Genomic DNA, 57,671 nt, shown 5'->3' on the forward strand with positions numbered 1-57,671 from the left:
AATGTTCCGCCTGTTCCAGATTCTCGTGTCCATGTTCCGCCTAAATCCTCTCCAGTAATTAAACTGAATAAATTAATTGGGGTAACACTAGATTCACAAACAGTCGTATTACCATCACCTCCTGCATCAGGCTGGTTATTAACGGTAATTTTAAATCCTTTCACACCTGCACATAAAGTACCTGTATAAACACGGCGAACATAAATAGAATCACTTGATGTTGTATAAATCTCCGGAGTAAGAATTGCACCTGTTCCAGCAACCGCTTCTGCTGATGTCAGGTGGAATGTTTCTGTAGTTCCAGGTTGAGAATCGGTTACTGCATTTTTAAGATCAAATGTTGCCATACCAGTTGCCCCACTTTCACAAGCTGTTAAATCTGTTACAGCAGGAATAGGCGGAGGAATTGTATTCCCAAAACGGTATGGACCAGCAAAATCTTTCAACTCACTGGTAAAAGAATCTCCACCTCCCCCAGCAGAACTACGGGTTTTAACTAATAAACTACCCAATACATTGGCACAAGGATCACTGATCCCACGTCTGTCCAAACCAAAAGCAGTAAGATTAATACCTATTTCAACATGTTGAAAAGTCTGATACTCGGCAAAAGATTCTGCCTTCTCCCCTTCTAGAGTTCCCCAAGGTGCTGCCAAAGTACTACCTTCTGCATTCACTCTACCAAAAATATTGGTAGATGTATCTCCATTCTTTAAAGCTATACGACCATATCCAAAATTTCCACTATTCAATCCTTTTAAAAAAGTACCAGGAACAGCATCAAAAGGTCGACCACCAAGATTATTTAAATTATTAAAAACAGATTCTTCCATCCAAACTCTGATTCTAACATCAGGTTTAGTCCCTCCTCCTTCATAATCAATAGAAATAATGATACATCCCGGAACATCAACGGAACCGTCAGGTTTAAAAGTAAATGCTGTACGCCCTCCTTGATTTGCTGGGCCTGTATTTCCAAAAACCAAATCCCCGGGAGCATATGATACTAAAGTTCGGAAAAATTCAAAATCAATATGTTTACTCCCAGAAGTGGATCTTAATGTAGCTGCTGCAAAAGCCCATAATTCATCAAAAGGTCTATCATCTCCAGGATGATTAACACCGGGAGCGGCCGGTTTTGTCCCTCTTAAATGTGCCATCACATCAATAATATCATCTTTTTGAGGACCACCAGCTGCGCTTCCAAGATTCCAGGTAGCCGGGTTATCAGAATTCTTATCTGCTGTACCTATAAAAAAGGTGTCGTCCTTTGGGTGAGCTTGATTCCCAACCAAATTGTTATCTCTGCCATAAACAGCATCCAACCATAAATAATCAATAGGACCATTACTGTCACTGAAAGGGCTACGAACAATAGGAAAACCAGCAATAGAAGCAATAACAGGAAATCCTGAAGCAGCAGTTAATGACTGTCTTTTTTCAAAGGAAAAGTTACTATTTGCTGTAAGTTCATTCAAAATATTTGCTGATGGATTACCTACCACACCGATATTATTTTGATCGATAACACCTAATCCGGGTCCAAGATATAGACTTTGTGGAGGCGGTGGAGACGGTGGATTCACAGTCTTAAACCAGTCATCTGTACCACTAGTCGGAGTTAGAGCAATACCATCTACATTGGGAAATAGCAGAAGGTTAGCGTAAGCATCTGCTTCCACTCCAAAATTAGCCTTAACAGTTGAGGAACCAACTAACTGTCCAAATGAATTGACTGTAAAAAACAAAGACATAAATAAGAGCATGTTACAATAAAGAAACTTCTTAATTACAACATTCTCCCAATATATCTTTAATAAAACTGTCTTGCAGCAATTGAGAAAAGTGCGAAAACAAGCTTCTGCACTTTGCATCGTATAAAAAATATTTTTTTCCATGATATAAAGTATTTATATTCCATAAGTTGTATTATATAGGAAATCAAAAATTTGGGGAAACATGTAAAAAACATAGAAAACATCTTCAAAGAAAGATTCAATGAAGTAGTCCATCCGTTTAAAAGGATAACTTTTGTAGAAGAACAAGATTTATACCCTATTAATAACCAAAATTCTATTTAAAAAATAGTTTTAAGGATTAATATTATACGATGGGTTAAAAACAATTGTTTTCAGAATTTGGGAGAGAAAACTAGTAGAAAATAATCTCCATAAATACTTATGAAGTATGCCATCAGCAAAAGACACTCTATTGTGGGGAGCAATACTGATTCTTTTTTAAAAAATTAGTTCAAAAAGCGTAAAATTTAATTCAAAAAACTTTAAGAAATTAATATAAATAAGAAACTAGAATAAAAAACTGAAAGTTGATATTAAATAACTTAACAGTAACATGACCAACTTCAACAAAGAAATTATTGAAGTTTACAACCCCAATAGACTCAATTATTAAGACAATAATCTATCTATTTATACATTCTAAAACTATTATTTTTGATAACGAAAATCACTTAAAGTTAATTTTAAACGATTAACATATTTATAATAAAACACAAACTCATAGCAAACAAAACACCGAGTATTAAAATCATATTTTCTCTAATAACAAGGCTGTAGCTGTAAGACCGGGGCCAAATGCCATTGCAACAACTTTAGTTCCTGATTTGATAGTGGAATCATCTATTATTTCACCTAAAATATAGGGTATTGTTGCAGAAGACATATTTCCATGCTGACGCAATACTTCATAAGACCAACGAGCCTGATCATTTGAAATTCCGATTTCGCTTACCACATAATCAATAATTTTAGGCCCTCCCGGGTGTATGGCAAAATACATTTTGGATTTCTGTTCTTCGAGATTCACACCGCTTTTTTCACAAAGTGTTGTCAAAAAAGATTTGATGTTTTTTCGAATAAAAACAGGAACTCTTTTAGAAAGTGTCATTAAAAAATTATATTCTCCTAAATCCCAGGACATATCTTCTAATGAATCCGGAATGATAACCTCGTGAGAAGCTAAAATTCGTAAACCTTTTTTTTCTTTAATTGAATCATCACTCATAAATGATTTTTCTTCATATAAAGAATAGCCTATAAAACCATCCGCAAAAAGCGAACAAATCATGGTATTTGCGGGAGAAAATTCTGTTAAGTTTAAATGTGCAGACAATAGCTCTGTATGTACGACATCTGCCCTTCCATTATTCAAACTGGCAGATATAAGACTACTGGCTGTACGAATGGCCGGAAAAGCGCCATAACATCCCATATGATAAGAATGAGTGACCTGAACGGTATTCCAATTTCTTTCAATTACTGCTTCTTGAGCAACACTAGGAGAAGAATAACCCGAACAGGTAACATGTATAAGATTTTCAGGTTTAGTTTCCGTTTTTGAATAAAACTGATCAAAAACATAACCCATTTTGGTTTTAAACCACTCCATTCTAACCTCTATTTTGGGTCCAAAAGATTTTCCTTCCTTGACCTCAAATCCATCAGGAAAATGATAATCCAAAGGAGAAGTAACTTTCATTATATTTTCAATAAAATCTTTAACTCCCTCAAAAACTATAATCTGCCTTTTATTAATACTTTCAGAAGAGACAGCATACTTGTCAACTTGATCTGATATAAACTCAAAACCGACTAATTCATCCTCTATTTTATCAGAACTTCCTACACTTTCTAATTTCTGGATATTTTGGAAATGATAATATAAAAATTTGGTGTATTGATTAAGCTTTTCCTGCTCAAATAATTTACCAACTAGAATGGGATGAAAATTGGAAAGAATAATGCTTTTCATAACCTTAAAATTTAATTTACTATTAAAGTTTTAAGTGAAAACTTCTTAAAAAAATAGTATTGTTATTATGATCCCTTCTTTCAATTGGTATGAAAATACGACAAGTCATGATTCAAATTCCTATTTGAGCACCTCCATTTTGCGAACTCCTATTTTCATGATTTAAAGTATTTTTACATCATACATCTACTTAGGCAAAAAATTGAAAAACTTAGGATTACTTATTCTGAGAGAAAAAAGAATTACAAAACACCTCCATAGCAAGCAGCTATGGCGTTCACCATCAATCAGAGAATAATTTTATATCCTCTTTATATCTATCCAAAAATCTATTTAAAAAATAGTTTTAAAGATTAAAAAAAACTGAATGGGTTAAAACAAGTGTTTTCAAAATTGGGGGAAGAAAACTTGTAAATAACAATCTTCATAAAATATATGAAGCAAACATTTATTTGACAATTTCTACTATGAGATTAAATCCTATGACTAACCAAATATTGTAATAAATTAAATTTATTCTGAAAAATCAGCACAACATATAGGTTTAAAAAACAAGCTTGGGGTACTTGAAAATGAATTATAAAAACACTTTTTTTTATAAAAAAGCTGAGATCAAAAAGGCAAATAACTAAATAGCAACACCTTAACTTTTCTACTCTCAAAGTTAATTTTAAATAAAACAACGAAATGTTAATGAAGTCCTAAAACAGTTTATCTGTAAATTTCTTCGATTAAACGCATAATTATGTAAGAAAAAAGAGTTGTAAACATTTTTTAATCCTTTTAGTCCTATTAAAAAAAACAAGCCAAAATAAACTTCAATTTACTTTGACCTGTTCTATAAAAAATAGTTATTTCAAACTAATTAAATTTGCTTATTTACAATAATCTCTTGTTAGAAAAGATATTTAATTGTTGTATAAAATTCATTAAATCTTCCATCTTTAATTTCTAAATACCAAGACACATCTTCGTCTTCAAATAAAGCATCAATAACACCTTTTCTTAGATTTTTTAACTTATCTATATTCAGTTGCAACTTTTCTATTGTCGTTTTCGCAGTCACATCATTTTCATGGAAAGGAAGGATTTGACCATCATAAGTAAATTTGAACCTAATTTCACAATTGGAATCTAATGGAGATATCAAAAGACTCTCATCAAACCAATTTCCTTTACTATTGCCGCAATGCAAAGGTTCCCCTTTTTGTGTATTAACCTGACATGAGCAAAACAAATTACTGTATTCTAATTGTAATTCAGGAAATTTCGTTTTATCTTTTGGTTTAAAATGTTCAATATGACAATCATCTTCATTTAATTCTCTTTCGCAATAACAACAGATATACCCTTGTTCATTTTTTAAAGATTTAAATAAATCTATTCGTTCTTGCTTATCAATGTTTGCATAATTTGGCTTCCAAACATCATTTGCTTTATTTTTCCAAACAATAAAAGATTCTGGTTCTGTTTGCTTTACTATATGTTTCATTTACCAATAATCTCTTTGCGCTTAATTAAAACATTTGCCTTTGTTAGTTCAGGATCTCCACCTGCTATTTTACTAGACAATTTCTTGTAAATTAACTTTGCCTTATCAAGATCCCCCTCTTCAATATATTGATAAAGTTTCTCTATATCATTTTTAATATCTGAAGGACGAGCATCAACACCTAATAAATCTTCTAAAATTCTATCTGAATTTTTCCCATAAGATTCAATTGCAAAAGAATGTGTCAACATATTATTTTTATTATCAAGTAAAATAATATTTTCAGGTTGAACATTATTTAAAACTTGCGGTGAATGTGTTGAAACAATAAACTGACAATTAGGAAATATCGTTTCCAGTTGAGGAATCATTAATTGTTGCCATTTTGGATGCAAATGCAAATCAACTTCATCAATCATAATAACACCATCTCCGTTAAGAGGGTTATTACTTTCAGGATTTGCAATTGCTAATCTTCGAGCAATATCTCCAATGAGTGTGATTAAATTCTTTTCCCCATCAGATAACTGATTAAGATTAAATTCAATATTTCCTTTATTAATAAGCATATGAGGTCTAGGACTTCTTCTTACTCTTAAATTAGTATAATCTGGAAGAAATTGCTCGATTGCTTTTTTCACAAAGAACATTTCTCTTCCTTCATTTCCTTTTAAATTTTTCTTCTTTTTAATTTCATCATCAATAATTCTAAAAATCGAAGATTCTAATTGTTTAATTTCTGAATCAAGTCTGGATTTTTTTTCTTGCTTATTGCTAGCAATTTCTCCAAGTGAAGTACGCAATTCATTCTCAATTTTTTTTCTTGAAACATCGCTTAGCCACCATAAACTCAACTCGTTTGCGAAAACAAACAATTCAATAAAAATAGAAAAAAAATCACCCTTAACTTCTATTTTCTCATTGTCTGAGTAAAAATTTTCTAATATTCGATGAAATGTATCTATATAAACTAATTCATAATATCTTGAATCATACTTTTCTTCTCTATTTTGAACTTCTATTTTATGGAACATATATTCTAAATCATGAAAAATGCGTCCATCTCTTGATCTGGATTTAGGATACCTATAATCAATTAATCTAGAAATTTCATGAAAAAGGAAACGAGGTTCTTCATAAATAAAATCATCCTTACTGATTCTTCTTTTCAAATAATCAAATTCCTCCAAAATAAAATTTTCATCAGAATTTGAAGGTTTTAATAATTTAAATATTTTATCAACTCTTTTTTTTATTGAAATTTTATTCTGAAAAATCCATTTACTTCTACTGGTAGCCTTTTCATTAACAATATCGTCTTGTTGTCTGAACCATTCAAAAAAAGATTTAAAATTTTGTTTTCCATCTAAAGACTTATCATAAGCATCTAATGTAGAAAAACCTTCATCAAATTTTAACTCTGGAGTAATTTTATCTACTACTCTGGTAACAGGATAATAAGCAATCACCGGTAATTGGTTTTCACTTTCTAATATATGTTGGAAATATAAGGCCAATTCTGAAACTCCACTTAAATCAGATTTTTTTTCTAAAACTTTACCTTCGGCAAATTTTACTAATTCCCAAGAAAAATCCTTACCCTTTTCAATACAAGTTATTTTTACACTTGCAAAAGAAGAATCATATCTAATATCTGAATCTGAAATTATTAATCCTGAAGTATTTTGTCTTTGAATTCTTTTAATCAACCAAGACAGAGATAATGTTAAAGCTTCTAATATAGTAGTTTTCCCTGCCCCATTAACTCCAACAAGTACATTCAAACTATCATCAAAGTCAATCTTCAAATCTTTGGCACTACGAAAATTTTCAATATGTATGCTTTTAATTTTCATTTTTGATTTTTCTTAAACATTTTTCTAAATTACATATTTTTAAACAAATAATGGTATTTATTTAAAAACATCAAAAATTGATCTTTTATATTTATGAATAAAACCCGACAAGTTTCAAAAACCTATCGGGTCTATAAATTATAGGCTAAATGAGAATTTAATCCTTATTTCAAACTCAACAAACTTTGTTCAAGAGTTTCAATTTTTGCTAAAGCATCTGCTTCTTTTTGTCGTTCATTAGCAATTACTTTCTCTGGAGCTCCAGCCACAAATTTCTCATTTGATAATTTAGCCTGTACTGATTTCAAAAATCCTTTAATATATACTAACTCTGAATTCAATTTTTCAATTTCTTCTTCAATATTAATACTTCCGGAAATTGGAATAAAATATTCATTTGATTTCACACGGAAAGACAAAGCCGAATCCACTTTTTCAGCAACATATTCTAAATCAGCAACATTTCCTAATTTAGTGATAACTGTATCAAAATAAGTTGCTACTTTATCATTATTCATTACCTTCAATTCGATGGTATCCTTAAACGGAATATTTTTATCTTTTCTAATCGTTCTGATTCCAGAAATCACTTCGATTGTATTTTCAAAATCTGAAATCAAACTCGCATTGAACGGTTTTAATTCTGGCCAAGTTGAAACAATTAAAGCTTCTTCTGGAGTTCTGTCAGCAATTAAATGCCAAATTTCCTCCGTTAAGAAAGGCATGAATGGATGCAATAATTTCATGTTATTCTCCAGCATTTCAATTGCTTTATCAAACGTAGCTTTATCAATTGGCTGTTGATAGGCTGGTTTAATCATTTCAAGGAACCAAGAACAGAAATCATCCCAAACTAATTTGTAAATTCCCATCAAGGCATCAGAAATTCTGTATTTCTCAAAATTATCCTCAATTTCCACAAGTGTTTGTTGCAATTTCGCTTCATACCATTCGATAGCTACTTTTGATGATTCCGGTTGTGGAATAGTTTCAGAAACTTCCCAACCTTTAATCAATTTGAAGGCATTCCAAATTTTATTCGAAAATCCTTTTCCTTGATTACATAATTCTTCATCAAACATAATATCATTTCCTGCTGAAGCACTCAACAACAATCCTACACGAACACCATCAGCTCCAAACTTCTCAATTAAATCTAAAGGATCAGGAGAATTACCCAAAGATTTAGACATCTTACGACGTTGTTTGTCACGAACTAAACCAGTTAAATATACATTGGTGAATGGTTTTTCTCCTGCATATTCATAACCGGCAATAATCATTCTCGCAACCCAGAAAAACAAAATATCCGGTCCCGTTACTAAATCATTCGTTGGATAATAATATTTAAAATCTTCACTTTCCGGATCCATTATTCCACCAAAAACTGACATTGGCCATAACCAGGAAGAAAACCAGGTATCTAAGGCATCAACATCTTGTTTCAAGTCGGAAGTTAGAAATTGGGAGTTAGAAGTTTTTTCTTTGGCTAATGCCAAAGCTTCTTCAATGTTTTCAGCAACTACAAAATCTTCTTTTCCGTCTCCATAATAATACGCAGGAATTTGTTGTCCCCACCATAACTGACGGGAAATATTCCAATCACGGATATTGTTTAACCAATGTGCATACGTATTATTAAAACGAGCTGGATGCAATTTAATATCGCCATCAACCAAAACAGATTTGATTGCTGGTTTTACTAAGTCTTCCATTTTCAAAAACCATTGGTCTGATAATCTTGGTTCGATTACTGCTTTAGTTCTTTCAGAAGTTCCTACTTTATTCAAATGGATTTCGGTCTTCGCCAAAGCTCCAATTTCTTCTAATTCTTTTGCAATTTCAGTACGAACCACAAAACGATCTTTTCCTTGGTAATGCAATCCAAAACTATTTAGCGTAGCATCTTCATTAAAAATATCAACGATTTCAAGATTGTGTTTTTCCCCTAAGGTTTTATCGTTCATATCGTGAGCAGGAGTCACTTTCAAACAACCTGTACCGAATTCAACATCTACATATTCATCTTCGATAATTGGAATAACACGACCACAAATAGGAACAATAGCTTTCTCCCCTTTTAAATGGGTAAAACGCTCATCGTTCGGGTTGATACAAATTGCAGTATCTCCAAAAATAGTTTCCGGACGTGTTGTAGCAATAGTCAAAAATTCCTCCCCCAACCCCTCCGAAGGAGGGGAGTCAAGCGTTTCAGCTCCCTCTCCTTTGGAGAGGGCTGGGGTGAGGATTTTATATTTTAAGAAAAATAATTTTCCCTGTTGTTCTTCATAAATAACTTCTTCGTCAGACAAAGTAGTTTTTGCTTCAGGATCCCAGTTTACCATTCGGTATCCTCGGTAAATCAATCCTTTGTTATATAAATCAACAAAAGATTTAATTACTGAAGCTGACATATCAGGATCCATAGTAAATTTAGTACGTTCCCAATCACAAGAAGCACCTAATTTTTTAAGTTGTTCTAAAATTACACCACCATATTTATCAGTCCATTCCCAAGCGTGAGCTAAAAATTCTTCGCGAGTCAAATCATTTTTATTAATTCCTTCGGCTTTCAATTTAGCTACAACCTTAGCTTCAGTTGCAATAGATGCGTGATCTGTTCCCGGAACCCAGCAGGCGTTGAAACCTTTCAAACGTGCTCTACGAATTAAAACATCCTGAATGGTATTGTTTAACATGTGCCCCATGTGCAAAACTCCCGTTACATTTGGCGGAGGAATAACAATGGTATAAGGTGTTCTATGGTCTGGTTCTGAATGAAAATAGTTGTTCTTCATCCAGTAGTCATACCATTTTTGTTCTATCGTTTTAGCGTCAAATTGTGCGGGAATAGTCATAAAAAGTAACCGTTAAGAACCAAAATTATGTTTTGGTCTGATTTTTGTAATTTATATCGGGAACAAAAGTAAATAATAAAGTACACTATAAAAAGGGAAATAAAAATTTGTGTACTAATTAAAACAAAGTATATTTACTTTATGTAATACCAACTTCAATGAAAAAAATAGCCACATTAATAGCAATCTTATTATTTAGCAGTATTGGATTTGCTCAAAAGGGAGCTAAAATAGAATTCAAAGCGAATAATAACACTATCGATTACGGAACAATTAACAAACAAAAAGACAATGGAATTCGTTCATTCGAATACACTAATACCGGTGATGCACCGTTAATTATTTACTCTATTCAATCAACAGCTAGCTGTACCGTTTTATCAAAACAAAACGAAACTGTTTTACCTGGGAAATCGGGTAAAATTGAAATTAAATACAATATGGTTCCCGGACCAATAAGAAAAACTATTACAGTAGAATCTAATGCCATTAATTATGATGATGGTCGAATCCCACTGAAAATAAAAGGCGAAGTTACAAGCTTGTAACATCTCTTTAAAAAAGCTAATGCTTCTTAGATCACTCTAAGAAGCATTTTTTTTATAAAATATTCACCAATTGAAATTTAAAAGTCAACAAATTTCCTTCTCTTAGTACTGTTAATTCTATCCAAATTTCATCTTCTGACCACAAATGCGAATTAATTTCCTGTAACGACAAATTATAAGCTGGTTTTCCATCAATCGCAACAAGAACATCAGTAGCACGCAAGCCACTTTTAGCCGCACTCGAATTTTCTCTGACATAACCAATCTCATAAACTGGTTTCAACACTACTTTATACTTGTAATTAGGACCATTCACTTCTGATTTATTATCATCTGTTTTTATAACAATTGGATTATCAGGAACAGTAACCATTTGTTCCACAAATTGAACTCCTGTCTGCCATATTTCAATCCCACTCTTGTTATAATAAAATGAAGATTTATACCATTTATTTTTCTTTAAATACATCATCTCGTTTTTATAATCAAAAACTACCGAAAACCGTTTCAATATTTCACCTCCTAAAGACCCCAAACGATTAGAATTCAAACTAATATTCTTGATAAAAACGGCATCTGGAAAAGCAACAATAGGCGAATTAAACTTAAAATCAGCAATTGAGAACTCAGTAATACGAGCCCTTTTTCCTTCAACGACTCCGCTTAAACCTTGGCCAAGATAATCATCAAAATATTTTTCGGGCACTTCAATCTTATCTGAAAGTTTATCAAAAAGCCAAATAGCATCACTATTACCCGAATCAATAAGAAGTCTGACCAAAACCTCAGAATCACCAAACTTTACAAATGCATTCATATAAGGCTTTCCACTTTCAATCGAAACAGGAACTTTAGTATATTTTTTCTCTATTTCCTTATGAAACTTAACATCCGACTTATGAAACACAACCATTTTTTTGATGTAATCAATCTCTACCAAATAATTTTTAAAAGCAGCAGAACCAATAATTCCATTAACCGAAATCCCAACAAGACTAGACAAATTAAACTCCGAATCTAAAATCAAATACAACAAATGATTCTTAGACTCCAACTTATCCATTTTCAATATATTCCCTGTAGACTTTAGCCCTTCAACGGCTTCATTAGTCCCCAAACCTCTAATATTTATTTTCTGAACCTGATTAAAATTGACTTTTTGAGTTTCTTCTGAACCAAACAAAATAGTTTCTTCGACCCCTGAATCTAATAAAAAAAGTAACTCTACCCCGTTAACTTCAACTGGAATAAAAACTAAATTATTGATTAATTTAACAGGGATTTTAATTCTGCTACTTTTGGCATTAACAAATTCAAAGCCCTTTTGCGAAAGAACAGGAATCGCAAAACTAAAGAGGAAAAAAAATAGGATTATTTTCTTCATGAATCACAGTTTCCATAAAGTTAATAAAAATCTTGCTTTTAGAACGATATATTTTCAAATAGTAAAACTATCGGTAGGCTAGTTCGAAAAAAAAATCGCAAATTTGTAGCAAATTTTTATTAACATGCCTGAGATTTCAATAAGAGGCCGTAGGATGCCTGAATCGCCAATTCGCAAATTGGCACCATTTGCTGATATAGCGAACAAGAAAGGCCTAAAAGTATATCACTTAAACATAGGTCAACCCGATATAAAAAGTCCAGAAATAGCCATTCAAGCCATTAAGAATATCGATATGGATATTATTGAGTATGGCCCATCGGCTGGTTATGAAAGTTACCGAAAAAAATTAGCCCAGTTTTACACCAATCAAAATGTAAGAGTGGACTATACTGACATTATGATTACCACGGGTGGTTCTGAAGCCTTGTTATTTGCATTAGGAAGCATTATGGATCCGGGAGATGAAATCATTATTCCTGAGCCTTTTTATGCTAATTACCATGCTTTTTCTGAGGAATCAAGCGCTACCGTAATCCCTGTAAATTCAAGTTTTGAAAGCGGTTTTACACTACCATCTATTGAGGCTTTCGAAAAGTTAATTACACCTAAAACTAAGGCCATATTAATTTGTAATCCAAGTAATCCTACAGGAAACTTATATTCTGAATCAGAAATTCTACAACTGGGCGAATTAGTTAAAAAACACGATTTGTTTTTAATTGCTGACGAAGTGTATCGCGAATTTATATATGACGAAAAAGACATTCACTATTCGGTGATGAATCTTATCGGCTTGGAACAAAATGTGATTATGATTGATTCGGTATCTAAGCGTTACAGCATGTGTGGAGCTCGAATTGGTTGTATGGTTACTAAAAACAAGCAAGTAATTGCTGCAGCAATGAAATTTGCGCAAGCGCGTTTATGCCCGCCTACAATTGAGCAAATTGCTTGCGAAGCCGCTATTGACACACCACAGAGTTATTTTGACGAAGTAATCACAGAATACAAAGAAAGAAGAGATACCTTGATTTCTGAGTTAAACAAAATTGAAGGTGTGGTAGTAACACTACCCAAAGCTGCTTTTTACTGTATTGCTCAACTTCCAGTTGACAATACCGAAACATTCGCTCAATGGCTTTTAGAAAGCTATCAATTAAATGGAGAAACGGTTATGGTTGCTCCTGCAGCAGGGTTTTATTCGACTCCTGGAATGGGATTAAACCAAGTGCGTATTGCTTATGTACTTAATAAAGAAGACCTAACAAAAGCAGTTCATATTTTAAAAGACGCAATTGCAACTTACAACGCAAGATAAGAGCTTAGTATTCTTTTAAAACACAGCAATAAAGACAATAACTAATTACAAGTTATTGTCTTTGTTTTTTTAACAAACTCATAAAACAAGATGAATTAGCTGCTTGAAAAGAGCTTATTTTTTATCAAAAGCTATAGAAATTCTTTAGTTTATATTAATTATCTTTACAGCCTTAAAAATATACACCCACTATAATAGTAGTATTTAATGATACAAAACGAAGAACTGCACGACGAAATCGGAGACAATCATATTGGTTCAAGTGCAAAAAATCCTATGCGAGCAGATGCTTTTGCAATTTCGGATGATGAAAAAATTGACAGAATAAAAAAAGACGTCGAAAACATTCTTCTAACTCTGGGAATGGACTTAACTGACGATAGCTTAAAAGGCACACCTAACCGTGTGGCTAAAATGTTTGTAAAGGAAATTTTCGGAGGACTAAATCCAAACAAAAAACCCAAAGCTTCTACCTTTGACAACAACTACAAATACGGTGAAATGTTAGTCGAAAAAAACATTATTGTCTATTCTACTTGCGAACACCATTTATTGCCAATTATCGGTAGAGCTCATGTAGCCTACATCTCTAATGGTACTGTAATTGGTTTATCAAAAATGAATCGAATTGTAGAATATTTCTCTAAAAGACCTCAGGTACAAGAACGTCTTACAATGCAAATTGTACAAGAATTACAAAAAGCTTTAGGAACTGAAGATGTAGCCTGTGTTATTGATGCCAAACACCTTTGCGTAAATTCAAGAGGAGTTAGCGATATTGAAAGCAGCACCGTAACATCTGAATTTGGAGGAAAATTCAAAGAAGAACAAAGCCGAAGAGAATTTTTAGACTATATCAAATTAGATACTAAATTCTAATAGATATAATTATTCACATATCTTCTTCAACAAAACCATAAGCGAAGCAAAATAGCTCCCAAAAAAATTAAACATGTCAATTTACAATACTCAAACACTAAAAATATACAATTCACTCTCTGGAGAAAAAGAAACTTTTGTACCAATTAACGAAGGTAGCATTGGGATGTATGTTTGCGGACCAACAGTTTACAGTAATGTACATCTTGGAAATCTAAGAACCTTCATGTCTTTTGATGTGATTTTTAGATATTTTACCCATTTAGGTTACAAAGTAAGATATGTTAGAAACATTACCGATGTAGGACACATTGTAGATGATGTTGATGAAGGAGAAGACAAAATTGCCAAAAAAGCACGCCTAGAGCAACTAGAACCTATGGAAGTAGTACAGCGTTATACTGTCGATTTTCATGAAATTCTAAAAGCATTCAACTTTTTACCTCCTAGTATAGAACCTACCGCAACAGGTCATATTATTGAGCAAATTGAAATTATCAAAAAAATAATTGATTCAGGAATTGGCTATGAAGCCAATGGATCAGTTTATTTTGATGTGGTAAAATTCAACAAAACGAACCATTACGGAAAATTAAGCGGTCGTAATATTGAAGACATGCTTGCCAACACCAGAGATCTTGACGGGCAATCGGACAAAAGAAACCCTCAGGATTTTGCTTTATGGAAAAAAGCCGAACCACAACATATTATGCGTTGGCCTTCACCGTGGAGTGATGGTTTTCCTGGTTGGCATTTAGAATGTACAGCCATGAGCACCAAATACCTTGGCAATCATTTTGACATTCACGGAGGCGGAATGGATTTAAAATTCCCTCACCACGAATGCGAAATTGCTCAAAACGAAGCTTGCACCGGACAAACTCCAGTAAATTACTGGATGCACGCCAACATGCTTACCCTAAACGGTAAAAAAATGGCCAAATCTACCGGGAACAATATTTTACCGGGAGAAATTTTATCTGGAAAAAACACTATTCTCAGCAAAGCTTTCCCTGCATCAGTGGCCCGTTTTTTCATGCTTCAAGCACATTATAGAAGCATTCTTGACTTTTCGGACGAAGCTATTGTCGCTGCCGAAAAAGGATACAAAAGATTAATGGAAGCTATTGATTCGTTAAGTCAAATAAAAGTCAGTCCAAACAGCAGTCTGGATATCGCTAACTGGAAACAGCTTTGTTACGATGCAATGAACGATGATTTCAACACACCTATTTTAATCGCACAATTATTTGAAGGTGTTCGTTTTATCAATTTGCTAAAAGAAAACAAAGAAACTATTAGCGCAGCTGACCTTGAAACACTTTCTACAACAATTCATTCTTTTGCTTTTGATGTACTAGGTCTTGAAAATCAAAAAACAGCTGATAGCAGTAATGATAAATTAGAAGGCGCTATAAACATGTTGATTGCTATGCGAAATAAAGCACGTGCCGATAAAGATTTCGCCATGTCTGACCACATCAGAGACCAACTGCTTGCTTTAGGAATCCAACTAAAAGACAGTAAGGAAGGAACAAGTTTTAGTATTTGATTTTAAAAAACATATTGAAAATATTTTTTTATGAATCTAAAAACCATTCGATAAACCCATAAAAATGTTTTCAAAAATCATCATATTTCCATTTGTTTTATTGGTGCGTTTTTACCAATTGGTAATCTCACCATTAATGCCGGCAACTTGTAGATTCACACCCACTTGTTCTGCTTATATGATTGAAGCATTAAAAATTCATGGTTTATTTCACGGTGGTTATTTGGGTTTAAAAAGAATACTTAGTTGTCATCCTTGGGGAAAAAGTGGCTACGACCCTGTACCTGAAAAAAAATGCAATCATAAACATTAACCTTTAATTAGTACTGGTTTTACTTTAAATATTTATTTTTACAATATAAAAACAAGAATAATGACACAGGCTTTAAACATTGTATGGAATCCATCCGAAGGTATAGATTTAGGTTTTTTTGTAATTAGATATTACAGCCTAATGTTTGTAGTAGCTTTTGGACTGGGTTGGTATATTATGAAAAACATTTTCGAACGCGAAAATGAATCAATCGAAAAACTAGATTCTCTATTTGTATGGACTGTTTTAGCCACATTAATTGGCGCCAGACTAGGACATGTATTTTTTTACGATTGGGAATACTTTAGAAATCATTTATTAGAAATCTTTCTACCTTTTAGATTCACTCCTAAATTTGAATTTACAGGTTACCAAGGATTAGCAAGTCACGGAGCGGCAATATCCATCATAATTGCAATGTATTATTACAGCAAAAACATTTTAAAAAGATCCCTACTTTGGATTTTAGACCGCATCGTTATTGCTGTAGCAAGTGGAGCTATTTTTGTTAGATTAGGTAATTTTTTCAATTCTGAAATAGTTGGAAAAGAAACAAACTCTCCTTTTGGCATAAAATTCATTCATGATTATTACAGCAAATCCGATGCCGCTAACGCAACACAAATCCCTAACCCTAAGGAAGCTTTTAACGCTATAGCAACTAATCCTAAATTCGCCAACTTATTAGCTCAGGTTCCTGTAAAACATCCGGCACAGCTATACGAAGCTTTCTGCTATGTTTTTGTTTTTGCAATCTTGTTTTTCTTGTATTGGAAAACCGAAGCTAGAAAAAAAGCAGGATTCTTATTTGGACTTTTCCTTGTGCTTTTGTTTTCAGTTCGAATGGTAGTAGAATCGGTAAAAGAAAGTCAAGGCGGATTTGAAAATGCTTTAGGATTACTTTCTACAGGACAATGGTTAAGCATTCCGTTTATCCTAATTGGCTTCTATTTCATATTTACAGCCGAGAAACCCATAAAAATATAAATCCTTTAAACATATTAAAAATGCCGTCTAACAAACTTAGACGGCATTTTTAATATCTTAAATTCTAAAATTTAAAAGCGATCAATTCTAAATGTTATGAAGAAACATAAAAAATACGCACTAATTATTTTTTACCGCAGAGAGCACAAAGATTTTCAGCTAAGAATGTGCTTCTAAAAGCACAAAGTTCGCAAAGCTAAGTCAATACAAAGCTTTGCGAACTTTACCTTTTTATAAAAGCTAAGGGTAAAAAAACTTAGCGTTCTCTGCGGTAATTTTTTTTGAAATTTGGAATTTTATTAAAAACAAAAAACCACCTAATAAAAATTAGATGGTTTGTTTTTGAGCCGGCGGAGGGACTCGAACCCACGACCTGCTGATTACAAATCAGCTGCTCTAGCCAACTGAGCTACGCTGGCGACTCAATGTTTTTTTGTAATGAATTTGTCAACTCAAATAAAAAACCATCTAAATGATATAGATGGTTTTTTTGAGCCGGCGGAGGGACTCGAACCCACGACCTGCTGATTACAAATCAGCTGCTCTAGCCAACTGAGCTACGCTGGCGACTCATTACGAGTGCAAATATAAGTCTGTATTTTGTTATTCCAAAATAAATTCAAACTTTTTTCACCCTTTTTTTAACTACAAATTGTTGATTTTAGCAATCAATTGATTTGCAGTTTGTTCCAATTCTACATTTATCTGTTTGAAATGTGCTTTCTTGTTTTCAACATTTTTAGCGTTCACTTTAACGATTAAAGTGTCAAAAGCTGCAATAGCTTCGTCAATTAATGCATTCGTTTCTTCAGTAGGTTTTCCTGTTGTAGAAATTTCAAACAAGTAAACTGCTTCAATAATATCTCCTAAAACATAGTTGATGTCTTTCTTTAAATTCTTAACGTTTGCCATTTTTATTTAATTTTAATTTGCGTCTGCAAAAGTACACATAAACTTTCTATTAGCTACTATGAAATGTAAATTTCTAAAATAGAAGCTTTTCCACTCAAAACAAAAGCGTCAATTGCTGCAGGAATTAACACTGTATCTCCTTTTTTGTAATTGTATTTTTCGCCATTATAACCCAATTCAAAACTTCCCTCAACACACATATAAACCGTAAAAGTTTCTGCTGATTTTTTAATCGAAACTTCTCCATCCAAAGGAACAAAATTAGTTGTAAAATAAGGACAATCAACAACCGCATTCGATTGATTTACTTCTTTTCTATATTCTTTGTAAGTATCAACCTTTTCATAATTAATAGCATCCAAAGCTTGATCAATATGCAATTCTCTTCCATTCCCTTGAGCATCTACTCTATCAAAATCATAAATACGATAGGTAATATCAGAAGTTTGCTGAATTTCGGCAACTACCAAACCAGCCCCAATAGCATGAACAGTTCCTGTTTCCAGAAAAAACACATCACCCGATTTCACTTTCACATCATCAAGAATAGAAAGCAAGGTTTTATTCTTTAGATTTTCAACATACTCATTAGCATTCGATTTTTCTTTGAAACCTACAATAATACGAGCATCGGTATCCGCTTGCATAATGTACCACATTTCTGTTTTCCCAAAAGAATTATGGCGTTCTTTAGCCAAAGCATCATTTGGATGCACTTGTATCGATAAATCTTCGCGAGCATCCAGATATTTAAAAAGCAAAGGAAATTGCTTTCCGAATTGCTTGTAAACTGCTGTTCCTAAAATTTCGTTTGGAGCCTCATCGATAATTTCCATCAACGAACGTCCTTTTAATTCTCCATTCGCGACAACACTGACATCTCCTTCAACAGTAGACAACTCCCAACTTTCTCCAGTTGTAGACGATTCAATCGACTTGCCTAAAACTGTTTTTAATTTTTCCCCACCCCAAATTCGCTCTTTCAAAATAGGCGTAAACTGCAATGGATATATATTTTTCATCATTTTTATATTTTTTTTATTCGAAACAAATGTAATTATAGCACCCATTTTAACACAAGTACTATTCCATCATTTATATAGATTATTTAGTCAATTTTTCAATCATTTTAGAAACATGCTTCATGCCTTGCAAACTATCAAATACCATTTGAATTACACCTTGCTTGTCCACAAGATAAGTCACTCTACCCGGAAGCAAACCTAAAAAACTTGACGGCACACCAAAAAGCTTTCGAATTGCGTTATCCGAATCAGATAATAAAATAAAAGGTAAGTTGTATTTTTTAGCAAATTCTTGATGTGAATCAACATCATCCGAACTAATTCCGACAACCTCAACACCCAAATTCAAAAAAACATCGTAGTTATCACGAAAACCACAAGCTTGAGCTGTACATTGCGAAGTATCGTCTTTTGGATAAAAATAAATAATAGCACCTTTTTTACCAATTATAGATTCGCTGTCAAAAAGATTTCCAGCAGCATCTGTGGCGGTAAATTTCGGAATTACATCTCCTGCTTTCAACGCCATTATTCTCCTTTATAGGTTACAAAATTACGTGGCGTTTCATAGAGCACCACTTCTAAATCAAATTTAGATGCAATACGTTTTCTGATTTTGTTCCAAATTACCACCACAATATTCTCGGCAGTTGGATTCAGATTTTCAAATTCAGCTACATCCAAATTCAAATTTTTATGATCAAAAGCATCTTCCACTTCTTCCTTAATAATATCCGCCAAAATTTTAGCATCTATCACATAACCTGTTTCAGGATCAATTGCTCCGGTCACACTTACAATTAACTCATAATTATGCCCATGAAAATTAGGATTATTGCACTTACCAAAAACGGCATCATTTTGTTCAAAAGTCCAATCTTTGCGATGCAAACGATGAGCTGCATTAAAATGTGCTTTTCTACTTATTGTTACTCTCATAGTGCAATTTTAAATTCAAAAATTAGCTTTTTATAGTTTATGCGCTTCTAAATAATGATAAAATTCGTCAAAAATAATCCTAAACCATACCGTATAATTATCCGGATTCACTTGAATATCTTCTTTTACAGATTCAATTTCCATCCATTTCCAAGACTCTACTTCTTCAGGATTAATCAATGGATCTTCATTAAAATACCCAATCATCACATGATCTAATTCATGCTCCGTTAAACCATTATCAAAAGGTGCTTTGTAAATAAAATGAAACAATTCTTTTAATTCCGTTTGAAAACCCATTTCTTCCATTAATCTTCTGTTCCCTGCTTGAAGATTTGTTTCACCTTCACGCTGATGACTACAACAAGTATTGGTCCACAACATTGGAGAATGGTATTTATGATGTGCCCTTTGTTGCAACATCAATTGGTTTTTATTGTTTAACACAAAAACCGAAAAGGCACGGTGTAATACCGCTTTTTCATGAGCTTCCAGTTTAGGCATCAACCCTATTTGCTCATCATTTTCATTAACTAGTATTACGTTTTCTTCTATCATAATTTTTTATAGCTAGACAAAAATACAAAAAAGATAAGGAAACAGTACCCCTTTAACGTTCTCTTTCGAATTATAAACCAAAAGCGATGATGACGGTAAAAAGACACAAAAAACTTCCATTTATATATTACAACTACCAAATATATTGGTCTTGTAAAACCAAAAACCAACATAAATCGTAAATACAATTAATTAAACAAATTATAAATAGCTGTTAAATTGTAAACGGAGCAAGATTAAAAATTCCATTTGACAACTATCTTTGTGTTTATCAAAAGATTACTTAGCAGCATCAAATTATTAAAACAACTAAAAAAGCTTACCAATGAAAACGAATTCTTTTATTAATTTGCTCTTTTTATTACCTCTATTCATTATCACCGCTTGCGGACAAAATAAACAATACAAAGAGATAGAAAAAATAACAGCCGATAATAAAATTAGCAAACCTGGAAATCCATATTACTCCAACACCGATACCACAAAACTAAAAATAAGTGATGCTGAGTGGAAAAAAGTACTTCCTGAAGATGTTTATCTGGTCATGCGAAAAGCCGAAACCGAAACCGCTTTTACAGGAAAATATTGGAACACCGATGAAAAAGGAACCTATTATTGCACCGCCTGTGGCAATCTATTATTCCGTTCTACCGCTAAATTCTCTAGCAGCTGTGGCTGGCCAAGTTTTTTTGAACAAGAAAATAAAAAAAGTGTGGTTTACAGAAACGATTTGTCGTACAATATGGAACGTATCGAAGCGCTTTGCGGAAGATGCGGCGGACACCTCGGTCATCTTTTTGACGATGGCCCTCCTCCAACAGGGAAAAGATACTGCATGAATTCTATTTCACTTGATTTTATTCCTGATAGCAAACAACCACAAAATAATACTACTCAAAAATAACATTATGAAAAAGTCATTTCTAATAATTCTCTTTCTCTCACTAAGCATGATGGGGCAAAACAATCCTAAAAAAAGCAATTCTAACCTGGAAACCATAACTCTTGGAGGCGGTTGCTATTGGTGTATTGAGGCTATTTTCGAAAATCTTGTTGGAGTAAAAAAAGTAGTTTCTGGATTTTCTGGAGGAAAAGTAGCCAATCCAAGTTACGAAGCCGTTTGTACCGGAAAAACTGGTCATGCCGAAGTAGTACAAATCACTTTCGACAAAAACGTTACAAATTTAGAAGAAATCCTGAAAGTATTTTTCACCGTTCATGATCCAACTACGTTAAATCGTCAAGGAACTGATGTAGGTACGCAATACCGTTCTGTAATTTTCTACAATAACGAAACGCAAAGAAAAATAGCTCAAGATATCATTAACGATTTAAACAAAGCCAAAGCCTATAGCGATCCAATTGTTACTATAGTAGAACCTTTTAAAAACTTTTATGATGCCGAAGATTACCATCAGGATTATTACGAATACAATAAAAACAAACCGTATTGTAGAATGGTAATCCAACCCAAATTAGAAAAATTTGAAAAGGTTTTTAAAGACCGTTTGAAAAAGAAGTAATAGACACAAATTACACGAATTAACACAAATTCTAAGCACTTTAAATTACTCGAACTCCATCTGCCTTTGGCAGATTCGTGGAATTAAAATTAAGCCTTTTTGTGTAAATCAGTGTAATTCGTGTAAAAAACACAAGTCTTTAATACTAGAAAACCTCGAATTAACTTATGATTCGAGGTTTTTTATTTAGGGCTTCACCAATCATCAAAGCACATTTTTCACCATCAATTGCAGCTGATATAATTCCACCTGCATAACCTGCTCCTTCACCACAAGGATACAATCCTTTTATTTGTAAATGTTCTAATGTAATCCCGTCTCTAGGAATTCGCACTGGCGATGATGTTCTGGATTCAGGTGCGTGAAGAACAGCTTCATTAGTCATATAGCCACGCATGGATTTCCCAAATGCAGTAAAACCTTCCCGTAATATTTGGGTTAAAAATCTAGGAAAAACCTGCCCTAACTCAACCGAAGTCGTTCCAGGAACATAAGAGGTCTTAGGAATATCTGTAGAAACTTTCGACTGCGTAAAATCAATCATTTTTTGAGCAGGTACTTTTTGGGTTCCGCCCGCCAAATGCCACGCTTTTTGTTCGATGCTTTTTTGAAATTCCATTCCCGCCAAAGCTCCAAATTTTGCAAAAGGTTTAAAATCTTCTAATTTCAATTCGATTACAATTCCTGAATTGGCGGTAGCCTGATCTCTTTTAGAAGGAGACCAACCATTTGTCACCACTTCTCCCGGACTTGTAGCACAAGGAGCAATCACACCTCCCGGGCACATACAAAAAGAATACATTCCTCTTCCTCCCACCTGCTTCACAATACTATAAGGTGCTGGCGGCAATAATTCGCCACGATAATCACAGCTATATTGAATACTATCAATTAATGATTGTGGATGTTCGGCTCTAACGCCTAAAGCAAAAGGTTTTGCCTCTATAAATATTTTTTTTCGATCTAATAATTCAAAAATATCTCGCGCCGAATGTCCAGTAGCCAAAATCAATTTGTTAGCAAGAATTCGATCTCCGTTTTGAGTTACGATTCCTTCAATTTCATTGTTTTTCACTAAAATATCTGTTACTCTGGTTTCAAATAAAACCTGACCACCACATTCTTTGATTTTCTCACGAATATCTTCGATAATCTTTGGCAATTTATTAGTTCCAATATGTGGATGTGCATCTACCAAAATATCCGGAGTTGCTCCAAAAGCCACCAACAATTCTAAAATCCGATTGACATCGCCTCTTTTCTTAGAACGGGTGTATAATTTTCCATCAGAATAGGTTCCTGCTCCACCTTCACCAAAACAATAATTAGAATCCTTATCAACAATATGATCCCGATTGATGGCTTTCAAATCACGACGACGGCCACGAACGTCTTTTCCACGTTCGACAACTATTGGTTTCAAACCCAATTCTATCAATTGCAAAGCTGCAAAAAGCCCCGCAGGACCAGCTCCAACAACAATTACTTCCTGGGCATTTTGCACATTAGGATAATCAGGAAGTTCTAGTAGATTTTCCTGAAAGGGTTCCTCTTTTAAATAAATAAGTACTTTCAGATTGATTTTTATCGCTTTTTGACGTGCATCAACAGAACGTTTTAAAATACTAACATGCTGGATTTCTTCTGGAGCCACTTTTATCTGTTTTGACAAATAATCTTTAAGCAACAATTCATTTGCGGCTATTTCTGGCGTTACCTGAAGTAAAAGTTCTTTTGGCATGGTATCTTATTTATGCTATTAGCTTTTCTTTTTATCAAAAGAAGTTGCAAAAATAACACTTTGAACCGAAATTAAATCAATTAGGAATTTTATCTAGTTCTAAATCTCATTTTGCCACATCGAAAAGCTTCGAAACAAAACAAGATTTATCGACTTCACGAACATTAAAATTTATATTAAAAAAGAAAAATTAGACTATCAATTTTCTTTTTTGCTTGATCAAAAAAGAAACAAAAAAATATTCATACGTTCTTATTGTTTTTTGGTATTCATGAATCTTCGATTTCAAGTCTTACACTTCCTCGTCGGTCAAATTAGTTTTCGAATACTAAAAGAAAATAACTCTCCGCCGCGGCGGATCAAACAGATTTTCTTTTTACGTATTCTTCAAACATTTGACACTCGACTGCGGAAGTTAAGGACAGTTTAATCTCAAAACAACAGTGTTTTAATTTTCTATTCAAAAATAAATATCATTTTATATTGCTTTTTGGACTAAAAATTATGCCTCGAAGCGAAATTAGTTCCTTAATATAAAATCCATTTTCAAAATAGACTTTGTACCTTTGCTTCTTTGAAACTTTGCACCTAAAAAAAATGTCTAGAAAAATAAAATTGATTTGGGATTTCCGCGGACCTACAGCTGCAAAAACGGCTGAACATCACGAAATTCATCTAAAAGAATATATTGCTATTGAAAAATTCCCAATTAACATCACTGGATTTGAAGTACAAGGCGAAATGCAAGCGATAGCCTTTATGGTAGTTACCGATGAAAATATGATTCAGGTACGAGATGCTTTGAAACCGCATCGTGGAGAAATCTATCAGAATTAAGATTTCAGAACGCAGAAATAAAAAAGATTTCAGATTAATTGTTTACAACATTAATCTGAAATCTAAATTCTTAAGTCTGCATTCTAAAATCTAGTTGGCTACTTCACTTATAAATTTGATACGCATTAAACGCAATTCGTCGATATCATAATCACCTTCAAATTCTCTTAAAGCTTCTTCTATTTTATCGGTTTTTGATTCCATAAAATAATCATGAATTTCTTCTTGCTGTTCTTCATCCAGCATATCATCAATCCAGTATTTGATATTCAATTTGGTTCCGGCATATACAATTTGCTCCATTTCTTTGATCAAAGCATCCATTGTTAATCCTTTTGCTTTAGCAATATCATCTAAAGATAATTTTCTATCAATATTTTGGATGATATATAATTTATTCACCGAATTAGTTCCTGTAGATTTAACCACAAGATCATCAGGTCTAATAATATCATTATCCTCTACATATCTATTGATTAAAGCGATAAACTCAGCTCCATATTTCTTAGCCTTACCTTCTCCAACTCCATGAATATTAATCAATTCCGCTTGAGAAATTGGATACTTCAACGCCATATCTTCTAACGAAGGTTCTTGAAAAACCACAAAAGGAGGCACTCCTAATTTTTTAGCTACTTTTTTACGCAAATCACGTAACATTTCCATCAAAGCTTCATCAGCAGTACCAGAAGATTTTGCAGCAGTTACAATAGCTTCGTCTTCAGCATCACTATATTCATGATCCTCAGACATCATAAACGAACTTGGATTTTCAATAAAATCTATTCCTTTTTGCGTGATTTTTACAATTCCGTAAGTTTCAATATCTTTTGATAATAAGCCTTCCACCAAAACCTGTCTCAGCAATGCCATCCAATATTTTTCGTCATGTTTTGCACCACATCCAAAAAACGATTGCGAATCGGTGCGATGCGCTTTTATAACTGCATTTACACGACCTATCAACGTAAAAACAATTTCTTTAGACTTGTACAAATGTTTGGTATCACGTACCACTTCTAACAATTGAACGACTTCGTTTTTAGCTTCAACTTTTGTTTTTGGATTTCTAACATTATCATCCATGTCAGCTCCTTCTCCAGTTTCGCTGTCGAATTCCTCACCAAAATAATGCAATAAAAATTTTCTTCTGGACATCGAAGTTTCGGCATAAGCCACCACTTCTTGCAACAAAGCAAAACCTATTTCCTGTTCAGCTACTGGTTTCCCGGACATGAATTTTTCTAATTTCTCCACATCTTTATAAGAGTAATATGCTAAACAATGTCCTTCGCCTCCATCACGTCCTGCACGCCCTGTTTCCTGATAGTAGCTTTCTAGTGATTTAGGAATATCATGATGAATTACAAAACGCACATCGGGTTTATCGATTCCCATTCCAAAAGCAATTGTAGCAACCACCACCTCAACATCTTCCATCAAAAACATATCTTGATGTTTCGCTCGGGTTTTAGCATCTAATCCCGCGTGATAGGGAACAGCACTAATTCCGTTGACTTGCAAAACTTCGGCAATGGCTTCTACTTTTTTACGGCTTAAGCAATAAATAATCCCTGATTTTCCTTTATGTTGTTTGATAAATCGAATAATATCCGATTCGATATTTTTAGTTTTTGTTCGTACTTCGTAATACAAATTAGGTCTGTTAAACGAAGCTTTAAAAGTAACAGCACTAGACATTTCCAGATTTTTAAGAATGTCTTCCTGTACTTTTGGAGTAGCTGTGGCAGTAAGTCCTATAACTGGAACATTGCCTAATTGTTTGATAATATTTTTAAGATTCCTGTATTCGGGTCTAAAATCATGACCCCATTCTGAGATACAGTGTGCCTCATCTATAGCCACAAAAGAAATGGTCACACTTTTTAAGAAATTGACATTTTCTTCTTTGGTTAATGATTCAGGAGCGACATATAGCAACTTCGTTAATCCCGAAGTGATATCTTTTTTAACCTGAGCGGTTTCAGTTTTAGTAAGTGAAGAATTTAAAACATGGGCAATGCCATTTTCTGAAGACAAACTTCTTATTGCATCAACCTGATTTTTCATTAAAGCAATTAATGGAGAAACTACTACTGCAGTCCCTTCTTGAATTAAAGCAGGTAGTTGATAACACAATGATTTCCCTCCACCTGTAGGCATTATAACAAATGTATTATGCTCATTCATTAAGCTTGTAATCACTTGTTCTTGCAATCCCTTAAATTGACTAAAGCCAAAATATTTCTTTAATTCTTTATGGATATCAATTTCGTTTGAATTCATTCTTTATTATCTGGTATTTTGTATAAATTTGCATCACATAAAGATACAAATTTCTTTTACACACACAAACTTTAAACATTCTGTTTTGATATCCAAAGAAAATATATTGGCCATTGCCAAGAAAACCATATTATCTGAAAGTGAAGCTATTGTAAAACTAATTGATTACTTAGATGACAACTTCTCAAAAGCTGTAGAAATTATCTTTCAATCAAAAGGGCGACTAGTCGTTACCGGGATTGGAAAAAGCGCGATCATTGGTCAAAAAATGGTAGCCACCTTCAACTCAACAGGTACGCCTTCCATGTTCCTTCATGCCGCCGAAGCCATTCATGGTGACTTAGGAATGATACAAAAAGACGATGTAATTATTTGCATTTCTAAAAGCGGAAACAGCCCTGAAATTAAAGCACTTATTCCTTTATTAAAAAGAGACGGAAACATACTAATAGGCATTAGTGGAAACAGCAGTTCTTTTCTAGCGAAAGGTTCTGATTGTGTTTTAAACACTACTGTAGACTCCGAAGCCTGTCCTATTAATCTGGCTCCAACTAACAGCACAACTGCCCAATTAGTAATGGGAGATGCACTTGCCATTTGCCTAATGGAAATGCGCGATTTTAAAGCGGAGGATTTTGCCAAATACCATCCAGGAGGTGCTTTAGGAAAAAAACTTTTACTTAAAGTGAAAGACATGATTGAACACAGTCAGAAACCAACTGTAAGCCCTGACACTCCAATAAAGAAAGTGATTTTTGAAATATCCGAAAAAAGACTTGGCGTAACAGCAGTAATAGAAAACAACGAGGTAATTGGAATTATTACCGACGGTGATATCCGTAGAATGCTAAACGACAGGGATACTTTTACTGATTTGACTGCCAAAGATATTATGACTAGAAATCCTAAATCTACTCAATCAAGCACGATGGCAATTGATGCGTTACAAATCCTGGAAAACCACTCCATCACACAACTTATTGTTATTGACAATGGTCAATACAAAGGGGTTTTACATTTACATGACATATTAAAAGAAGGAATCCTATAATGGCAAAAAAAAACATAAACGAAATGTCGTTTCTAGATCATCTGGAAGATTTAAGATGGTTATTGGTCCGAAGTACTATTGCTGTAATTATAATGGCAATGGTTACTTATTTCATTAGTGATTATTTATTTGATACTATCATTTTTGGCCCTACAAGACCTAGCTTTTTTACCTATGTTTATTTTTGCGAACTGTCACATACCTTAGGTTTTGCCGACAGTATTTGCATTACCGAAATGCCTTTTATCATTCAGAATACCGAAATGGAAGGTCAAGTGAATGTGTTTATATGGATATGTATCCTTTTTGGATTCATACTAAGCTTCCCTTATATCTTATGGGAAATATGGAAATTCATAAGCCCCGCATTGTATCAAAACGAAAAAAAGAACGCTAAAGTGTTTATTTTCTTCTCATCCTTATTATTCTTTTTAGGAGTCGTTTTTGGCTATTTTGTAGTAATCCCAATGTCAGTTAACTTCGTAGCAACTTTTACTGTCAGCTCTACCGTTGTTAACCAATTTACGTTAGATTCTTACATTAGTATGGTCAAAACTTCTGTGATAGCCAGTGGATTATTTTTCGAATTACCAATAATCATTTATTTCTTAACCAAACTAGGACTTGTAACTCCTGCCTTTTTAAGAAAATATCGAAAATACGCCATTGTTATTGTATTAATTATAGCAGCTATTGTTACTCCTCCTGATGTGGTGAGTCAAACTATTGTTGCTATTCCGATGCTTATAATCTATGAAGCCAGCATTTTTATTTCTGTTTTTGTAGCCAAAAAAGAAATAAAAACAGAAACACAAAATAATAAACAAATAGAAAAAGAATAATTAATTGTTAATCTCACTATTTGTTTATTTGGTAATTCGTTAATTTGTCGAATAATCCAATCAACAAATATTCAATAACCGAACACCCGATGATTTTAAGAGCCGATAATTTAGTAAAAACATACAAAGGAAGAAGCGTTGTAAAAGGCATTTCGGTGGAAGTAAACCAAGGAGAAATCGTTGGATTATTAGGTCCAAATGGAGCTGGAAAAACGACTTCTTTTTATATGATTGTTGGATTAGTAAAACCAAATTCTGGAAATATCTACCTTGACGATATTGACATTACTCATTATCCAATGTATAAAAGAGCACAGCAAGGTATTGGCTATCTGGCACAAGAAGCTTCTGTATTTAGAAAATTAAGTATCGAAGATAATATCTTAAGTGTTTTGCAATTGACTGCTCTTCCAAAAGAAGCTCAAATTGCTAAAATGGAAAGTTTGATTGCCGAATTTAGTTTGGAACACATTCGAACAAACCGTGGCGATTTGCTATCTGGAGGAGAACGTCGTCGTACCGAAATTGCGCGTTGTCTTGCTACTGATCCAAAATTCATCTTACTGGATGAGCCTTTTGCCGGAGTTGACCCTGTGGCTGTTGAAGATATCCAAAGAATTGTAGCGCAATTAAAAAACAAAAACATCGGAATCTTAATCACCGACCATAACGTTCAAGAAACACTGGCAATTACCGACAAAACTTATCTAATGTTTGAAGGAGGAATTCTAAAAGCCGGAAAACCTGAAGAATTAGTTGAAGACGAAATGGTACGTAGAGTGTATTTGGGACAAAATTTCGAATTAAGAAAAAAGAAATTAGAATTTTAATAAAAGTGGTCAGTGAGCAGTTTTTGAGTTAGCAGTTTGAAACTAAAATATGATTTCAATAAAATGGAAAATCCAGAAAAACCAAGTAAAGAAACCTTAGAACAATGGTCTAAAGATCCTGATAATTGGATTTGGGGAATGTTTTATTACAACCCAAAAGACAAACGCATTTTTCCTCCTAAAAAAATTGCATGGATGGGATATACAACTAATTTTGCCAATCCAAAATCGGTACTTGTTTTAATTGGGATACTAATACTCCCAATCTTAACTGTATTAACATTTCTAAAAAAAACACTAAATCCTATTCTTTAGTAATAAACTGCAATTGCTGTAAATCGCCATTAAAGATATTGACATCTACATTGCCTTTTATTCCTGAAACAGTCGCTTTTTCGGTAAATTGCCAAAACAGCCAATCTTCTTTCATTTTTTCTCGATAAAAATTATAATTAGCAATCCAAAACAAATAATCGGAGAATTCTTCTTTCAAAAAATCATCATAATACCGTTCCCCCGTATAGATTATGGGTTTTACTTTATAATGTTCCTCTACTTTGGTTAACCAACGTCTGAGTCCTATTTTAAGTCGCTCAATAGATTGATTTTCGGGTAATCTTTCAATATCAAGAACAGGTGGCAAATCGCCTTTTTGTAAGCGGACTGTTTTTATAAAAAGTTCGGCTTGCTCTAATGAATTTTCATTCGGGCGATAGTAATGGTAAGCTCCACGAATTATATTATTTTCTTTGGCTTGGAGCCAATTTTCCTTGAATCTTTTATCTAATCGATCATTTCCTACTGTGGCGCGTATAAAAACAAACGATAGCTTATAATCGTCATCCATAGTTTCTACAGCATCCCATTCAATTTCGCCCTGATATTCAGAAACATCAATCCCAATGGCTTTGGCTTCATTTTTTTCTAAAACCTGATAATTCCGTACATCTGAAATTTGTTTATCCTTAGCCTCTTTATCTAAAACTTTATTGGTTTTAAAACTAAAATAATAGGCTAAGCCATTTCTATAATGATACGCAATTCCTAAAAATAGTAGTCCGCAAAAAACAATAATCGCAGTTTGAATTAGCTTTTTCCGGAATACGGAAGGCTTCTTTTTTGGTCTTCTAGACGTTGTAGTTCGGCGTCGATTATTTTGTTTTGCCATCTAAAGAAAACCTATTATTCACAACTGATAACAACACATAGGCGATAATAACCATTGGAACTCCTGCGTATTGAAAAAACACTAACAACAAAAACGAAAGGGTTAAGAAAACAATTTGCAGTAAATTATCTTTCAAAGTAAATTTCTTAATTTTCAATGAAAACAAAGGGATTTCGGCATTTAAAATATAAGCACTAAAAGCCGTAATAAGCAACAAAACCCACTGACTAGTCAACAATTCTAAAATGAATAAAGAATCAGAATACTTTATTACCAAAGGCAAGCTCAGCATAAACAAAGAATTAGCAGGTGTTGGCAACCCAATAAACGAATCGGTTTGACGCGTATCAATATTAAAAAACGCCAAACGGTAGCAAGAACCCATTGTAATTACAAAACCTAAAAAAGGAATATACGAACAGTTCGAAATATCATGCTGACTATTCAACAACAAATAATACATCACAGAACCAGGAACTACGCCGCTGGTAACCATATCCGCTAATGAATCCAATTGTAAACCTAATTCGCCAGTAACTTTAAACAAACGAGCAAAGAAACCATCGAAAAAGTCAAAGAAAATCCCTAAAAAAACAAAGAAAAAAGCGATTTCAAAATCTTGATTGCTTACAAAAACCATGGCAATACAACCACAAAAAAGATTCAGTAACGTAATGCTGTTTGGGATGTGTTTTTTAATATTCATTTTCAATTTGATTTTAAGAATAGCTTCGCAAATTTAATACAATACATTTTGTTATTTCAAATTAGTCCACTTTTCTTCAGCATCAATTTTCAACAGATTGTTTTATTGACTATTTATTTAAAATAAGAAATAAATAAGCTCGCTAAAAAATGATACTTTTGAAAAAAAATAGCAAAGACACTTATTATGGCGCATATTTTCCTTTCTAAAAAAACGGCATTTCTTCTATTCTTTCTTAGTATTTTCAATTCTTTTTGGGCACAACGCATTCAATTGTCCAAAGATACTACAGTAAGTGTGATTACTTGTGGTCTTGGAAATGAATCCTATTCTCTCTTTGGACATACTGCTATTCGAATTAAAGACAACGCTAATTTTGTAGATGCAGTTTACAATTATGGTGCTTTTGATTTTAACACACCTAACTTTGTTCCAAAATTCGCCAAAGGAGATCTCCAATATTTTGCTGTAGTCAATCGCTATACCGACTTCATCAATCAATACACTTACGAAAATCGTTCGGTTGATGAACAAGAGCTTCAAATTTCTCTTGAATTCAAGCAAAAACTTTTTGATAATCTAAATAGCTCATTGGCGTCAGGAGACAGCCATTATACCTATAAATTTATTGACAAAAACTGTACTTCGATGGTGGTGGATATCATCAACAAAACATTAGGCGCTAGCATAATCACAAAGAAAACCGATACTGAACTAAGTTACAGAAGTATTTTGTATACATATTTCGACTATCATTTTTATGAAAAACTGGGAACCAGTATTATTTTTGGAACAAAAGTAGATGCTTTAGGAACAAAGCTATTCTTGCCTTTAGAATTGCAAAAAAGCTTAAAGCTGATTCAATATAAAAACCAAGCTTTAGCGCCTAAAAACCAAACTATTTTACACTTTGAGGAATCACACCCAAGCTCTTGGTGGAACAACATTTATTCTTACTTAATTTTTCTAGCCTTATTAGTAATCTTAAATAAAAAAGGAATCCATTATTTTTATTTTTCTTTAATGGGAATCCTTGGGGTATTCTTTCTTTTTTTGGGCTTTTATTCTAATCATTTAGAATTAGCCAACAATTACAATGTACTTTTATTCAATCCTACATTGCTTGTGCTGTGCTTTTTTTATGGTGCGAGAAATAAGGCTTGGATTTATAAACTTTCCCTATTTAATCTTTTCACACTTTTAATTTATTTGGTCGTTTTAATCAATAAAGCACATTTATTTATTGTATTACCTTTAGTCGTAACTTCTGCTTATTTCCTGATACAATTAACTTTAAAAAATAAGAAAGCGATACCAATAATTATTTAATAATACTATTAAATATATCTTTTAGAATAACTTTCTTTTTTGCTTGATCAAAAAAGAAACAAAAAAATCAAGTCTTACACTTCCTCGTCGGTCAAATTAGTTTTCGAATACTAAAAGAAAAGAAACTCTCCGCCGCGGCGGATCAAACAGCTTTTCTTTTTACGTATTCTTCAAACATTTGACACTCGACTGCGGAAGTTAAGGACAGTTTAACCTCAAAAACAACAACATTCTCGTTTCTAAATAAGTAACATTAAACAACTTTATTGTCCTCTATAAAACAAGATAGTTGTTATAGTTTTTAATGAAATATTGAAATCAAGGTAAATACTTCTATGTTTGATATAATACAAGTCATACTGTAATTTTATCAAACTCTCTTCAATAGATTCTCCGTAGCTATAATTCACCTGTGCCCAGCCTGTAAGTCCTGGTTTTATAACATGTCTTGTTTCATAAAAAGGCATGATTTCGGCAATTTCTTTCACAAAAAATGGTCTTTCAGGACGTGGTCCTATTACTGCCATTTCGCCTTTCAAAATATTTACAAATTGAGGAAATTCATCCATTCTGGTTTTCCTCATAAACTTCCCAAAAGCGGTAATTCTATTGTCTTGAGCAGTTGCAAATACCGCATTTTCCAGTTCGGCATTTTCAATCATTGTTCGAAATTTTAAAATCTCAAACACCACGCCGTCTTTTCCAACACGCTCTTGAGTATAAAATAAACTTCCTTTATTAGCTATAGTATTTACTAAAAAAACAAAGGGAATTAATAACAGCATAATCAACAAACCAATAACTGAAACAACAACTTCCAATATTCTTACAATCGACAAATACAATCTATTTTGGTTGCTTCGACTAAAGGGAAAAAAACGATAAAAATCGCGTTCTACATATTGCACCGGAATACGTTGTGTTTTTTCTTCATACACCTGTGAATATTCTCTAATTGCCTTTCCTGATTCTAATAATTTCAATAATTGCTGGTACAATTCGGTCGTGATGCTATCTGGGTTCTGGGTTCCAATTACAATTTCAGTAATGTGTTTTTCTTTGACAAAAGCAATTAAATTAATTGGCTTGACACACTCCACATAAGATGAACAACATTCCGTTTTCCCTTTTGACACACAATTACTCACATAAGCTATAATTTTATAATGAGGATCTATATTTTCTAAACCTGAAATAAGTTCGTCTAACTGATCCTCGTCACATATCAATAAAGCATTTTGATGAAAACGTTTGGAAGCCAAAAAACGCACATAAAAAACTCTCCATAAAACTAATGAAAAAAAAACGACGAATAAAAAAGTTAGAATTTGAAGACGATTATTTGGTAATTTCGGCGAATAAATTGGCGTTAAAAAATAAGCCAAAACCGTTGTTGTAACCGTGAGAATAGTACTTCTTGTAACTAGAAATTCATTACTTGCTACTTGAAGATTATAAAGTTCAAAAATAGTTCCAATAACTTTAAGATAAAGGATTAAAACCATCAAATAAATGAAGTTAGATACTGAAGATTTTAAATAAGCCAAGTCGAAAAAATAACCCACAGCATGTAAAGCCATAAAAACACAGAAAACGTCCACAAGATGCAGAATCATTTTTCTTTCAGAAATCTCAAAATGGATTTTGTTTTTTGGCATTCTATTTTTTGTTAGCAATATAATTTTATCCAGAAAAAATTCAACTCAAATGAGCTTTAAAAACATAATTTCTATACAAGTTTACAAACTATTTGCACTTGCTAAAAACATAGTCTTTCAATAACTTGAAATTCAGTTTAAATGCTGTTTTACATATAAAACCTAGAATACTAAATTATTTTATTTGTTTTTTCAATAGGCTTGATCCTTACATTCAATAAGGTCAAGGCATATACAAAAGCTGGAGCGGCAATTCTCATTGCTGCATGATTGATGGTCAATAGCCAAAAAACATAAAAGGAGAAAAAATAAATATTTTGATAATTATTCAAAAAAAGAATAATTGGTGTAATAAACAAAATCAATAAAATAAGCACTCCAAACATACCGTGTTCAGCTAACAATCTAGTAATTTCATTATGTGATGCCACTTCTTGTCCTAGCATTTGTACTCTATAAAATTTCCCTAGTCCTATTCCTACTCCCATAATGGGGTTCTCTTTAAAAAGTTCTAATTCGGTTCCCATTACTTGCTCACGCCCCCCCAAACGATCCTCTTTTACTCGCCCAGCTGCATCCTGATTAGCGTATCTTTTTGTAATTAATCCGCTGGTTTGTATCACACTATAACTCCAAATGCTTAAAGCCAAAACACCACTAAGAACAACGACCCACTTTAATTTTCTTTTTCCCGAAGGATTACTAAATAAATAAGCTGCTATTAGTACAAAAACAATCATTGCAAAGCCGGTAATTACTCCTCCTCTGGAAAAAGTTACAATAGCTCTGTAACTTGTTAAAACAAAAAGGAAACCATTTAATGCCGTAATCACTTTTGACTTTGACATAAAAACCAATTGACAAAAAAACACAAACATCCCTAATCCTAATATGGTAGACACCTGATTAGGTCCAAAACCTCCTGAGGTAGCAAAATTAGATTGAGTTCCCGTCACCACATCCCGAACACTTGGATTGTATAAAATCAAATAGACTAAAGTTGCAATGATGGGCAAACCAAAAAAAACCACAATATTTTGCAACTGACTGAATGTAATTTGTCTTTTAAAACAATACAAAGCGCACAAACCTAAACATACAGGTCCCGAAATATTAAAAGTAATGGCTTTTCGAATTTCTAAATTCATCTCTTGATTACTCATTGTAATCAGCACAGCGGGCAGGAGTAATAAGAAATACAACCAATACACAATACTACTTTTCGAAAAACCACTTAAAACAAACCCTAACAACATCAATAAAGAAACTACTGTCTTTACATATTCATTATTTAAATTCCCTCCAGTCATTCTCAAAAAAACCTCAGCACCAACCAAGTAAGCCGAAACATACAAAACTTCATTATTCTTATTATTCTTATTGATAATATAAGTAACACCAAAAACAGCGATTAACAACGCATAAATTTTGGATAAAAAAGGAATATAAAAAAGCGTCAGCGCTATACCAACATGAATTAGCGCTAGATTGATATAATTGATTTCGGATTTATTCATTTATAATTGTTGTTCTTATCCAATGAATGTATTTTTCTATAATTGAAGCCGCCGAAAAATGATTAACAACCTTCTGGTAAAGCTTTTCGGCAAAACATTCTTGAAGCATCTTATTATCAATTAGTTCGACTAATCGATTGTGAAATAACTCTATATTATTTGACGGTACTAAAAAACCATTTTTATTGTCTTCAACAATAGAAGCCACTTGACCTACATCAGTTAGTACCACTGCTTTTCTCTGTAAGGCGTATTCTAGTAATGCCACTGGCAAACCTTCCGAATTAGAGGTTAAAATCCCAATTTGGACTTGCTCTAAAACCGCAGCAACATCCGAACAAGAATCATATACGAAAACATGATTTTCTAATTGTTGTTTTTTAAGATTCATTTTCAATTCTTGTGAATAACTATCCTGAAAATCTTTACCTAGCAAATGAAAACTCCAATCAGGATGTGATTCTTTTAGCTTTGAAGCCACTTCAAGCAATAAAAAATGATTCTTTTGCGGTCTCAAATTCGCCAAGCACAGAATGCGTTTTCCAGACTGTCCTTGTAAATGTGTATGCGATTGTATTTCATTTTCAACTGTTGCAAAATTAGGCAAATAAATTCCATTTTTATAATGCAAGGCTTCTAATGACCAAGTTCTCAGCTTTTCATTTACAGCAATTATCCCGTTGAAAAAAAAACTTGCTAATTGCAACAAATATTTCGGTCTAGCTTCTATAAAATCACTGTTTCCGTAATGATCGTGCCATATTATTTTTACCCTTGGCAAAGTTAATTTGACCAATATCGCTAAAAAAAAGGAAGAACTATGAGCCTGAATAATCGCTACACGATTGCTGACAATATATTTTCGGAGTTTTAAAATGGCTTTAAAATCAAAGATGCTTTTTTTATCTAAAAACAAATAATTTACTTTTCCATCTAATTGATTTTTTAATTTTCCTTCTTTACGAGTAGCAATCAGACCTGAAAAATCAATTGTTTCCGAAAGTGCATTGGCATAATTTACCGCCATACGCTCTGCTCCACCTGCTTCTAAGGAATCTATTAGTTGTACCACTCTCATGCTTGTAATAGTTTTTGAATTTCATTTTCAAAACGTTCCAAAGTGTATTGTCTTGACCAATTCAATGCTGCTTTGCTTTTACGCTCAAAACCCATTGGATTATTAATTAAGTTATTAATTGTAGCTGCATCTTTGTATAAGTCCATTTGTAACAAAACCCCTCGATTGCCTTGATCTAACATATAAGGAACACAAGAAACTGCAGTTGCTAAAGGAACACAACCCCAAAACATCCCTTCGGCAATGGCTTTGGGCCAGCCTTCACTTTTAGAAGGCAAAACCACAAAATGACTTTCCTGATAGGCTTTTTTTAGTACTTCCTGATTTTGATTTCCATGTAAAATAATATGATGACTCCAATTATTAGTCTCAATATATTTTTCTAAAGATAGTCTAAGCATTCCGTCTCCATAGATATCCAAAACCACATTTGGGTTTGTTTGGAGTAATTGTTCCAATAGTTGGATAGCATACATTGGATTTTTTCCCTCCACCAAACTACCCACAAAAATGAGCTTTATTTTGCCGTTTATATCTATTATTTTTTGGATGACTTCTTTTTCAGCTTCCGAATAAGTAGCAGTAAAAAATGACTTAATGTTTTTTGATTGGTTTTCCCAATCGCCATACACTAAAACCTTTATATTTCGAGTCAAAAAAGTATTAGACAAAATCCATTTTTGCAATCGATAACTCCATGGTTGCATGGATTTCGAATCCCAATTTCCGGCATATTTTGCCGTTTTAGGCTTTGAAGGGAAAAAAATCTGAATAATACAAGCCAGTAACCCCATATTCCCAGGACAACGTAAATGAATGTGATCGGCTCGTTGCATGGCTTTGAAAATTTCAAAAATAATTTTAGGCCATTTAAAAATGGAAGAAACTGTATTTTTAAAAGTCGTCAAACTAAAATTAGAAATTCTTCTAAAATCAATGTTTTTATGTTCGTAAAAACTATCAATTTCTGTTAGTTTATTGTTTTCTAATGGAGCAACCACAATTAACTCATCGACATATTTTAACCAAATGTTCATTTCACGAACATAAGGAGTGTAAGCAAAATACTGCTTGTTACTATTGGTATGAACGACATGGGTGAAAATTGCAAATATCATCTTTTCAACTTATAGAACTCATTTAATAACTCAACCGGTTTCCTTTTAACAACATCTTTTTTAAATGTAAAAGCATATCCTTTAGGCATAGAAACAGAACGCCTATTAAGTTTAGGTTTAGGTTTACGTTTATCTAAATATTTCATCCAACCAAACAACAAACGTGTAATAAATAACCAAGTACTCCTTACTAATCTATGCGAACTAGTATTAATTAAATAATTAGATATTGTAACTGCAACTATGGAAGCATTTCCTTCTGTTATTTCCGCATTCATCACCTCACATTCAGCAAATAAACTTCGCATTCCTGTAAATGTAAATCTAAAAAAATCATAGGGTTCTGAATGATATGGGAAATTCTGAGGCGCTTCTATCTGAAGTAATCCTCCTATTTTTGTAACTCTTTGTAATTCTTGACAAAACTTCCAAGGATTTATAGTATGTTCAATAACCTGAGCTGCCAATACCATATCAAAACAATTTTCAACAAAAGGGATAAAATGACCATCAAAGACATAATCGGGTTTAAATTGATTATGAACATCAGAAGTAATTACCTCACAATGCGAAAATTTATTCTTGTAATAAGAAATCTTTTCACCAGCTCCAATAATCAATATTTTACTTTCTTTAGTTAATGATTTTGAAAGTTCTTCATACCTATTTTCAATATTGAAATCTTCGCAAAGTGAAGGAAGCAATTTTCTACGAATAAAATTTTTGATATTAGAAGTATCTAAATAATCACTATCTTGAGTTGTCTTTTTTTCATTTATAATATCTGCTTCATTAAATATCGAATTTGCACCAAACAATATAGGGGTCCCGTTAAAAACAGACAATTTTGATTTATCTTCAAATAAAAAATATTCATCAGTTTTTGAGACTAACCTTGAATGAGTATCTGGATGAATAATATATTCCAACATATACAATGATATTATTAATTTAAAATTTGAAACCAAGCAATTGTCCTACCTAAAGCTTCAGTAAAGGCTTCTTTTTTCTTAGTTGTGGTAAATATATTGCTAAATCGAATCATTGTCAAAAGTATCGTAATAGAATGCCACTTTAATTTATCTTTAAAAACAGGATTAGGGTTTTTGACTCTCCAAACATAAAAGCCATTTTTAACTACCATTTTTCCATATTGGTATTGATTAGGTCTTCCTGAAGTTTCATGAAAATGTTTTAATCGAGCAGCGGTATTCAAATACAATTTTCCTTTTTTAGCCAGTCGTAATGAAAAATCAGTATCTTCAAACAAACCATAGCCTTGAAAATAAGTAGAAAAACTAAACGTATTGAATACTGATTTTCGAAATGAAGAAACTCCTCCCATCAACATTTCTACCTCATATACTTTATCTGTTGGTGGCAAAAAACTAACACTTCGCCCATGAGAAAATAAAGGGGAAACACCTGGAGCACAATCGCTATCCAAACCTAATTTTTTGCGCAAAACAAAACGAGAACTATCAATTCTTTTCCAAGCATCAAAATAAAAATCAGTTGATTTTGGTTGGTATTCTTCTCCTACACGTTCCCATTTAATCTCATTGTTGATATAACCTCCAACCCCTAAGGCTTCGGGATAAATTTTGTAGGTTTTAAGTAACTTCTCAAAATAATCTATTTCTAAAACAGTATCATCATCTAAAAAACAAACAATTTCAGAAGATTCGGTAACTTTAGATATACCAAAATTCCTTTGTTTGGTTAAACCCCGATTTTCTTCGGAAACTAAAAAATAATGTAGATTTTTAAATGGATTGCTATTTAAAACTGCTGCTGTTTGCTTATCTGTAGAACCATCAACAATTAAAATTTCATCGGGATATAAAGTTTGCTTCTCAACCGATTGCAATAATTTTAGCAAAGGCTCAGCACGCATATACGTACAAATGATTAAAGTAAATTTCATTGGGTCTTTGATTTAAAAACAGAATAAATATTCAAAAAATACGCTTCCCTTTCTAAATGGCTACTCCACAATTTTCGGTTATTCATTTGCATTAATTCAAAATATTCCGGGCTTATTTTTTGATGAAAATTAACAAGTGTTTCTATTATTTCGTGTTCTTTTGCAATAATACAATGCTTTTCCCAATTGACATTCTCGCTTAAAGGTAACCTAAAATCAGTATCTATTACAAAAGGAATCCTTCCCATGGCTAAAGTTTCATAAAAACGAACTGAAAAATTTCCTACTCCACGCATACAAAAAGTATAAGGATTACTCTCTATATTCTCCAAAAACTCAATGGTTGTTTTATTTTTCTGCTCTATTGTTTTAGCTCCAGCCCTGTATTTATTTCTAAAAACAAAATTGGTTTTTATAGCTGGATTTTTTTCTAACAAACTTAAAAATTGGTAACGCTTAATAGTAGAAGAAAAAAAAGGCTGGTAATCCGTGTCTGTTTTTTTAGTCCAACGTTTGTAATTGTATCTCAAAAACACCAAAAATTCTTTTATCATTTTCAATCCAGAATTACTCGCATGTCCTACAAAACCTACTTGAGGTTGTTCCTCCTTGGCAATTGAACGAAAGTTTTTTGACAATTTCACATAAGGATCGGTAATAAAAGCAGGCATAATAAAGGTATATGCATTCAATTTAGAATCAAAACCACTCATTCTAAAAGTATACACAGGACTATTAATACTTTTGCCATAATCACCTCCAGAATACAACCAAACTTTTTTTCCTAACCCCAATGCCTTACTTATAAAACCGTCTAATTCTTGCTGTTTATTGTTCGTGTTAAAATGAGCTATATCAACAGGAACAACCGCAATGTCACAATCGGCAATAGCTGAAACAATTTGGTATTTTTCTAACAAGTTAGCATTAGGCGAGTACCATAAATCAAACAACAACGGAAAAATGACTCTTCTATTCTCAGCAGTAAGATACTTTTGATCTGTATATAATTTTAGCATTTAATTTAAAAAATCTTTTTTGATAAAAATTGTATTAAATTTTTTTGAGTTAAAAGTATCTAAAGGTGTCATTCTTTTACTTTCAACATCATAAGAAATAGGCACAAAATTATATGACACTAAAAATTCCAATATTTCCTCATTTGTATGCCCAAATTTTGATGTAGAAAAATTCAACTCGATTATTATATATTTCAATTTTTTACTTTTTAAAATATTTAACGCTCCTTTCAAAACAAAATATTCATAGCCTTCAACATCTATTTTAAAAAAGGTCGGAGTCTTTTTTATTAAAACATCATCTAATTTTTTGACTTCAACACTTACTACATCAGTTTCACTTCCTAAGGCAACACTATTCATAACATCCTTAGTTTTTGTGAAATTCAAAATAGAATTTTCATCCCCAATACCAATATTAAATAATATAATCTTTTGAGATAAATTATTTAGATTTATATTTCTTTCTAATTTAATAAATGTCGAAAGAATAGGTTCAAAAGCAACCACTTCAGCATTACAAATCCCAGCTGCTAATAACGTATAATGTCCTACATTGGCACCAATATCTACAAATAAATCTTCTGACTTTAAATTATGAATCAAGAACATTGAATCTTCGTAATCAAACAGTTTAAAATAAATATTAGCTACAATACCTGCATCTCCTTTTTGAGCGTAAAACTTTAGTCCATCTATCCAATCATAAATCCTAGGTTTTTCACTAATCCATTGAATACAATTAAATTTACAATATCTAAATAAAGCTCTAATAGGATTATGCTTTGTAAGTGGGTGTGTTTGAAAAATTAAAAATCTTTTATAAATTTTATTCCAAATGTATTTGACTTTCATTTTGTCTTTTCTCTTAATTTACCAGCCCAATATACACTCCTACTCCATCTTTTTTTGAAGTTTCTATAAAAACAAAAAAAATCTCTCAATGATGCGTGTTTCAATAATTTTAAAAACAATATTAATTTATAACTTTTTAATTGTTGTAAGGTATAATGTTTTTGCAATACATACAAAATAGTAGGCGATGGCTTAGGTTGAATAGCTTCCGATTCCCATTGTTTTTTAATTGGAATTCTGAAACCTCCCATCGGAGCTTTGAGATGGGTAATTTTTAAATCGGGAAAATAAATCACATCATGGCCTTGATTGCGCAATTGCAATCCAAAATCGGTATCCTCTCCGTAACCAAATTCGAGTGCCTTATCAAAACGTACATTATCAAGTGCCTCTTTTTTCACAAAGCTATTTCCCGAACCAAAAATACCCGACTGATGAATGGTTTTGTAATGTTGAATTTCATCAGGTTTAAGACAAGAAGTTGTAAGGGCAAAAATGCTATATTCCTCTATCTTATTAAGAACATTTTGAAAAAGACCTTTTTTAAATCGAATATCATCATCTGCCATAAAAACCCATTCGCTTTCCACTTCCTCTAAAGCCAAATTACGGGCATTGCAAACTCCTGTCTGATGGGTAAAAATGTGTTTAATGGTAAAAGGCCAGTTTTCTGTTGTGAAATAATCCAATTCTGAAACGCTATCTTTCAAAGGGTTTTGCTCTACAATAATTACTTTTTCGGGCAAATGCGTTTGCTTAGCTAAATCCTGCAAAACATCATACAAATATTGTTTTCGACCAATAGTAGGGATAATAACATCGATTGTTTTTTTATCAACCATTTTTAGAGTTGATTGTACCTGAATAGCATCTAAATTTAATTTTATCCTTTTTCTATTTTTAAAAAACAAGGCATAGAAAAAAGGGATCATTGGAAATCGTTTTTCAAAAAAAAATAGATTTAACAATAATAATAACAGCCAACGCTTTTTATAATGCTGTTTTACAAATCGGAACAAAAGGAAGTTATTCGCTTGGTAATTCTCTTTTAATTCCTTAGGATTATTCGATAGTAATCCTGGTTCTGAATAACAAAAAAGCCCCGCTAGCATTCCTAATTTGGCAACAGAATTTAAAAAATAATCAAAATTAGCTGCTGTTTTTATTTTACTCCCTATTACATTTAAAACCGAAGCATGAATTCCGCCCACTTCACTACTCATTAACCATGTAGGATAAATAACCGATTTATTAACTTTAATAAAAGGAGATTCTTCGACATAGCCAATAGCATTAGAGATGTAATTTTGTGCACCAGCAGTGTAAGAAGCCATTATTTTATGATGATGGAAGATTGTTTTGAATTTTGAATGATTCAAACTTGTTCTTAAATCAATCTCACACCAAATAAGCCAATCTAGAGGATAGGATTTAGCTAACTCTAATAACGCTGTAGCAATAATATTCGATAAAAACGATAACTGCTCATCGTTTCGAATTACTTTTACAACTTTATTGTTTTTATGGTACACTATAATCATAATATGCTCATCCTTTTTTAACCGCAAACCTGTCTGCCGACAGGCAGGTTATAGTAATTTTGCTTCCCAAATTCTCCTTTTCAAGCTCGGATCAAAAATTAATTGGTGTTAATTCATACAATCAATTGCTATCATTTTCTTTTTTGCTTGATCAAAAAAGGAACAAAAAAAATCAAGTCTTGCACTTCCTCGTCGGTCAAATTAGTTTTCGAATTAGCTTCGCTCTGTTCGCCTTTGGCTCGAGTCTAAAAGAAAATAACTCTCCGCCGCGGCGGATCAAACAGATTTTCTTTTTACGTATTCTTCAAACATTTGACACTCGACTGTGGAAGTTAAGGACCTTTTAAACTTCTCTAAAGGTGACATTCATCCAAATTGACTACATTGTTATATGCAGCAAAGTCTAGATCATCTTTTCTAAAACTACAATTTAGCAAGAATCAATTTCTGATAAAATTCTATATTTTTCTTCACTAAATTACTACTATCAAATTTTTCTTCCACTCTCGTTCTTGCCTGCTCACCAATCCGTTGACATAAAGCATTATTTTGAAGTAATTGTAGAATTCGTTCTGCATACAAATCATGATTGGCAGGATGTACCAAAAAACCACTTTCGCCATCCAAAATTAATTCTTTCGCCCATCCAAAATCGGAATTCACTACTACTTTTTGCATCGCCATGGCTTCAATAGTTACCATTCCCAAAGTTTCGGCGAAAGTAGGAAACACACAAATTTGAGCTTTCTTCATATATTGCTGTACTTCATCATAAGGAATCTTTCCCAAATAATGCACATTTTTTAAATCCGCCGGATTAAATTGCTGCTGCATCAATTCCCATGTAGAAACAGAGCCGCTTTGCACATCGGCAGCATCTCCACCTATTAACAGCAAATGGGCTTCCGGAAATTGCTCACGAACCTTATTAAAAATAGCTGGCAATTCAAAAACCCCTTTTTTTCGAATCAGGGTTCCTACATACAGGATTAAACCTTTTTCATATTGCTCTGCTGCTTTATTCTCAAATCGATCCAAATCCAAGCCGTGATGAATGGTTTGTATTCTTTTATTTTTTAGCTGAAATAGTTTTTTTGACAATTCTCCTGTAAAAGTAGTGGGTGCGATAAAAGCATCAGCTCCTAAAACTGCTAATTTTTCGAACCAAAAATTTTTCATTTTCTGTCTACGATGCTCTAAATGACAGAAATAAGTATCACTGCCGTGAAAACGAATTACTAATGGTATTTTGAAATTCATAAAAGCCGTAATTCCTGTCCAATCGGGAGCTTCTATCAGATCTATTTTTTCTTTTTTCATTACTGATTTACAGTAATTTTCGATGTGTTTTCGATGAAAAAGCCAACCAAAGCATTTGTATTTTCTGCCTTTAATTAAATGAATTGCAATTCCGTTTTCGACTATGATTTCCTGTGTTTTCTGCCCATATACAAATACCGTAACAACAACTCCTTCTTTAACAAAAGCTGAAGTTAGGTTTTTGATACTCGTGCCTATTCCAGCCGCATGAGCAACCTTAGCATGAGGAAATTCGGGAGTTAAAAAAGCGATATGCATTTATTTACTAAAAAAATCATTAATAATTCTAGTCGTAAAAATTCTAGCTCCTGCATTGTTCATGTGCCCACAAGAGGAGAAATATTTATCCTCAAGCACTACGTTTTCATAATTATAAATCTCCGGATAACTTTTCTTTACTTTATCAAAATAATCCATTCCTACCACATTCTCACACATAGGTGTCATCACAGCAATAAAATTAATATTATTGGCTTTGCAAAGTTGTTTGATTTCTTCATAATATTTATTGTGAGCTAAAGGATTTAAACTTATAATATTATTCTTCATATTACCCTTAGTTGTTCCTAATGAATAATAACCCCCATTATCTAATAACTTTGATTTTTTATGAATCATACTGAAAAACATTTCCCTAAAACCTATCTTAGTTTCATATTTAATATAACGGTAAAATGGAATATAATACAACTCTTTAAAATCGTCTTCATTCTCAAAATGTTTCCTTACAGTTTCTGAAACATAAAAATAAGGTAAATATTTCGCAGCAACACCCTCTGCCTGATGTTCATTACACAAATTTAAATCAGCTTCCAAAATCACGGTTTTTATTTTATACTTACGCTCCAACATTAATTTCAGCATCAAATCTGCTTCGAACAAATGACCACCACTCATACCATAATTAAAGGTTTTCAATCCTTTTTGTTCAAACATTTCGCTTACAAAATGATTATTGGCTCGGGAAGAGCCCAGAATAACTACATCGTAATTTCTGGCTTTGGAATTGTAAACGTATTCTATTTTATTTCGATTATTAGATTGTAGATATACTGAGGTATAGCAGTAGTCTAGTAGTATCGCTAACACCACTGTTATGATTATTGTTTTTATAGTAAATCCTAAAAATTGCTTCATTATTGTTTTATTCTCTTTATTTGATTTTTTTTTCTTCCCCCCGCCCTAAAGGGTGGGAAAAGAAATGGAATGTCATTATTTATCAAGAACTTTTTAGATTTCATGAATTTTCGGCTCCCTTTAGGGCTGGGGAAAACGAAAATTCATACTCTTCATTTCCTTTTTCTTTCCGCCCTAAAAGATAAAAAAGAAGGTATTAAAACTGAAAATAAATAAATTCTTTATAATCAGAATAAGTACCTAATACCATTATTGCAGCCAAACACAAAGCTAGTTTGATAGTTTGGCACTTACCTGAAATAGGTTCCTCTTTAGTACGGTTGTTCCATTCGACAACGACAAACAACAACACCATGATTAACAACTCGTAATTATACCTTTCATTGGCTAAATATTGTGATGTAAAATGTCCGTTTGTAACAATTTGTTTTAAATATAAAACAGCATCAGCAATGGTTTTAGCTCTAAAAAATACCCAAGCCACGCAGCTCAATGCAAAAGTAAGCAGGATATTTGCCAGCACTTTTACTGATTCCCAACTCCTGTCCAATACTATAACATCCATGTTGTTTCTATTTGATTTTCTTAAAAGTAATGGTAAAAAGTACAAAGCATTGATTCCGCCCCAAACGACATAAGTCCAATTGGCTCCATGCCAAAAACCACTGACTAAAAAGATAATAAAGGTGTTTCTTATTTTCATCCACAATCCGCCTTTACTTCCTCCTAACGGAATGTACAAATAATCACGAAACCAAGAAGATAAGGAAATATGCCAACGACGCCAAAATTCGGCGATATCTCGGGAAAAATAAGGATAATTGAAGTTTCGCAACAACTCCAAACCAAATAATTTTGACATACCCAAAGCCATGTCAGAATAGCCTGAAAAATCCCCATAGATTTGGAAAGCAAAATAAACAGCACCTAAAATCAACGACAAGGAATTCATCGAATGATAATTATCAAAAATAGCATTAGCGTAGGTTGCGCAAGTATCGGCTATTACTACTTTTTTAAATAAGCCCCAGAGCATTTGATAGACTCCGGCCTTGGCTTGTTCGTAATCAAAGCTTCTTTTTTCTTTTATCTCAGGCAATAAATGCGTGGCTCTTTCGATAGGTCCTGCCACCAAAAGTGGAAAATAACTCACAAACAACGAATAATCGACAAAGTTGTATTCGGCTTTGATTCTTTTGTAATAAATATCAATTACGTAGGACAGGCCATGAAAGGTATAAAACGAAATTCCCACCGGCAAAACCACATCCAATAAAAATGGAGATGCTTTTAAACCAAATCCCTGCATCAACTCGGCAAAAGAATTTGCAAAAAAATTGTAGTATTTAAACATTCCCAGAAACCCTAAATTGATCCCAATACTGAGCCAAAACCAAAATTTTCTACCGCTGTCTTTCCGGCTTTTTTCGATTCGGATACCAGTATAATAATCCAAAAAAGTAGAGAAAACCAATAAAAACAGGAATCGCCAATCCCAGCAGGAATAGAAATAATAACTGGCAATTATTAATAAGGTATTTTGTGTGGTTTTGTTTTTATTAAACACAAACCAGTACAAAATAAATACAATGGGTAAAAAAATCGCAAAAGCGAAGGAGTTGAAAAACATATAGGAGTTAGTAGTTAGAAGTTATCCCTCGACAAGCACAAAATGACAGGCTGAGGGTGACAATATCAGAACATTATTTTAAATTACTATTTCGTTTACAATTGACTCTATGGTATTCCAAATTTTCTCCGAAGCCTGTGTTGGTGTTTCGCCAGCTACAATGGTGTACCATTTTTTCCCTTCAGAAACATTAGACAAATTGCCCTTCAGTATGGCTTCAATTTGACTTTCAAGTTGGTTTTTATCCGTACAAAAAATGGCTGCTTCAGGACTTGGCATACTTCTAAAATGGACGTACTTATAATTCTGTCCAATATCCCGAATTCCTTTTTTTAACTGAGGTTGTTCATAATTGTAATAAATACAAGGCTTGTTATGTGCTACAAAATCGAACACTGTCGACGAACACACATTAGTCACCAACTCTGAATGCGCACACACATTATATAACAATTTCAAATCGGCTTTGGTAGGAAAAACTTCGTTCCATTGTTTGCCCATCGCTTTCCACAAAGGATCAATTACTACAATAACATCTTTATTAGCTTCAATTACGGCATCATATCTCGACGTTGTATCCACAGGACATTTTCTATAAATAATCCCCAGATTATATCCTTTAGTATTCAAAACGCGAACTGCATTGGCTAAATCTTCCAAATAATATTGATCTAAGGGCGAAGTCGTTTCGTCATCCCCCGAAAAACAAATGTATTTTTTTGTAGTGTCTAAATTATATTCAGCAAAAAATTCTTCTCTAGTTTGGACTAAAGCAGTATCGTAATGCGGTTCAAATTGAGGCGTTCCAGTAACTATTAATTGATTTTCTTTAATGAAAGGATAGTACTGCAACATTTCTTTTTTCATCAAATTACTCCACACACAATAATAATCTGTTTCTACTAGTTGCATCGCTTTAGGCACATTGTCCCAGGAATACACAAATGTTAGTGTTGGGATCCCCAAATCTTGTGCAGCTAATAAGGCTCCAATGGATTGGCTAGCGCGTTGGGTGGTACAAAAAACCAAATCGGGTTTAATTTCTTCCAATTGGGCTTTGCAATAATTGTATTTTTCAGTAGAACGTTCCAGACTGTTGATTCGTTTTCGAATGCGAAGAATTCCTTTTTCGGAAGAATTCAACCCAATAAGCACTCTGATAAAAAGTGTCATCAAAGTGTTTTTTAATCCGTTATAATTAAAAGGGAACTTGTAAGTTTGGTATACTGAATCAGCAAACTTTTTTGTAGCAATATTTAGTTCGATGTGTTTCCTTATTCGACAATAAAAGGGTGTCAGTGGATGAATCTTTTGGGTTTTGATTTTCACTTCATTATAACCCAATTCCTCTTGTAATGGAAACGCCGTATTGTTCCAATATATAATTTGGTTGCCTCTTTGTTCGCCGATTTCCTTAAACTTGGTAAAGGCAAAATTGCGGAGCCCTACACCGTCTGGAAAAAAAACAAGAATTTTTTTGTTCATCATCTACTATGAAAAGTGTATTTTTAAAACTGGCGCAAAAATAAGGGTATTACAGCTTATATTAGTGATTTATTTTTAGAAAAAGACTTATTCTTTAGAATAACAAAACCCATTCAACTTTATACTTTCTTATTCTTCAACTTTTCTCTTTGTACTTGCTCAATAGGCAAAATATCGGTTGATTTAAATGTTAAAGCCGAATAAACTGCATTTAAATCACGGCTTAATTTGCGTAAACCCATAGGCTCAAGAGAAGCAGCATGATCAGTACCTTTCCATGTTCTATCTAATGTATAATGTCTTTCTACAATATTAGCTCCCAAGGTGTAAGCAGCAACATCTACTGCGATTCCTAAATGATGTCCCGAAAAGCCAATGTGTTTTACTTTGTCTCCGTATTTGGTCTTCAACAAATTGATATCTAACAGGCATACATCTTCAAAAGGAACCGGGTAACCTGAAGTACAGTTGTACAAGACCAAATCTTGGTTTCTTTCTTTTTCAATAAAAAAATTCACTAATTCTTCTGTTTCATCTTTGGTGGTCATTCCTGTTGAAATATGGATTTCGCCTTGGTAATTATCACATAACCAAGACAGCATCGCATAATTATTATTACATGCTGATGGAATTTTGATAAAATCAGGCTGCAAAGAAGCTATTTCCTTAGCCGAGGTGGTATCCCAAACTGAAGTAGAATAAGTTACTCCAATTGATTCGCAATAGTTTTTTAATTCGGCGTGTTGTTGAACGTCAAATTCTAAATATTCCCGGTGAGCACCATAGGTTTCACCATAAGCATTCGAACTATTGGGATGTGGTGCATTGTACTGTGTTTCAGTCAATAATTCTTTATTATTTCTTTTCTGAAATTTAACGGCATCGGCATTGCAAAAGATTTTAGCAATCTTAATGAGTTCTTTGGCAATTTCCATTTCTCCTTTGTGATTGCAACCAATTTCGGCAATTACATAGGGTTTTTTATAGTGATTCATAACGTTCGTTGTAAGAAATTATTTTTTCGCAAACTTCTCTAATAGCACCCTCCGCTGAAACTTTAGTCAATAAATAATCAGCGTTTTGTTTGACTATTTCTGTAGCGTTGGCTGGTGCAAAAGACCAACCCACACTACAAATATTAGTCAAATCATTTACGTCATCACCAATATATGCCAAAGCCCCAAAACCAGTATTTCTTGTCTTAACAAAATGTTGTAAAAAAGCATATTTGTCTTTCACTCCTAGAAAACAGTTTTCAATTTGTAGTTTTTTCATACGTTGCCCCACCAAAGTTGAATTTTCCGAGGTCATTACCACCACTTCCACTTGATGTTGACGAAGAATTTCTAAGCCCATTCCATCGCGCATATCAAAAGCTTTGGCTAATTCTCCCTCAGCCGAATAGAATACTTGCCCATTGGTAAATACCCCATCAACATCCAAAACAAGGTAATCGATGCGTTGGTGTTTTTTTTCTTTTTTCAAACGAGTTGCCAATAGGCTTTCAACTATTTTCCAATCGGTCATGGAATCAATTTCGACCAAGCTTGTTTCGTCCATTTTAACCATCCCTATGATACCGCTCAAGCGATTTTGAGAAGCTACAAAAGCGGCTTTGGTTGTGGCGTAGACCGCACCATTTTCAATCAATAAGCCCTCAAAATCCTGACGCCTTGGACGATTGAACACATCGTAATTTTGCGATGTCCCATCGGCATTCCAACAAAAACGATGGCTATTTACAACAGTGAGTGCCGAATCGTATTTTTCGTTTTCTATTTTAGCTAAAACAGCATTAATATCTGTTGCCGCTGTCATAGGCGAAGTTGCCTGCAACAAACAGAAGATATCAAAATCATATTCTATACCTTCCGCAAATTCCAACATCGCACTTTCGGTCGAAACGGTATCAGTCGCATTTTTATCCGAGCGTAAAAGAGCCTTCACTTTTGGAGTCCAATGGTATTCTTTATCAATATAATCAATAATTTCGACATCATCGGTAAATACATAAACGGCATCTAATTCCGAAAAAACAGCTTCCGCCAGTACCCATGAAAAAAGCGGACGGCCCAGCATCTTTTTCTTGTTTTTCCCAGGGATTCCTTTGGAATCTTTTCGTAAAGGTATTATTGCTGTTTTTTTCATTTTCTTGCTCTTGTATATCAGACTTGAATAAAAACAAATATAGTATTTTGAATAATCTAATTTTAACGTTTTGTATTATTTGTCTAGAGTTCTGCTTTTACATTCTTGATTATTTCATTTGTATATAAAATAGCTCCCTTTTTATTCAAATGAGATGCATCAAAAAAATATTGGGGGTTATTAAAAAATGATGTCTTTTTAGAATACAATTCTATTTTATTATCAATAATCAAACTTTTCAATCTGTTCTCAAATTCCTTGTTTTGTATCTTAAAATTTGGAGGTATAAAAACATATAATTTTATACTTTCTGCTTTACAAATTTTCTGAAATTCTTTAAATGCAGTTAATCGTTCAGGTAATTCAAGCTTTATATTATACTTTTTATTTTGCATTCGTTTTTCATCAAAATCAGTCGCTTTAAAATCTAATAGTACCGTTCCTGTTGCTGTCCAATTTTCATATTTAGTAATTGGATTTGGTTTTAAAAATTGTTCCCATCCTAATCTTGCAGAATAAAGAGCAACTGCAAACGGAGAGAGTTCTTTTCTGGCAATCAACTCATTAGTTATTTCTTGGTATTTTACTAAATTATATAATTTATCATAACGAAATTGCAAAGTTTTTTCAGGTAGAAATTCTCTATCATCATCTATGGTTAAAAATATTATTTCAGGTTTTTTATTGTGTTTTAATACTGCCTTTAAAATAAACAATTGAAAATCAATAGTACAACCTCGATAACCTAAATTAAAAGTTGGCATTTTTAAACTATCTTGAATCGCATCAGAATAGAGGTTGTGTTGTGCACGAGAAGAACCAAATATCAAAATAGCTTTGTTCATTTTCCCTTCTAAAATCCATTCTAGGCGTTTATCCAACTCACGATTAGATAATGCCTGAATTTTCCAATGAAACAATTTATCTACTAAGAAAAAGAGCAGCAAAAACAACACTATCATTTTTAAAAATTGTTTCATCGTTAAAATTGAAAATATATAAATTGCTGTTCTTCTTTTCCAAAAACAAATAACAACACTAAAATTAGCATCATAAACGACCAACGAAACCATCGGTTGCCTTGTTTTCTAAAACTGTCCAAGGCAAAATTTCCTTCTCGTCCCAACCATTCGATTATAATAAAAAATAATACTAAAAGAATTAAAAATGTAGGACGTATTTCTGGTAAAGAAAACAATGATTTTGTAAAAATTCCTTTTATATAATGAGAAGCTGAAGCAACAGAGTCTGCTCTAAAAAATATCCATGCAAACGCTGTCAATCCAAAAGTGACAATCATTTGACAACTTTCCTTAAAATTAGGAAGCCAACGATTTTTTGCAACAATTTCTAAATTCGTTCTGTTTTTGTTTGTTAGCAATAATGGTAGAAAATACAAAGCATTCAAAAATCCCCAAATAAAAAAAGTCCAATTGGCACCATGCCAAAAACCACTAAGCAAAAATATTATGAAAGTATTGCGAATTTGCATCCATTTCCCGCCTTTACTCCCGCCTAAAGGAATGTATAAATAATCTTTAAACCAAGAAGAAAGTGAAATATGCCAACGTCTCCAAAACTCAGCTATATCTCTTGAAAAATAAGGGAAGGCAAAGTTTTTAAGTAATTCTATACCCAATAATCTTGATGTTCCTAAAGCAATATCCGAATAGCCACTGAAGTCACCATAGATTTGAAAGCTGAAAAATAAAGCTCCAACAACTAAGGTACTTCCAGAATACTGACTTGGATCATTAAAAATAATATTGGTAAAATGGGCACAATTATCAGCAATCACGATTTTCTTAAACAAACCCCAAAGTATTTGATACAATCCCGAAATAGCCAAATCATAATTGAAATTTCGTTTTACTTTAATTTGGGGTAATAAATGTGTAGCCCGCTCAATAGGCCCAGCCACTAATAATGGAAAATATGCAACAAAAACAGCATATTCTACAAAATTTTTCTCGACAGCAATTCGTTTTTTATAAACATCAATCACATAAGATAAGCCATGAAAGGTATAAAAAGAAATTCCAACCGGAAGAATGATATTTAATGTAAAAACATCGACTGAAAAACCACATTTTAAAAATAAACTTTGAAAAGAAAGTACAAAAAAATCAAAGTATTTAAAAACCGCCAGAAATGACAAATTAATTCCAATGCTTGCATAAAACCAAAATTTTCGATCCCTTATATCTGTACTTTTTTCTATTTGCAATCCTGAAAAATAATCTAATACTGTAGAAAATAGCAATAAAAAAACAAAACGCCAATCCCAACAAGAATAGAAAAAATAACTAGCTACAAGTAATAAAATGTTTTGCGCTTTTAATGACTTTTGAAACACAAACCAGTACAACAGAAAAACTATAGGGGCAAAAACGGCAAAAGGAAAAGAGTTAAAAAACATGCTAATAATATATTCCTTTTAAAGTTTTTAATTTATGTTGGGTTTTAGTAGTCATACTTTTTCTATGTCTTAATACCATTGGAAAATTCCAAATCATATTCCCAATTGCTTTGCAATATAGTTTAAAATAAGTTTTATCTGAAATAGCATATTTTTTAAAATTGTGCCATAACAACTTGAGTATCCTCAAGATTGGATTTTGATAATACCCAACATAAATACGAAAACTGTTTTGAAGTTGTTTTTGGAAACGGAAATAATTTTTCCCCTGCAATTTTCGTTTTTCAAAATCTACTCGGTGATTGACTGCTACTTGGTTGGTATAAAAAATATCGTAATCTAAATTCATTACCTCAATAGACAAACAAGTTTCTTCGCCATAAATATCAATCCAAGTAGGAAAACCATTGGTTTTATTGTATACATTTTTACGAATGGCAAAACCACAACCAATAAATTCAGTGGTTAGAAATTCTTCTTTTTTAATAAATGCTAATTCCGTTTGAGGATTTTCATACAATCCCTTTAACTCTAAAAAAGCTAAAATTCCAAGATTTGGATTGGCTTCAAAATAGCTCTTTATCGTTTCGATTGGCTTTTCAGAAATCAAATGCGCATCATCATCCAAACCAATAAAAATTTCGCCAATTGCTTTTGAATAAAGAAGATTTCGTGCCGGTGAAGCCGAAATACTTTTATTTGAAACGTACCATTTTACCCAAGGAAACTGACTTTGTAATTGCTCTGTTTCCATGCAGCCATCAATAAAAACTAAGACTTCGTGATTTTTAACATCAAAAACAGCTTGCAGTTGTTTTAAAATAAACTGCAATTCTTCTGGACGATTTTTAGTAACTATAAGAAATGATATTTCCATTAACTCAAATTAACGCTTTGATACAAATTAATAATTTTATTTCGCAACATTTCTCTATTATAGTTTTCCTGAACAAAACTAACATTATATTCTTGAGCTTTGGCTCTCAATTGTTGATTTTCAATAGCCGTTTTAATCAGGCTTGCAATAGCCACAACCTCATTTGGATTCTCAATTAAAAAACCATTGACTCCATGAGTAATAATTTCTTCCGTAACCTTTCCAGGATTAGATTGAATAGGAAAAGCCCCCATTCCCATTGCTTCTAATAAAGAATTAGGCATTCCGTCAGAAGTGCTATTTCCAATATAAAGTAAACAAGAACCTAATTTTTGCAACAGTAATTTATTTGTCATAAAAGACTTTCTGGGAATCATTTCAACTTTTGTTTGTTTAAAATAAGCTGATTTTTTTAAATATTCTTCAACGATTTCATCAGCACTAAAAATTAAAAAATCAATTGACGAATCAAATTGTATCAATTCAATTGCTTTTATTACTACTAATGCCTTCCCAACGCCATCATCATAACCTTTTACACAAATGGTTTTTCTATTACTTATGGGTTGCATAAATGCGGATTCTGTTTCAATTCCTCCATTACCTGGAAAAAAACCCAGAAATTGATTTGTAAAACCTAATTGTTGTGCTATTTGAAAATCACGGTTGCAATCGGTAATTAAATAATTAACTCTATTTAAAAATGATTTTACATTATCAGTACTAACTCCTAAATTTTGATAAGCATACATATCACTCCCCCAAGAAGAATATACAAAAGGAATTTTATTTTGCTGCATTATTGATAAGATGGGTAAGCCCGATAATTTCATTTCGAAGCAATGCACAATATCAGGTTGAATTTCATTTAAAACATTTTCGAAAACAACTTCTACTCTATTGACAGTAATTTTTTCTAAAAAAGAATATAATTTTGGAAACTGTTTTTTTATTCTATAACGAAACGGATAGTTCCATTTTAATTTCCAGCAATTGAATTGTTTTACCCAATTTATTTTCTCTACAAATCCGGCTCCATCGGTTATATCAAACCAATATACTTCAAATCCACTTTCTTTCAATTGGTTTGTCCATTGAAAAAAATGATGATTGGGGATGGATACTAATAGGAGTTTCAATACATTTAGTTTAATAATTGTTGGTAGGATTTATTAAATTTCTCAATACCAAAAGTCTTTTGCGCATAATCAAAGGTTTTTTTAGAAATTTCATTTACCAAATCTTTATTTTCTGCCAATTCTATTATAGCTTTAACAAATTGTTTTACAAGTTCTGTTTCATTATTAGAATTGTCTATCAAAACTCCATTATAATTATTCTCTATATGTTCTGAAATCCCCCCAACATTAGTAGTAATTGGAATAACTCCATAAATCATTGATTCCATAAAGACCATAGGAAAACCTTCATAATTCGATGTGATTATTATAAAATTCAAACTAGAGTATAGAATCTGTAATTCTTCAATATTAGTAATTTCACCTAAAAAATGAACCCCTGCTTTAGTAATTTTATCAATATTACTTTTCATTCCTGTTCCTGCCATTACAAATTCAATATCTGAATAAAGATGTTTAATTTGTTTAGCCACTTCTAAAAACACTTCAGGTCTTTTTTCTTCTGACCATCTACCAATAAACCCTACTTTATTTATAGGCTTTTCCCGAAATGTAATATTACTTATTTCAACACCATTTTCAATAATCTCTATTCGCCTTGAAAATTCAAAATCTAAATTATTTTTATTATAAAGCTTAACAATATCAAATTTTGCTTTTCCATTAATTACAATTCTTTTATCAATAATTTTAGCTGTTTTTACAAAATCATCTGCTCTTGAGTCATCTTCACTTAAAGCATGAATCAAATCTATTTTTAATTTATTTTTTTCTAAATAAGGCAAAATTGTATAATAATAACTTGTATTACTACCAAAAACCGTATTCACAGTTCTGCTTTTATTGATTGATTTATAAATTAATTTAAATAATAAATTATTTATTATTTGAGATTTCTTATTCAAAATTTCATTCAATTCTATACAATTTGCATGATTATTAAAATCTTTTTTAAAATTATTCGTTGCAGATTTATGTGTAAAAATAACACAGCATTTTTTTGAGTAAATTGATTTTAAAATGTTTGAATGAACACGTTCTGCTCCACCAGTATGGTAAAATGGAAAAAAGAAAACAATTTCTGCTTTTTTAATTTTTCTATAATTAAAAACATAAAATAAAATCAAAAAATAGCATCCTTTAATAAAATTATATATCGATTTTGCTGTTTTTTTCATTTAAAACTTTTTAAAAAATTATAATACATTCTTTTAAAGTAATAAAGATTAATATCTCTTTTAAAACATATTTTATTCATTATTTTAAATAATGCTTTAATATACTTTTTATTTCTTAAATAATAAAATTCATCATATTCGACCCAAGATGCATTCCACAAATGAACTGCAAAAGTAGAATGTTGAACGTATTTCTTATAATTTTTCACATCATTTTTTTTCTTATTAGGCAACGGATAAAAATAAGACGATGGATAAATAACCAGTGAATTTGTTTCAACTATTTTTTCAAACAAAGATTTCTCATAAAATTTCATATAAGTACTAGTTAATAATTTAGGAATGATCATTTCATTAAAATTAATAGTCTCATTTAATTTTATCAAATCATAATTATCCAAACAAACTTTAATAAATGCATGGTTCTTTTCGGAACCTATAATTCCCCCACTAATTATTTTGATTTCTTCAGCACCAAAAAAACAACTATGTACTAACAAATCATTTATAGATTTAACTATCATCATATCAACATCTAAGTAAACCCCACCATTTTCATAAAGTACTTTTAACCTAACAAAATCAGAAACAAAAGCCCATTTTTTTTGAAAATAGGCTTCTTTAACAAAAGGATGTGACAAATCCGTATTTTTTTCATTCCATTCGACAACCTGATAATCATACAAACACTCTTTCCAGGAGGCAATACAATCTCTAACCAATTTTGGTTTTGATTTTCCTCCATACCAGCAATAATGTATAATTTTAGGTATTTTCTCTTTATCTGTATGCATTCTTATTTTATTAAAACATACCCTTTTTTAAAAATTTTATAAATAATAAATCCTAATGTGCTTTTAATAAAATTCCATATTTTTTTATTTTGTAATTGCAATTTTATTAAATTAAAATAGAAA

General features: G+C 32.4%; 51 protein-coding genes and 2 tRNA genes (1 of these 53 running past the window's edge). 14 read left to right on the forward strand and 39 right to left on the reverse strand.

The window, feature by feature from the left end; all coding sequences use genetic code 11:
* The 5 genes from GTZ96_RS13490 to GTZ96_RS13510 all read right to left on the reverse strand — a co-directional run.
* Window positions 1–1,754: hypothetical protein (locus tag GTZ96_RS13490; RefSeq protein ID WP_181033194.1), on the reverse strand; the 1,754-nt coding region annotated here is incomplete at its 3' end.
* Window positions 1,755–2,547: 793 nt separating this feature from the next.
* Entirely contained in the window at window positions 2,548–3,771 is a 1,224-nt protein-coding gene (locus GTZ96_RS13495; protein ID WP_161644440.1) for a 3-oxoacyl-[acyl-carrier-protein] synthase III C-terminal domain-containing protein, read from the reverse strand.
* Between the two features lie 895 nt (window positions 3,772–4,666).
* Complete coding sequence (locus GTZ96_RS13500) at window positions 4,667–5,263, reverse strand: retron system putative HNH endonuclease (protein WP_161644441.1); 597 nt, start codon at window positions 5,261–5,263, stop codon at window positions 4,667–4,669.
* On the reverse strand, window positions 5,260–7,119 hold the full coding sequence (locus GTZ96_RS13505; protein WP_161644442.1) for an AAA family ATPase: 1,860 nt from the start codon (window positions 7,117–7,119) through the stop codon (window positions 5,260–5,262). Before GTZ96_RS13505 ends, GTZ96_RS13500 begins: the two co-directional genes overlap by 4 nt.
* A gap of 164 nt (window positions 7,120–7,283) precedes the next feature.
* Window positions 7,284–9,977 carry a valine--tRNA ligase gene (locus GTZ96_RS13510; protein WP_161644443.1) on the reverse strand — a complete coding sequence of 898 codons (2,694 nt, stop codon included), beginning with the start codon at window positions 9,975–9,977 and terminating at the stop codon, window positions 7,284–7,286.
* A 158-nt stretch (window positions 9,978–10,135) separates the two neighbouring features.
* Here GTZ96_RS13510 and GTZ96_RS13515 point away from each other — a divergent pair, with 158 nt between their 5' ends.
* Complete coding sequence (locus GTZ96_RS13515) at window positions 10,136–10,525, forward strand: DUF1573 domain-containing protein (RefSeq protein WP_161644444.1); 390 nt, start codon at window positions 10,136–10,138, stop codon at window positions 10,523–10,525.
* Between the two features lie 52 nt (window positions 10,526–10,577).
* Here GTZ96_RS13515 and GTZ96_RS13520 read toward each other — a convergent pair whose 3' ends face one another.
* The gene (locus GTZ96_RS13520; protein ID WP_161644445.1) at window positions 10,578–11,909 is read right to left on the reverse strand and encodes a PDZ domain-containing protein; all 1,332 of its coding nucleotides are present in this window, start codon (window positions 11,907–11,909) and stop codon (window positions 10,578–10,580) included.
* Between the two features lie 124 nt (window positions 11,910–12,033).
* Between GTZ96_RS13520 and GTZ96_RS13525 the strand changes: the two genes are divergently transcribed.
* The 5 genes from GTZ96_RS13525 (at window position 12,034) to lgt (ending at window position 16,961) form a co-directional block, all read left to right on the forward strand.
* On the forward strand, window positions 12,034–13,230 hold the full coding sequence (locus tag GTZ96_RS13525) for a pyridoxal phosphate-dependent aminotransferase (RefSeq protein WP_161644446.1): 1,197 nt from the start codon (window positions 12,034–12,036) through the stop codon (window positions 13,228–13,230).
* Between the two features lie 207 nt (window positions 13,231–13,437).
* A complete protein-coding gene (folE, locus tag GTZ96_RS13530; protein ID WP_161644447.1) occupies window positions 13,438–14,109 on the forward strand; it encodes a GTP cyclohydrolase I FolE in 672 nt (223 codons plus the stop codon).
* A gap of 73 nt (window positions 14,110–14,182) precedes the next feature.
* Complete coding sequence (gene cysS, locus GTZ96_RS13535) at window positions 14,183–15,661, forward strand: cysteine--tRNA ligase (RefSeq protein ID WP_161644448.1); 1,479 nt, start codon at window positions 14,183–14,185, stop codon at window positions 15,659–15,661.
* A 64-nt stretch (window positions 15,662–15,725) separates the two neighbouring features.
* Window positions 15,726–15,974 (forward strand): membrane protein insertion efficiency factor YidD, encoded by a 249-nt coding sequence (yidD, locus tag GTZ96_RS13540; RefSeq protein ID WP_161644449.1) that lies wholly within the window; start codon window positions 15,726–15,728, stop codon window positions 15,972–15,974.
* Between the two features lie 60 nt (window positions 15,975–16,034).
* Window positions 16,035–16,961: a prolipoprotein diacylglyceryl transferase gene (lgt, locus tag GTZ96_RS13545; RefSeq protein WP_161644450.1), complete on the forward strand. Its 927-nt coding sequence runs from the start codon at window positions 16,035–16,037 to the stop codon at window positions 16,959–16,961.
* A gap of 345 nt (window positions 16,962–17,306) precedes the next feature.
* Here lgt and GTZ96_RS13550 read toward each other — a convergent pair.
* From GTZ96_RS13550 to idi, 7 genes are all read right to left on the reverse strand, one after another.
* Window positions 17,307–17,380, reverse strand: a tRNA-Thr gene (locus GTZ96_RS13550).
* A 74-nt stretch (window positions 17,381–17,454) separates the two neighbouring features.
* Window positions 17,455–17,528 (reverse strand) — tRNA-Thr (locus GTZ96_RS13555).
* A gap of 78 nt (window positions 17,529–17,606) precedes the next feature.
* Window positions 17,607–17,873 (reverse strand): hypothetical protein, encoded by a 267-nt coding sequence (locus GTZ96_RS13560; protein ID WP_161644451.1) that lies wholly within the window; start codon window positions 17,871–17,873, stop codon window positions 17,607–17,609.
* Between the two features lie 56 nt (window positions 17,874–17,929).
* A complete protein-coding gene (locus tag GTZ96_RS13565; protein ID WP_161644452.1) occupies window positions 17,930–18,898 on the reverse strand; it encodes a type I phosphomannose isomerase catalytic subunit in 969 nt (322 codons plus the stop codon).
* A gap of 79 nt (window positions 18,899–18,977) precedes the next feature.
* Window positions 18,978–19,427 carry a peroxiredoxin gene (locus tag GTZ96_RS13570; RefSeq protein WP_161644453.1) on the reverse strand — a complete coding sequence of 150 codons (450 nt, stop codon included), beginning with the start codon at window positions 19,425–19,427 and terminating at the stop codon, window positions 18,978–18,980.
* Window positions 19,427–19,837, reverse strand: a complete 411-nt coding sequence (locus GTZ96_RS13575; RefSeq protein ID WP_161644454.1) for a 6-pyruvoyl trahydropterin synthase family protein — start codon at window positions 19,835–19,837, stop codon at window positions 19,427–19,429. Before GTZ96_RS13575 ends, GTZ96_RS13570 begins: the two co-directional genes overlap by 1 nt.
* A 30-nt stretch (window positions 19,838–19,867) precedes the next feature.
* On the reverse strand, window positions 19,868–20,395 hold the full coding sequence (gene idi / locus GTZ96_RS13580) for an isopentenyl-diphosphate Delta-isomerase (protein WP_161644455.1): 528 nt from the start codon (window positions 20,393–20,395) through the stop codon (window positions 19,868–19,870).
* A 325-nt stretch (window positions 20,396–20,720) separates the two neighbouring features.
* Between idi and msrB the strand changes: the two genes are divergently transcribed.
* On the forward strand, window positions 20,721–21,299 hold the full coding sequence (msrB, locus tag GTZ96_RS13585; protein WP_161644456.1) for a peptide-methionine (R)-S-oxide reductase MsrB: 579 nt from the start codon (window positions 20,721–20,723) through the stop codon (window positions 21,297–21,299).
* 4 nt (window positions 21,300–21,303) lie between these two features.
* Complete coding sequence (gene msrA / locus GTZ96_RS13590) at window positions 21,304–21,918, forward strand: peptide-methionine (S)-S-oxide reductase MsrA (protein ID WP_161644457.1); 615 nt, start codon at window positions 21,304–21,306, stop codon at window positions 21,916–21,918.
* A 160-nt stretch (window positions 21,919–22,078) separates the two neighbouring features.
* On the opposite strand, the gene GTZ96_RS13595 is transcribed toward msrA, so the two are convergent.
* On the reverse strand, window positions 22,079–23,659 hold the full coding sequence (locus GTZ96_RS13595) for an NAD(P)/FAD-dependent oxidoreductase (protein WP_161644458.1): 1,581 nt from the start codon (window positions 23,657–23,659) through the stop codon (window positions 22,079–22,081).
* Window positions 23,660–24,256: 597 nt separating this feature from the next.
* Here GTZ96_RS13595 and GTZ96_RS13600 point away from each other — a divergent pair.
* Window positions 24,257–24,496, forward strand: coding sequence for a hypothetical protein (locus tag GTZ96_RS13600; protein ID WP_161644459.1), 240 nt, complete (start codon window positions 24,257–24,259; stop codon window positions 24,494–24,496).
* 90 nt (window positions 24,497–24,586) lie between these two features.
* Here the strand turns inward: GTZ96_RS13600 and GTZ96_RS13605 are convergent, their stop codons facing one another.
* Complete coding sequence (locus GTZ96_RS13605; RefSeq protein WP_161644460.1) at window positions 24,587–26,782, reverse strand: ATP-dependent DNA helicase RecQ; 2,196 nt, start codon at window positions 26,780–26,782, stop codon at window positions 24,587–24,589.
* 85 nt (window positions 26,783–26,867) lie between these two features.
* Between GTZ96_RS13605 and GTZ96_RS13610 the strand changes: the two genes are divergently transcribed.
* The 4 genes from GTZ96_RS13610 to GTZ96_RS13625 all read left to right on the forward strand — a co-directional run bounded on the left by GTZ96_RS13610 (window position 26,868) and on the right by GTZ96_RS13625 (window position 29,820).
* Complete coding sequence (locus GTZ96_RS13610; RefSeq protein WP_181033195.1) at window positions 26,868–27,833, forward strand: KpsF/GutQ family sugar-phosphate isomerase; 966 nt, start codon at window positions 26,868–26,870, stop codon at window positions 27,831–27,833.
* The gene (gene tatC / locus GTZ96_RS13615; protein ID WP_161644461.1) at window positions 27,833–28,675 is read left to right on the forward strand and encodes a twin-arginine translocase subunit TatC; all 843 of its coding nucleotides are present in this window, start codon (window positions 27,833–27,835) and stop codon (window positions 28,673–28,675) included. The genes GTZ96_RS13610 and tatC overlap by 1 nt, the downstream gene beginning before the upstream one ends.
* Window positions 28,676–28,764: 89 nt before the next feature.
* A complete protein-coding gene (lptB, locus tag GTZ96_RS13620; RefSeq protein ID WP_161644462.1) occupies window positions 28,765–29,505 on the forward strand; it encodes an LPS export ABC transporter ATP-binding protein in 741 nt (246 codons plus the stop codon).
* Between the two features lie 63 nt (window positions 29,506–29,568).
* Entirely contained in the window at window positions 29,569–29,820 is a 252-nt protein-coding gene (locus GTZ96_RS13625) for a DUF5808 domain-containing protein (RefSeq protein ID WP_161644463.1), read from the forward strand.
* Here GTZ96_RS13625 and GTZ96_RS13630 read toward each other — a convergent pair.
* Both GTZ96_RS13630 and GTZ96_RS13635 read right to left on the reverse strand, forming a co-directional pair.
* The gene (locus tag GTZ96_RS13630) at window positions 29,810–30,673 is read right to left on the reverse strand and encodes a glycoside hydrolase family 25 protein (protein WP_161644464.1); all 864 of its coding nucleotides are present in this window, start codon (window positions 30,671–30,673) and stop codon (window positions 29,810–29,812) included. The two genes, GTZ96_RS13625 and GTZ96_RS13630, sit on opposite strands and share 11 nt — an antisense overlap.
* On the reverse strand, window positions 30,657–31,379 hold the full coding sequence (locus tag GTZ96_RS13635; RefSeq protein WP_161644465.1) for a CDP-alcohol phosphatidyltransferase family protein: 723 nt from the start codon (window positions 31,377–31,379) through the stop codon (window positions 30,657–30,659). The genes GTZ96_RS13630 and GTZ96_RS13635 overlap by 17 nt, the downstream gene beginning before the upstream one ends.
* Before the next feature lie 186 nt (window positions 31,380–31,565).
* On the opposite strand from GTZ96_RS13635, the gene GTZ96_RS13640 reads away from it, so the two are divergent.
* Window positions 31,566–32,708 carry a lipoprotein N-acyltransferase Lnb domain-containing protein gene (locus GTZ96_RS13640; protein ID WP_161644466.1) on the forward strand — a complete coding sequence of 381 codons (1,143 nt, stop codon included), beginning with the start codon at window positions 31,566–31,568 and terminating at the stop codon, window positions 32,706–32,708.
* Between the two features lie 263 nt (window positions 32,709–32,971).
* Here the strand turns inward: GTZ96_RS13640 and GTZ96_RS13645 are convergent, their stop codons facing one another.
* The 22 genes from GTZ96_RS13645 to GTZ96_RS13750 form a co-directional block, all read right to left on the reverse strand.
* Entirely contained in the window at window positions 32,972–34,366 is a 1,395-nt protein-coding gene (locus GTZ96_RS13645) for an exopolysaccharide biosynthesis polyprenyl glycosylphosphotransferase (protein ID WP_235972992.1), read from the reverse strand.
* 170 nt (window positions 34,367–34,536) lie between these two features.
* The gene (locus tag GTZ96_RS13650; protein WP_161644467.1) at window positions 34,537–35,883 is read right to left on the reverse strand and encodes an O-antigen ligase family protein; all 1,347 of its coding nucleotides are present in this window, start codon (window positions 35,881–35,883) and stop codon (window positions 34,537–34,539) included.
* Window positions 35,876–36,961 (reverse strand): glycosyltransferase, encoded by a 1,086-nt coding sequence (locus GTZ96_RS13655; protein ID WP_161644468.1) that lies wholly within the window; start codon window positions 36,959–36,961, stop codon window positions 35,876–35,878. Before GTZ96_RS13655 ends, GTZ96_RS13650 begins: the two co-directional genes overlap by 8 nt.
* Complete coding sequence (locus tag GTZ96_RS13660; RefSeq protein ID WP_161644469.1) at window positions 36,958–38,079, reverse strand: glycosyltransferase; 1,122 nt, start codon at window positions 38,077–38,079, stop codon at window positions 36,958–36,960. The genes GTZ96_RS13655 and GTZ96_RS13660 overlap by 4 nt, the downstream gene beginning before the upstream one ends.
* Window positions 38,076–39,011 carry a methyltransferase domain-containing protein gene (locus GTZ96_RS13665; RefSeq protein WP_161644470.1) on the reverse strand — a complete coding sequence of 312 codons (936 nt, stop codon included), beginning with the start codon at window positions 39,009–39,011 and terminating at the stop codon, window positions 38,076–38,078. Before GTZ96_RS13665 ends, GTZ96_RS13660 begins: the two co-directional genes overlap by 4 nt.
* Window positions 39,012–39,025: 14 nt before the next feature.
* Window positions 39,026–40,006: a glycosyltransferase family 2 protein gene (locus tag GTZ96_RS13670; RefSeq protein ID WP_161644471.1), complete on the reverse strand. Its 981-nt coding sequence runs from the start codon at window positions 40,004–40,006 to the stop codon at window positions 39,026–39,028.
* Complete coding sequence (locus tag GTZ96_RS13675; RefSeq protein ID WP_161644472.1) at window positions 40,003–41,025, reverse strand: exostosin family protein; 1,023 nt, start codon at window positions 41,023–41,025, stop codon at window positions 40,003–40,005. Before GTZ96_RS13675 ends, GTZ96_RS13670 begins: the two co-directional genes overlap by 4 nt.
* Window positions 41,026–41,880: an FkbM family methyltransferase gene (locus tag GTZ96_RS13680; protein ID WP_161644473.1), complete on the reverse strand. Its 855-nt coding sequence runs from the start codon at window positions 41,878–41,880 to the stop codon at window positions 41,026–41,028.
* On the reverse strand, window positions 41,877–43,421 hold the full coding sequence (locus GTZ96_RS13685) for a glycosyltransferase family 2 protein (RefSeq protein WP_161644474.1): 1,545 nt from the start codon (window positions 43,419–43,421) through the stop codon (window positions 41,877–41,879). Before GTZ96_RS13685 ends, GTZ96_RS13680 begins: the two co-directional genes overlap by 4 nt.
* A 423-nt stretch (window positions 43,422–43,844) precedes the next feature.
* Window positions 43,845–44,999, reverse strand: a complete 1,155-nt coding sequence (locus GTZ96_RS13690; protein WP_161644475.1) for a glycosyltransferase family 4 protein — start codon at window positions 44,997–44,999, stop codon at window positions 43,845–43,847.
* Complete coding sequence (locus tag GTZ96_RS13695) at window positions 45,000–45,878, reverse strand: hypothetical protein (RefSeq protein WP_161644476.1); 879 nt, start codon at window positions 45,876–45,878, stop codon at window positions 45,000–45,002.
* A 196-nt stretch (window positions 45,879–46,074) separates the two neighbouring features.
* Window positions 46,075–47,508 (reverse strand): MBOAT family O-acyltransferase, encoded by a 1,434-nt coding sequence (locus GTZ96_RS13700; protein ID WP_161644477.1) that lies wholly within the window; start codon window positions 47,506–47,508, stop codon window positions 46,075–46,077.
* Window positions 47,509–47,586: 78 nt separating this feature from the next.
* Window positions 47,587–48,996, reverse strand: coding sequence for a CDP-glycerol glycerophosphotransferase family protein (locus tag GTZ96_RS13705; protein ID WP_317168911.1), 1,410 nt, complete (start codon window positions 48,994–48,996; stop codon window positions 47,587–47,589).
* A 116-nt stretch (window positions 48,997–49,112) separates the two neighbouring features.
* Window positions 49,113–49,988, reverse strand: coding sequence for an N-acetylneuraminate synthase family protein (locus GTZ96_RS13710; RefSeq protein ID WP_161644478.1), 876 nt, complete (start codon window positions 49,986–49,988; stop codon window positions 49,113–49,115).
* On the reverse strand, window positions 49,975–51,141 hold the full coding sequence (locus GTZ96_RS13715; protein WP_161644479.1) for an acylneuraminate cytidylyltransferase: 1,167 nt from the start codon (window positions 51,139–51,141) through the stop codon (window positions 49,975–49,977). Before GTZ96_RS13715 ends, GTZ96_RS13710 begins: the two co-directional genes overlap by 14 nt.
* Window positions 51,142–51,224: 83 nt before the next feature.
* The gene (locus GTZ96_RS13720) at window positions 51,225–52,121 is read right to left on the reverse strand and encodes a hypothetical protein (RefSeq protein ID WP_161644480.1); all 897 of its coding nucleotides are present in this window, start codon (window positions 52,119–52,121) and stop codon (window positions 51,225–51,227) included.
* A gap of 2 nt (window positions 52,122–52,123) precedes the next feature.
* Window positions 52,124–53,560 carry an MBOAT family O-acyltransferase gene (locus tag GTZ96_RS13725; RefSeq protein WP_161644481.1) on the reverse strand — a complete coding sequence of 479 codons (1,437 nt, stop codon included), beginning with the start codon at window positions 53,558–53,560 and terminating at the stop codon, window positions 52,124–52,126.
* A 1-nt stretch (window position 53,561) separates the two neighbouring features.
* The gene (locus GTZ96_RS13730) at window positions 53,562–54,437 is read right to left on the reverse strand and encodes a glycosyltransferase family 2 protein (RefSeq protein WP_161644482.1); all 876 of its coding nucleotides are present in this window, start codon (window positions 54,435–54,437) and stop codon (window positions 53,562–53,564) included.
* Window positions 54,437–55,576 (reverse strand): glycosyltransferase, encoded by a 1,140-nt coding sequence (locus GTZ96_RS13735; protein ID WP_161644483.1) that lies wholly within the window; start codon window positions 55,574–55,576, stop codon window positions 54,437–54,439. The genes GTZ96_RS13730 and GTZ96_RS13735 overlap by 1 nt, the downstream gene beginning before the upstream one ends.
* A gap of 5 nt (window positions 55,577–55,581) precedes the next feature.
* Window positions 55,582–56,754: a glycosyltransferase family 4 protein gene (locus GTZ96_RS13740; protein WP_161644484.1), complete on the reverse strand. Its 1,173-nt coding sequence runs from the start codon at window positions 56,752–56,754 to the stop codon at window positions 55,582–55,584.
* Complete coding sequence (locus GTZ96_RS13745; protein ID WP_161644485.1) at window positions 56,751–57,548, reverse strand: glycosyltransferase family 32 protein; 798 nt, start codon at window positions 57,546–57,548, stop codon at window positions 56,751–56,753. The genes GTZ96_RS13740 and GTZ96_RS13745 overlap by 4 nt, the downstream gene beginning before the upstream one ends.
* 2 nt (window positions 57,549–57,550) lie before the next feature.
* A protein-coding gene (locus tag GTZ96_RS13750) for a glycosyltransferase family 2 protein (RefSeq protein ID WP_161644486.1) crosses the window boundary here: on the reverse strand, window positions 57,551–57,671 show its end. It continues 818 nt past the right edge of the window; only the last 121 of its 939 coding nucleotides appear in the window; its start codon lies beyond the right edge, outside the window — the gene reads right to left on this strand; it ends in the stop codon at window positions 57,551–57,553.

The organism is Flavobacterium undicola (genome assembly GCF_009909155.2).
Taxonomy (GTDB): Bacteria; Bacteroidota; Bacteroidia; order Flavobacteriales; family Flavobacteriaceae; genus Flavobacterium; species Flavobacterium undicola.

What these genes read in the sequence shown, in the direction of transcription:
- GTZ96_RS13495 (WP_161644440.1), bottom strand. Translation starts at nt 3,771, where the DNA reads ATGAAAAGCATTATTCTTTCCAATTTTCATCCCATTCTAGTTGGTAAA.
- GTZ96_RS13500 (WP_161644441.1), bottom strand. Translation starts at nt 5,263, where the DNA reads ATGAAACATATAGTAAAGCAAACAGAACCAGAATCTTTTATTGTTTGG.
- GTZ96_RS13505 (WP_161644442.1), bottom strand. Translation starts at nt 7,119, where the DNA reads ATGAAAATTAAAAGCATACATATTGAAAATTTTCGTAGTGCCAAAGAT.
- GTZ96_RS13510 (WP_161644443.1), bottom strand. Translation starts at nt 9,977, where the DNA reads ATGACTATTCCCGCACAATTTGACGCTAAAACGATAGAACAAAAATGG.
- GTZ96_RS13515 (WP_161644444.1), top strand. Translation starts at nt 10,136, where the DNA reads ATGAAAAAAATAGCCACATTAATAGCAATCTTATTATTTAGCAGTATT.
- GTZ96_RS13520 (WP_161644445.1), bottom strand. Translation starts at nt 11,909, where the DNA reads ATGAAGAAAATAATCCTATTTTTTTTCCTCTTTAGTTTTGCGATTCCT.
- GTZ96_RS13525 (WP_161644446.1), top strand. Translation starts at nt 12,034, where the DNA reads ATGCCTGAGATTTCAATAAGAGGCCGTAGGATGCCTGAATCGCCAATT.
- folE (WP_161644447.1), top strand. Translation starts at nt 13,438, where the DNA reads ATGATACAAAACGAAGAACTGCACGACGAAATCGGAGACAATCATATT.
- cysS (WP_161644448.1), top strand. Translation starts at nt 14,183, where the DNA reads ATGTCAATTTACAATACTCAAACACTAAAAATATACAATTCACTCTCT.
- yidD (WP_161644449.1), top strand. Translation starts at nt 15,726, where the DNA reads ATGTTTTCAAAAATCATCATATTTCCATTTGTTTTATTGGTGCGTTTT.
- lgt (WP_161644450.1), top strand. Translation starts at nt 16,035, where the DNA reads ATGACACAGGCTTTAAACATTGTATGGAATCCATCCGAAGGTATAGAT.
- GTZ96_RS13560 (WP_161644451.1), bottom strand. Translation starts at nt 17,873, where the DNA reads ATGGCAAACGTTAAGAATTTAAAGAAAGACATCAACTATGTTTTAGGA.
- GTZ96_RS13565 (WP_161644452.1), bottom strand. Translation starts at nt 18,898, where the DNA reads ATGATGAAAAATATATATCCATTGCAGTTTACGCCTATTTTGAAAGAG.
- GTZ96_RS13570 (WP_161644453.1), bottom strand. Translation starts at nt 19,427, where the DNA reads ATGGCGTTGAAAGCAGGAGATGTAATTCCGAAATTTACCGCCACAGAT.
- GTZ96_RS13575 (WP_161644454.1), bottom strand. Translation starts at nt 19,837, where the DNA reads ATGAGAGTAACAATAAGTAGAAAAGCACATTTTAATGCAGCTCATCGT.
- idi (WP_161644455.1), bottom strand. Translation starts at nt 20,395, where the DNA reads ATGATAGAAGAAAACGTAATACTAGTTAATGAAAATGATGAGCAAATA.
- msrB (WP_161644456.1), top strand. Translation starts at nt 20,721, where the DNA reads ATGAAAACGAATTCTTTTATTAATTTGCTCTTTTTATTACCTCTATTC.
- msrA (WP_161644457.1), top strand. Translation starts at nt 21,304, where the DNA reads ATGAAAAAGTCATTTCTAATAATTCTCTTTCTCTCACTAAGCATGATG.
- GTZ96_RS13595 (WP_161644458.1), bottom strand. Translation starts at nt 23,659, where the DNA reads ATGCCAAAAGAACTTTTACTTCAGGTAACGCCAGAAATAGCCGCAAAT.
- GTZ96_RS13600 (WP_161644459.1), top strand. Translation starts at nt 24,257, where the DNA reads ATGTCTAGAAAAATAAAATTGATTTGGGATTTCCGCGGACCTACAGCT.
- GTZ96_RS13605 (WP_161644460.1), bottom strand. Translation starts at nt 26,782, where the DNA reads ATGAATTCAAACGAAATTGATATCCATAAAGAATTAAAGAAATATTTT.
- tatC (WP_161644461.1), top strand. Translation starts at nt 27,833, where the DNA reads ATGGCAAAAAAAAACATAAACGAAATGTCGTTTCTAGATCATCTGGAA.
- lptB (WP_161644462.1), top strand. Translation starts at nt 28,765, where the DNA reads ATGATTTTAAGAGCCGATAATTTAGTAAAAACATACAAAGGAAGAAGC.
- GTZ96_RS13625 (WP_161644463.1), top strand. Translation starts at nt 29,569, where the DNA reads ATGGAAAATCCAGAAAAACCAAGTAAAGAAACCTTAGAACAATGGTCT.
- GTZ96_RS13630 (WP_161644464.1), bottom strand. Translation starts at nt 30,673, where the DNA reads ATGGCAAAACAAAATAATCGACGCCGAACTACAACGTCTAGAAGACCA.
- GTZ96_RS13635 (WP_161644465.1), bottom strand. Translation starts at nt 31,379, where the DNA reads ATGAATATTAAAAAACACATCCCAAACAGCATTACGTTACTGAATCTT.
- GTZ96_RS13640 (WP_161644466.1), top strand. Translation starts at nt 31,566, where the DNA reads ATGGCGCATATTTTCCTTTCTAAAAAAACGGCATTTCTTCTATTCTTT.
- GTZ96_RS13645 (WP_235972992.1), bottom strand. Translation starts at nt 34,366, where the DNA reads ATGCCAAAAAACAAAATCCATTTTGAGATTTCTGAAAGAAAAATGATT.
- GTZ96_RS13650 (WP_161644467.1), bottom strand. Translation starts at nt 35,883, where the DNA reads ATGAATAAATCCGAAATCAATTATATCAATCTAGCGCTAATTCATGTT.
- GTZ96_RS13655 (WP_161644468.1), bottom strand. Translation starts at nt 36,961, where the DNA reads ATGAGAGTGGTACAACTAATAGATTCCTTAGAAGCAGGTGGAGCAGAG.
- GTZ96_RS13660 (WP_161644469.1), bottom strand. Translation starts at nt 38,079, where the DNA reads ATGATATTTGCAATTTTCACCCATGTCGTTCATACCAATAGTAACAAG.
- GTZ96_RS13665 (WP_161644470.1), bottom strand. Translation starts at nt 39,011, where the DNA reads ATGTTGGAATATATTATTCATCCAGATACTCATTCAAGGTTAGTCTCA.
- GTZ96_RS13670 (WP_161644471.1), bottom strand. Translation starts at nt 40,006, where the DNA reads ATGAAATTTACTTTAATCATTTGTACGTATATGCGTGCTGAGCCTTTG.
- GTZ96_RS13675 (WP_161644472.1), bottom strand. Translation starts at nt 41,025, where the DNA reads ATGCTAAAATTATATACAGATCAAAAGTATCTTACTGCTGAGAATAGA.
- GTZ96_RS13680 (WP_161644473.1), bottom strand. Translation starts at nt 41,880, where the DNA reads ATGAAAGTCAAATACATTTGGAATAAAATTTATAAAAGATTTTTAATT.
- GTZ96_RS13685 (WP_161644474.1), bottom strand. Translation starts at nt 43,421, where the DNA reads ATGATTATAGTGTACCATAAAAACAATAAAGTTGTAAAAGTAATTCGA.
- GTZ96_RS13690 (WP_161644475.1), bottom strand. Translation starts at nt 44,999, where the DNA reads ATGCATATCGCTTTTTTAACTCCCGAATTTCCTCATGCTAAGGTTGCT.
- GTZ96_RS13695 (WP_161644476.1), bottom strand. Translation starts at nt 45,878, where the DNA reads ATGAAGCAATTTTTAGGATTTACTATAAAAACAATAATCATAACAGTG.
- GTZ96_RS13700 (WP_161644477.1), bottom strand. Translation starts at nt 47,508, where the DNA reads ATGTTTTTCAACTCCTTCGCTTTTGCGATTTTTTTACCCATTGTATTT.
- GTZ96_RS13705 (WP_317168911.1), bottom strand. Translation starts at nt 48,996, where the DNA reads ATGATGAACAAAAAAATTCTTGTTTTTTTTCCAGACGGTGTAGGGCTC.
- GTZ96_RS13710 (WP_161644478.1), bottom strand. Translation starts at nt 49,988, where the DNA reads ATGAATCACTATAAAAAACCCTATGTAATTGCCGAAATTGGTTGCAAT.
- GTZ96_RS13715 (WP_161644479.1), bottom strand. Translation starts at nt 51,141, where the DNA reads ATGAAAAAAACAGCAATAATACCTTTACGAAAAGATTCCAAAGGAATC.
- GTZ96_RS13720 (WP_161644480.1), bottom strand. Translation starts at nt 52,121, where the DNA reads ATGAAACAATTTTTAAAAATGATAGTGTTGTTTTTGCTGCTCTTTTTC.
- GTZ96_RS13725 (WP_161644481.1), bottom strand. Translation starts at nt 53,560, where the DNA reads ATGTTTTTTAACTCTTTTCCTTTTGCCGTTTTTGCCCCTATAGTTTTT.
- GTZ96_RS13730 (WP_161644482.1), bottom strand. Translation starts at nt 54,437, where the DNA reads ATGGAAATATCATTTCTTATAGTTACTAAAAATCGTCCAGAAGAATTG.
- GTZ96_RS13740 (WP_161644484.1), bottom strand. Translation starts at nt 56,754, where the DNA reads ATGAAAAAAACAGCAAAATCGATATATAATTTTATTAAAGGATGCTAT.
- GTZ96_RS13745 (WP_161644485.1), bottom strand. Translation starts at nt 57,548, where the DNA reads ATGCATACAGATAAAGAGAAAATACCTAAAATTATACATTATTGCTGG.